Annotated in this window: 54 protein-coding genes (1 of these 54 cut by a window edge); 36 read left to right on the top strand and 18 right to left on the bottom strand. The window is 62.2% G+C overall.

Features of this window, described 5'->3' with window-relative positions; all coding sequences use genetic code 11:
- From L5014_RS30700 to L5014_RS30670, 7 genes are all read left to right on the top strand, one after another.
- Positions 1-128, top strand: the 3' portion of a protein-coding gene (locus tag L5014_RS30700; RefSeq protein WP_238467554.1) for an aldehyde dehydrogenase family protein. Its footprint begins 2272 nt before the window's first position; 128 of the gene's 2400 nt are visible here — the last part of the coding sequence; its start codon lies off the left edge, out of view; its stop codon occupies positions 126-128.
- 59 nt (positions 129-187) lie between these two features.
- Positions 188-676: an RbsD/FucU family protein gene (locus L5014_RS30695; RefSeq protein WP_238467553.1), complete on the top strand. Its 489-nt coding sequence runs from the start codon at positions 188-190 to the stop codon at positions 674-676.
- 20 nt (positions 677-696) lie between these two features.
- Positions 697-1656 (top strand): ribokinase, encoded by a 960-nt coding sequence (gene rbsK, locus L5014_RS30690; protein ID WP_238467552.1) that lies wholly within the window; start codon positions 697-699, stop codon positions 1654-1656.
- Between the two features lie 31 nt (positions 1657-1687).
- The gene (locus tag L5014_RS30685) at positions 1688-2734 is read left to right on the top strand and encodes an ABC transporter permease (RefSeq protein WP_238467551.1); all 1047 of its coding nucleotides are present in this window, start codon (positions 1688-1690) and stop codon (positions 2732-2734) included.
- 105 nt (positions 2735-2839) lie between these two features.
- The gene (locus L5014_RS30680) at positions 2840-3844 is read left to right on the top strand and encodes an autoinducer 2 ABC transporter substrate-binding protein (RefSeq protein ID WP_238467550.1); all 1005 of its coding nucleotides are present in this window, start codon (positions 2840-2842) and stop codon (positions 3842-3844) included.
- A gap of 103 nt (positions 3845-3947) precedes the next feature.
- Positions 3948-5468 carry a sugar ABC transporter ATP-binding protein gene (locus L5014_RS30675; RefSeq protein WP_420800168.1) on the top strand — a complete coding sequence of 507 codons (1521 nt, stop codon included), beginning with the start codon at positions 3948-3950 and terminating at the stop codon, positions 5466-5468.
- A 54-nt stretch (positions 5469-5522) separates the two neighbouring features.
- A complete protein-coding gene (locus L5014_RS30670) occupies positions 5523-6563 on the top strand; it encodes an ABC transporter permease (protein ID WP_238467548.1) in 1041 nt (346 codons plus the stop codon).
- A gap of 14 nt (positions 6564-6577) precedes the next feature.
- Here L5014_RS30670 and L5014_RS30665 read toward each other — a convergent pair whose 3' ends face one another.
- The 6 genes from L5014_RS30665 to glnH all read right to left on the bottom strand — a co-directional run bounded on the left by L5014_RS30665 (position 6578) and on the right by glnH (position 11663).
- Complete coding sequence (locus tag L5014_RS30665; protein WP_238467547.1) at positions 6578-7306, bottom strand: DeoR/GlpR family DNA-binding transcription regulator; 729 nt, start codon at positions 7304-7306, stop codon at positions 6578-6580.
- A 97-nt stretch (positions 7307-7403) separates the two neighbouring features.
- A complete protein-coding gene (locus L5014_RS30660) occupies positions 7404-8414 on the bottom strand; it encodes a MurR/RpiR family transcriptional regulator (protein ID WP_238467546.1) in 1011 nt (336 codons plus the stop codon).
- Positions 8338-9489, bottom strand: coding sequence for a C45 family autoproteolytic acyltransferase/hydrolase (locus L5014_RS30655; RefSeq protein ID WP_238467545.1), 1152 nt, complete (start codon positions 9487-9489; stop codon positions 8338-8340). Before L5014_RS30655 ends, L5014_RS30660 begins: the two co-directional genes overlap by 77 nt.
- Positions 9490-9499: 10 nt before the next feature.
- The gene (gene glnQ, locus L5014_RS30650) at positions 9500-10240 is read right to left on the bottom strand and encodes a glutamine ABC transporter ATP-binding protein GlnQ (RefSeq protein WP_238467544.1); all 741 of its coding nucleotides are present in this window, start codon (positions 10238-10240) and stop codon (positions 9500-9502) included.
- Positions 10237-10893: a glutamine ABC transporter permease GlnP gene (gene glnP, locus L5014_RS30645; RefSeq protein ID WP_238467543.1), complete on the bottom strand. Its 657-nt coding sequence runs from the start codon at positions 10891-10893 to the stop codon at positions 10237-10239. Before glnP ends, glnQ begins: the two co-directional genes overlap by 4 nt.
- 23 nt (positions 10894-10916) lie before the next feature.
- The gene (gene glnH, locus L5014_RS30640; RefSeq protein ID WP_238467542.1) at positions 10917-11663 is read right to left on the bottom strand and encodes a glutamine ABC transporter substrate-binding protein GlnH; all 747 of its coding nucleotides are present in this window, start codon (positions 11661-11663) and stop codon (positions 10917-10919) included.
- 261 nt (positions 11664-11924) lie between these two features.
- On the opposite strand from glnH, the gene L5014_RS30635 reads away from it, so the two are divergent.
- Positions 11925-12962 carry an acyltransferase family protein gene (locus L5014_RS30635; RefSeq protein WP_238467541.1) on the top strand — a complete coding sequence of 346 codons (1038 nt, stop codon included), beginning with the start codon at positions 11925-11927 and terminating at the stop codon, positions 12960-12962.
- A 59-nt stretch (positions 12963-13021) separates the two neighbouring features.
- Complete coding sequence (locus L5014_RS30630; RefSeq protein ID WP_238467540.1) at positions 13022-13678, top strand: glutathione S-transferase family protein; 657 nt, start codon at positions 13022-13024, stop codon at positions 13676-13678.
- Between the two features lie 64 nt (positions 13679-13742).
- On the opposite strand, the gene L5014_RS30625 is transcribed toward L5014_RS30630, so the two are convergent.
- Positions 13743-14579, bottom strand: a complete 837-nt coding sequence (locus L5014_RS30625; protein ID WP_238467539.1) for a FadR/GntR family transcriptional regulator — start codon at positions 14577-14579, stop codon at positions 13743-13745.
- Positions 14580-14783: 204 nt separating this feature from the next.
- Here L5014_RS30625 and L5014_RS30620 point away from each other — a divergent pair, with 204 nt between their 5' ends.
- From L5014_RS30620 to L5014_RS38875, 8 genes are all read left to right on the top strand, one after another.
- Positions 14784-16007 carry an ABC transporter substrate-binding protein gene (locus L5014_RS30620; RefSeq protein ID WP_238467538.1) on the top strand — a complete coding sequence of 408 codons (1224 nt, stop codon included), beginning with the start codon at positions 14784-14786 and terminating at the stop codon, positions 16005-16007.
- A gap of 118 nt (positions 16008-16125) precedes the next feature.
- Positions 16126-16986: a branched-chain amino acid ABC transporter permease gene (locus L5014_RS30615; RefSeq protein ID WP_238467537.1), complete on the top strand. Its 861-nt coding sequence runs from the start codon at positions 16126-16128 to the stop codon at positions 16984-16986.
- A complete protein-coding gene (locus L5014_RS30610; protein WP_420800167.1) occupies positions 16983-18053 on the top strand; it encodes a branched-chain amino acid ABC transporter permease in 1071 nt (356 codons plus the stop codon). Before L5014_RS30615 ends, L5014_RS30610 begins: the two co-directional genes overlap by 4 nt.
- Positions 18050-18817 (top strand): ABC transporter ATP-binding protein, encoded by a 768-nt coding sequence (locus L5014_RS30605; RefSeq protein ID WP_238467536.1) that lies wholly within the window; start codon positions 18050-18052, stop codon positions 18815-18817. Before L5014_RS30610 ends, L5014_RS30605 begins: the two co-directional genes overlap by 4 nt.
- Complete coding sequence (locus tag L5014_RS30600) at positions 18814-19515, top strand: ABC transporter ATP-binding protein (RefSeq protein ID WP_238467535.1); 702 nt, start codon at positions 18814-18816, stop codon at positions 19513-19515. The genes L5014_RS30605 and L5014_RS30600 overlap by 4 nt, the downstream gene beginning before the upstream one ends.
- A 93-nt stretch (positions 19516-19608) precedes the next feature.
- Entirely contained in the window at positions 19609-21114 is a 1506-nt protein-coding gene (locus tag L5014_RS30595) for a M81 family metallopeptidase (protein ID WP_238467534.1), read from the top strand.
- A gap of 631 nt (positions 21115-21745) precedes the next feature.
- The gene (locus tag L5014_RS30590; protein WP_238467533.1) at positions 21746-23224 is read left to right on the top strand and encodes a M81 family metallopeptidase; all 1479 of its coding nucleotides are present in this window, start codon (positions 21746-21748) and stop codon (positions 23222-23224) included.
- 247 nt (positions 23225-23471) lie between these two features.
- The gene (locus L5014_RS38875; RefSeq protein WP_338019357.1) at positions 23472-23873 is read left to right on the top strand and encodes a DUF3331 domain-containing protein; all 402 of its coding nucleotides are present in this window, start codon (positions 23472-23474) and stop codon (positions 23871-23873) included.
- Between the two features lie 23 nt (positions 23874-23896).
- Here L5014_RS38875 and L5014_RS30580 read toward each other — a convergent pair whose 3' ends face one another.
- From L5014_RS30580 to L5014_RS30565, 4 genes are all read right to left on the bottom strand, one after another.
- Positions 23897-24808, bottom strand: a complete 912-nt coding sequence (locus L5014_RS30580) for a bestrophin family protein (protein ID WP_238467532.1) — start codon at positions 24806-24808, stop codon at positions 23897-23899.
- A 27-nt stretch (positions 24809-24835) separates the two neighbouring features.
- Positions 24836-25843 carry a cytochrome d ubiquinol oxidase subunit II gene (gene cydB, locus L5014_RS30575; protein WP_238467531.1) on the bottom strand — a complete coding sequence of 336 codons (1008 nt, stop codon included), beginning with the start codon at positions 25841-25843 and terminating at the stop codon, positions 24836-24838.
- 4 nt (positions 25844-25847) lie between these two features.
- Entirely contained in the window at positions 25848-27236 is a 1389-nt protein-coding gene (locus tag L5014_RS30570; protein WP_238467530.1) for a cytochrome ubiquinol oxidase subunit I, read from the bottom strand.
- Between the two features lie 128 nt (positions 27237-27364).
- Positions 27365-29638 (bottom strand): FdhF/YdeP family oxidoreductase, encoded by a 2274-nt coding sequence (locus L5014_RS30565; protein WP_238467529.1) that lies wholly within the window; start codon positions 29636-29638, stop codon positions 27365-27367.
- Between the two features lie 386 nt (positions 29639-30024).
- Here L5014_RS30565 and L5014_RS30560 point away from each other — a divergent pair, with 386 nt between their 5' ends.
- Positions 30025-31449 carry an aminotransferase-like domain-containing protein gene (locus L5014_RS30560; protein ID WP_238467528.1) on the top strand — a complete coding sequence of 475 codons (1425 nt, stop codon included), beginning with the start codon at positions 30025-30027 and terminating at the stop codon, positions 31447-31449.
- 13 nt (positions 31450-31462) lie between these two features.
- Positions 31463-32992 carry an FAD-dependent oxidoreductase gene (locus L5014_RS30555; RefSeq protein ID WP_238467527.1) on the top strand — a complete coding sequence of 510 codons (1530 nt, stop codon included), beginning with the start codon at positions 31463-31465 and terminating at the stop codon, positions 32990-32992.
- Positions 32993-33056: 64 nt separating this feature from the next.
- On the opposite strand, the gene L5014_RS30550 is transcribed toward L5014_RS30555, so the two are convergent.
- On the bottom strand, positions 33057-33203 hold the full coding sequence (locus tag L5014_RS30550) for a hypothetical protein (protein WP_238467526.1): 147 nt from the start codon (positions 33201-33203) through the stop codon (positions 33057-33059).
- Positions 33190-34155 (bottom strand): LysR family transcriptional regulator, encoded by a 966-nt coding sequence (locus L5014_RS30545; protein WP_238467564.1) that lies wholly within the window; start codon positions 34153-34155, stop codon positions 33190-33192. Before L5014_RS30545 ends, L5014_RS30550 begins: the two co-directional genes overlap by 14 nt.
- 305 nt (positions 34156-34460) lie before the next feature.
- Between L5014_RS30545 and L5014_RS30540 the strand changes: the two genes are divergently transcribed.
- The 7 genes from L5014_RS30540 to L5014_RS30510 all read left to right on the top strand — a co-directional run bounded on the left by L5014_RS30540 (position 34461) and on the right by L5014_RS30510 (position 42280).
- Positions 34461-35606 (top strand): acyltransferase family protein, encoded by a 1146-nt coding sequence (locus L5014_RS30540; RefSeq protein WP_274389577.1) that lies wholly within the window; start codon positions 34461-34463, stop codon positions 35604-35606.
- Between the two features lie 157 nt (positions 35607-35763).
- The gene (locus tag L5014_RS30535; RefSeq protein ID WP_238467524.1) at positions 35764-36666 is read left to right on the top strand and encodes a LysR substrate-binding domain-containing protein; all 903 of its coding nucleotides are present in this window, start codon (positions 35764-35766) and stop codon (positions 36664-36666) included.
- Positions 36667-36834: 168 nt separating this feature from the next.
- Entirely contained in the window at positions 36835-38163 is a 1329-nt protein-coding gene (locus L5014_RS30530) for an MFS transporter (protein ID WP_238467523.1), read from the top strand.
- Positions 38164-38174: 11 nt separating this feature from the next.
- Positions 38175-39410, top strand: coding sequence for a metal-dependent hydrolase family protein (locus tag L5014_RS30525; protein WP_238467522.1), 1236 nt, complete (start codon positions 38175-38177; stop codon positions 39408-39410).
- A gap of 373 nt (positions 39411-39783) precedes the next feature.
- The gene (locus L5014_RS30520) at positions 39784-40086 is read left to right on the top strand and encodes a type II toxin-antitoxin system Phd/YefM family antitoxin (RefSeq protein ID WP_238467521.1); all 303 of its coding nucleotides are present in this window, start codon (positions 39784-39786) and stop codon (positions 40084-40086) included.
- Positions 40031-40339: a Txe/YoeB family addiction module toxin gene (locus tag L5014_RS30515; RefSeq protein WP_238467520.1), complete on the top strand. Its 309-nt coding sequence runs from the start codon at positions 40031-40033 to the stop codon at positions 40337-40339. Before L5014_RS30520 ends, L5014_RS30515 begins: the two co-directional genes overlap by 56 nt.
- Before the next feature lie 498 nt (positions 40340-40837).
- Positions 40838-42280 (top strand): sialidase family protein, encoded by a 1443-nt coding sequence (locus tag L5014_RS30510; protein ID WP_238467519.1) that lies wholly within the window; start codon positions 40838-40840, stop codon positions 42278-42280.
- 80 nt (positions 42281-42360) lie between these two features.
- Here the strand turns inward: L5014_RS30510 and L5014_RS30505 are convergent, their stop codons facing one another.
- Positions 42361-43035, bottom strand: a complete 675-nt coding sequence (locus L5014_RS30505) for an HAD family hydrolase (protein ID WP_238467563.1) — start codon at positions 43033-43035, stop codon at positions 42361-42363.
- 177 nt (positions 43036-43212) lie between these two features.
- Here L5014_RS30505 and L5014_RS30500 point away from each other — a divergent pair, with 177 nt between their 5' ends.
- A complete protein-coding gene (locus tag L5014_RS30500) occupies positions 43213-43428 on the top strand; it encodes a DUF3820 family protein (protein WP_238467562.1) in 216 nt (71 codons plus the stop codon).
- Between the two features lie 173 nt (positions 43429-43601).
- Positions 43602-43892 (top strand): hypothetical protein, encoded by a 291-nt coding sequence (locus L5014_RS30495; protein WP_238467518.1) that lies wholly within the window; start codon positions 43602-43604, stop codon positions 43890-43892.
- Between the two features lie 15 nt (positions 43893-43907).
- Here L5014_RS30495 and L5014_RS30490 read toward each other — a convergent pair whose 3' ends face one another.
- Complete coding sequence (locus L5014_RS30490; RefSeq protein WP_238467517.1) at positions 43908-44963, bottom strand: GSU2403 family nucleotidyltransferase fold protein; 1056 nt, start codon at positions 44961-44963, stop codon at positions 43908-43910.
- Positions 44964-45192: 229 nt separating this feature from the next.
- Here L5014_RS30490 and L5014_RS30485 point away from each other — a divergent pair, with 229 nt between their 5' ends.
- Positions 45193-46128, top strand: coding sequence for a LysR family transcriptional regulator (locus tag L5014_RS30485; RefSeq protein WP_238467561.1), 936 nt, complete (start codon positions 45193-45195; stop codon positions 46126-46128).
- 119 nt (positions 46129-46247) lie between these two features.
- On the opposite strand, the gene L5014_RS30480 is transcribed toward L5014_RS30485, so the two are convergent.
- Positions 46248-46763, bottom strand: coding sequence for a GNAT family N-acetyltransferase (locus tag L5014_RS30480; RefSeq protein ID WP_238467516.1), 516 nt, complete (start codon positions 46761-46763; stop codon positions 46248-46250).
- A gap of 36 nt (positions 46764-46799) precedes the next feature.
- Between L5014_RS30480 and L5014_RS30475 the strand changes: the two genes are divergently transcribed.
- The 3 genes from L5014_RS30475 (at position 46800) to L5014_RS30465 (ending at position 49917) form a co-directional block, all read left to right on the top strand.
- Positions 46800-47369 carry a helix-turn-helix domain-containing protein gene (locus tag L5014_RS30475; RefSeq protein WP_238467515.1) on the top strand — a complete coding sequence of 190 codons (570 nt, stop codon included), beginning with the start codon at positions 46800-46802 and terminating at the stop codon, positions 47367-47369.
- 187 nt (positions 47370-47556) lie between these two features.
- Positions 47557-48234 carry an alpha/beta hydrolase gene (locus tag L5014_RS30470; protein WP_238467514.1) on the top strand — a complete coding sequence of 226 codons (678 nt, stop codon included), beginning with the start codon at positions 47557-47559 and terminating at the stop codon, positions 48232-48234.
- 60 nt (positions 48235-48294) lie between these two features.
- Positions 48295-49917, top strand: coding sequence for an ATP-binding protein (locus L5014_RS30465; protein ID WP_238467513.1), 1623 nt, complete (start codon positions 48295-48297; stop codon positions 49915-49917).
- 91 nt (positions 49918-50008) lie between these two features.
- Here L5014_RS30465 and L5014_RS30460 read toward each other — a convergent pair whose 3' ends face one another.
- Entirely contained in the window at positions 50009-50320 is a 312-nt protein-coding gene (locus L5014_RS30460) for an ArsR/SmtB family transcription factor (protein ID WP_238467512.1), read from the bottom strand.
- Between the two features lie 65 nt (positions 50321-50385).
- Positions 50386-50892 carry an SRPBCC family protein gene (locus tag L5014_RS30455; RefSeq protein WP_238467560.1) on the bottom strand — a complete coding sequence of 169 codons (507 nt, stop codon included), beginning with the start codon at positions 50890-50892 and terminating at the stop codon, positions 50386-50388.
- A 774-nt stretch (positions 50893-51666) separates the two neighbouring features.
- On the opposite strand from L5014_RS30455, the gene L5014_RS30450 reads away from it, so the two are divergent.
- The 4 genes from L5014_RS30450 (at position 51667) to L5014_RS30435 (ending at position 57238) form a co-directional block, all read left to right on the top strand.
- On the top strand, positions 51667-53121 hold the full coding sequence (locus tag L5014_RS30450; protein ID WP_238467511.1) for a TolC family outer membrane protein: 1455 nt from the start codon (positions 51667-51669) through the stop codon (positions 53119-53121).
- On the top strand, positions 53121-54917 hold the full coding sequence (locus tag L5014_RS30445; RefSeq protein ID WP_238467510.1) for a type I secretion system permease/ATPase: 1797 nt from the start codon (positions 53121-53123) through the stop codon (positions 54915-54917). Before L5014_RS30450 ends, L5014_RS30445 begins: the two co-directional genes overlap by 1 nt.
- A gap of 23 nt (positions 54918-54940) precedes the next feature.
- On the top strand, positions 54941-56293 hold the full coding sequence (locus tag L5014_RS30440; RefSeq protein ID WP_238467509.1) for an HlyD family type I secretion periplasmic adaptor subunit: 1353 nt from the start codon (positions 54941-54943) through the stop codon (positions 56291-56293).
- 156 nt (positions 56294-56449) lie between these two features.
- Positions 56450-57238 (top strand): hypothetical protein, encoded by a 789-nt coding sequence (locus tag L5014_RS30435; protein WP_238467508.1) that lies wholly within the window; start codon positions 56450-56452, stop codon positions 57236-57238.
- The last annotated feature ends 207 nt before the right edge of the window (positions 57239-57445 follow it).

The following is a 57445-nucleotide window of genomic DNA, read 5'->3' as shown; positions in this document are numbered from 1 at the left end:
GCAACCTGAAGCGCACTTTCGTCGATCATGGCCGGCAGGTTGACTGGTTCGACCCAACGGGCGCAGGATTGCCGTTCCTGCGCCATGCCGTGCAGGTGAAGAACATCTGGATACCGTATGGAGACTGAGCGGCGATCGAGCGCACAGAAATAAAGGCGCCGCGCCGAGAGTCATAGAGGAGACAACCATGCTGAAGAATCTGGACCCGCTTCTGAACGCCGACGTCCTGCAGGCGTTGCGGGCAATGGGCCACGGCGACGAGCTTGTGGTCTGCGATGCGAATTTCCCCGCCGATTCCGTTGCTCGCGCAACGGTATTGGGCAAGCTCCTGCGCATGGACGGCGCCGACGCGCCGCGTGCGGTGCGCGCCATCCTGTCCGTGCTGCCGCTCGACACCTTCGTGGAGTCGCCCGCGATGCGCATGGAAGTGGTGGGCGAGCCGGGCACGATTCCGGCCGTGCAGCGCGAGGCGCAGGCCGAGGTCGATGCCGCCGAGGGGCGCGCGGTGCCGTTTGCGCCGATCGAGCGCCACGCCTTCTATGCACGCGCGCGCAAGGCGTATTGCGTGATCGCCACGGGCGAAGCGCGTGGCTATGGCTGCTTCGTGTTCACCAAGGGCGTGCTGCTCGCGCCGGACGCGCCGCGCGCGAGCGGGTCCGGGGAGTCGGGCCGATGAGCGGGCCAATGAGCGGGCCAATGAGCGGGCCAACGAGCGGACGCGTCGTCATCCTCGGCATCTACGTGACCGATCTCGCGTTTCGTGCGAGCCGCATGCCCGTGATCGGCGAGACCATCGCCGGCTCGGCGTTCGCGATGGGTCCGGGCGGCAAGGGCTCGAACCAGGCCGTGGCCGCCGCGCGCGCGGGCGCCGAGGTGGTGTTCTGTACGCGCGTGGGCAACGACGCCTTTGGCGAGATCGCGCGCGCGACATGGGCCGCCGAAGGCATCACGGCGCGTGCGCGTGCCATCGAGGGCGTGGCCACGGGCGCGGCGCACATCTTCGTGGACGACTCCACGGGGATGAACGCGATCATCGTGGCAGCGGGCGCGGCTGGCACGATGGAGCCTGGCGACGCCGATGCAATCGAAGCCGATATTGCGGGCTCCCAGGTATTCGTCACGCAACTCGAGCAGCCGCTCGCGGCGGCGCGGCGCGGGCTCGAAATCGCGCGCCGGCACGGCGTGAAAACGGTGTTCAACCCGGCGCCGGCGATGCCGCTGCCCGACGACATCTACGCGCTGTGCGATTACGTGACGCCCAACGAGACCGAAGCGGCCGCGCTCACCGGCATCGAAGTGCGCAACGCCGACGACGCGCGCCGCGCCGCCGACGTGCTGCTCGCCAAGGGTGCGGGCGCCGTCGTGGTGACGCTGGGCGAAGCGGGCGCGCTGCTGCATACGCGCGAGCGCTCCGTGCTGCTGCCCGCGTTCCAGTGCGGCCCGGTGGTGGAGACGGCCGGGGCCGGCGACGGCTTTACGGGCGGCTTCGCGGCGGCACTGGCGCGCGGCGACGACGCGGAGACAGCCACGCGCTTTGGCTGCGCGCTGGCGGGCATTTCGGTCACGCGCCCCGGCACCGCGCCATCCATGCCCACGCGGCAGGAAGTGGACGCAATGCTCGCTCATGCGGCGGCTGGGGCGGCAGCGGCCCACTGAAGCCGCAATTACATTGCACAGGATGATGTTCATGAAGGTATCCCGCTTTGCATCTCTGCGCGAAAACTGGTTTGGCGACCGGCAACTGAATTTCCTGCTCGTCGTGAACCTGCTGGTCGTGCTGGTGGCGATCTGGATTTCGCGCGGCCAGTTCGTCGGCATCGACAACCTGCAGTCGATGGGCTCGCAACTGCCCGAAGTCGCGCTGCTCGCGCTCGGCATCATGCTCTCGATGCTCTCGGGCAACGGTGGCATCGACCTTTCCGGCGTGGGGCTCGCGAATCTCTCCGGCATGATCGCGGCGATGGTGGTGCCGCGCTTCGTGAGCGGCGACGACTCGCCCGCGCTCTACACCGCGCTCTTTTGCGTGATCGTCGTGAGCATGGGGCTGATTGGCGGCCTGCTCAACGGCATCGTCATCGCGCGGCTCAATCTCACGCCTATTCTCTGCACGCTCGGCACGCAACTGCTTTTCACGGGCTTCGCGGTGGCGCTGAGCAATGGCGCCTCGGTGCATGTCGATTATGTCGAGCCGCTCGCCGACATCAGCAACGGCACGTTCTTCCAGGTGCCTGTTTCGTTTTGCCTGTTCGTGGCCGTGGTCGTGCTGCTTGGCTGGCTGCTCCGGCGCACGCCGTTCGGCCTGCGTCTTTACCTGATGGGTACGAACCAGCGCGCGGCGTTTTACGCAGGCATTCCGCGTGCGCGCATGCTGATCACCACCTATGCGATGTGCGGCGTGCTGGCATCGCTCGCGGGCCTCGTGAGCGTCTCGCATACGCTGAGCGCGAAATGGGATTATGGCAATTCGTATCTGCTGATCGCGATTCTCATCGCGGTGATGGGCGGCGTGAATCCGGCGGGCGGCTATGGCCGCATCATCTGCGTATTTTTTGCGGCCACGGTCCTGCAATTTCTTTCGAGCCTCTTCAATCTCATGGGCGTCTCGCAGTTTTTCGGCGACTGCGCATGGGGTTTCCTGCTGCTGCTCTCGCTCGCGTTCGCGGGCGGCGAGCGGGTGCGGGCGATTTTCGGGCTCGGCAATGCGCAGCCAGGCGGGAAGCGGCCGGCATCGTAGCGTGCTGCAATTCCAGGGCACACAGTACAGTTGGCGGACATCGAGCCTCGGGCGTCCGCCGCCGTCGATACAGGGGCAACGGCAAACAATAAAGGAGACATCGGCATGAACTTCAAGCGACTCAGCGTGGCACTCACGGCTTGTGCGTTGGCGGCGGGCGTAACGGCCGCGGCGTATGCGGCGGACAATCCGACCATCGTGACCGTGGTGAAGGTCACCGGCATTAGCTGGTTCAACCGCATGGACGAAGGCGTGAAGGCGTTCGGCAAGGACAACTCGAATCTCACCGTCTACCAGACGGGCCCGGGGCGCGCGGACGCGGCACAGCAACTGAAGATCATCGACGACCTGATCGCCAAGAAGGTGAGCGCGATCGCCGTCGTGCCTTATGACCCGCCCACGCTCGAACCGGCGCTCAGGAAGGCGATGGATCGTGGCATCAAGGTGGTCACGCACGAGGCCGACAACGAGAAGAACACGATGGTCGACGTCGAGGCCTTCGACAATTCCGCTTACGGCGCGGCGCTCAACGACCGGCTCGCGGCCTGCATGCACAACGAAGGCAAATGGGCGACGCTGGTGGGCTCGCTCGGCAGCCGCTCGCAGGTGCAATGGGCCAATGGCGGCATCGACAACGCCAAGAAGAAGTTTTCGAAGATGCAGCTTGTCGAGACGAATCTCGAAACTAATAACGACGGCGAGCATGCCTATGAAGTCGCCAAGGAAGTGCTGCGAAAGCACCCGGACCTCAAGGGCTTCCAGGGATCTTCCTCGCTCGACGTGATCGGCATTGGCCGCGCCGTCGAAGAAGCGGGCCTGCAAGGCAAGATCTGCGTGTACGGCACGGGCCTGCCGACCGAAGCCGGCAAGTACCTCGAAAGCGGTGCGATCAACGGCATCGCGTTCTGGGATCCGAAGCTCGCGGGCATTGCGATGAACAAGATCGCGAAGATGCTGATCGACGGCAAGACCGTGGAGAACGGCGCGAATCTCGGCTTGCCGGGCTACGAGAAGGTGACCGTGTCGAAGGGCCCGGGCAAGGGCATCATCGTGCGCGGCCAGGGCTGGGTGAGCGTCGACAAGTCGAACTACAAGCAATACAACTTCTGATCGCGCCCTGAGCGGAAGAAAGTGGCGCGCGCAACCATCTGTCTGGGGCGCGCGCCACGCGTACACGCAATGAACGTTGTGTCGGATCACGATGGATCGGGATATGGCTTCAGAACCGCTATTGCAGGTGCTCGGCGTGCACAAGCGCTTTACCGGCGTGCATGCGCTGCGCGGCGTCACGCTCATGTTCGAGCGCGGGCAGATCTATCATCTGCTGGGCGAAAACGGCTGCGGCAAGAGCACGCTCATCAAGATCATTTCGGGCGCGCAGCCGCCCGATGAAGGCGAACTCGTAATAGACGGCGCGCGTCACGCGCGGCTTTCGCCGCTCGAATCGCTCGCGGCCGGCATCGAGACCGTCTATCAGGATCTCTCGCTGCTGCCCAACATGAACGTGGCCGAGAACGTGGGCCTCACGGCTGAACTCGCGGAGCACGGCGGGCGCCTCGCGCGCACGTTCGACCGCCGCGAACTGGCGAGCACGGCCGCGCGTGCGCTCACGGCAGTCGGCCTGCCCGGCGACGCCGAGTTTCAGGCGACGCTCATCGAGCAATTGCCGCTCGCGACGCGCCAACTCGTGGCCATCGCGCGCGCGATTGCGAGCGAGGCGAAGTTCGTGATCATGGATGAGCCCACGACCTCGCTCACGCAAAAGGAAGTGACGAACCTGATCGCCGTGCTGGCACACTTGCGCGAGCGTGGCGTGACCGTGCTGTTCGTGAGCCACAAGCTCGACGAATGCTATGCGATCAGTGGCGAAGTGATCGTGCTGCGCGACGGCCAGAAAGTGACGCAAGGGCCGATCGCGAATTACACCAAGGCGCAGCTAAGCGCGCTGATGACAGGGCGCGAGTTGTCGACCGAGCGCTATCGCGCCGCCGCGCCCGCAGCCGAGGTGCTGCTCGAGGTGCGTGGGCTGGGCCGTGCGGGCGCGTTCAGCGACGTGTCGTTCACGCTGCATCGCGGCGAGATACTCGGCGTCACGGGGTTGCTCGACTCGGGGCGCAACGAACTGGCGCGCGCGCTGGCCGGTGTCGCGCCTGCGCAGACCGGCGCCATCACGCTCGAAGGCCGGCCAGTGAGGCTCGCGACGCCCGGCGACGCCAAGCGCGAGCGCATCGGCTACGTGCCGGAAGACCGCCTGAACGAAGGGCTATTTCTCGACAAGCCGATTCGCGACAACGTCATTACCGCGATGATCGCGAGCCTGCGCGACCGCTTCGGCCAGATCGACCGCACACGCGCCCGCGCGCTGGCCGAGGACACCGTGAAGGAATTGCAGATCGCCACGCCGAACGTGGAGAAGGCCGTGCAGTCGCTTTCGGGCGGCAACCAGCAGCGCGTGCTGATCGGCCGCTGGCTCGCCATCGATCCGCATGTGCTGATCCTGCATGGACCGACCGTGGGCGTGGACGTGGGCTCGAAGGACATCATCTATCGCATCATGCAGCGGCTTTCGGAGCGCGGCATCGGCATTCTGCTCGTGAGCGACGATCTGCCCGAATTGCTGCAGAACTGCGACCGCGTGCTGATGATGCGAAAAGGGCGCGTTGCCGAGGCGTATCGCGCCGATGGCCTCACCGAAGCCGAGCTTTATCGGGCGTTGCTTGCCGAGGCGGCGTGAGGCGGGGCTTAACGCAGTTTTCATAGAAACGGCGTCATTGCAGCAGGATCCAGCATGAGCATGAATCAGACCATGAGCACTTCCAATACCGTCGAAGCCGCGCGCCCTGCATTGCCGCTCAACTGGCGCGCGAAGCTCGCGCGCAACCCCGAGTGGTTCACGGCCACGCTGATCGTGATCACCTGTGCGGTCGTCGCGGCCATCAATCCGCGCTTTCTGCAGTGGGCCACGCTATTCGATCTGCTCCATTCGGCAACGACCACCTCGCTGTTCGCGCTCGGTACGCTCGTGGTGCTGGCTTCGGGCGGCATCGACGTGTCGTTCACGGCCATCGGCGCGCTCACGATGTATGCGATCACGAAGGCCGTATTCGCATGGTGGCCCGACGCGCCGTTCGCGCTGATCCTGCTCGCGGGCGCGGTGGGCGGCGTCGTGCTCGGCATGCTCAACGGCCTGTTCGTGCACCGGCTGCAAGCGCCTTCGCTGATCGTGACGATCGGCACGCAATACCTCTATCGCGGCGTGCTGCTGACTTTCATCGGCACGACGTTCTTCATGAACATCCCGCACAGCATGGATCATTTCGGCCGTATTCCGCTCATTGCGTACCGTACCGCCGACGGGCTGCACGCGGTGCTGCCGGCCTCCGCGCTCGCGCTCGTGGCGGGCGCCGTGCTCACCTGGTGGCTGCTCAACCGGACGATGATGGGGCGCGGCGTCTACGCCATGGGCGGCAGCACCGCGATTGCGGAGCGGCTCGGCTTCAACCTGTGGTCGATCCGTCTGTTCGTGTTCGGCTATACGGGTTTTCTGGCGGGGATCGCGGGCATCCTGCATGTCTCGAACAACCGCCTCGCCAATCCATTCGACCTCGTGGGCTCGGAACTCGATGTGATCGCGGCCGTCATTCTGGGCGGTGCGCGCATCACCGGCGGCAGCGGGACCGTGCTGGGGACGCTGCTTGGCGTCGCGCTCGTCACCCTCATCAACAACGTGCTGATTCTCGTGGGCGTGCCCAGCACCTGGCAGAAGGTGATCGTGGGCGCGTTCATTCTGGTGGCGGGCACGCTGTTCGCATTGCGCCGGCGCGGTTGATGCGCGGTTGATGTTCAGGCGCTGCGCGTGCGCGGCTGCTGACCCTTTTCGGTGATGATGGAATCGAAGTCTTCCATCTGCGCAAAGCGCCACGCCTTCACCACGCCGAATTTGCTTGCGTCCACAACCAGATGGCGCTCGACGGCGCTTGCCATGGCGGCCTGCTTGAGCGCCACTTCGTGAGCGTTCCAGCACGTCACGCCGCGCGCGGGATCGACACCGCCCGCCGAAATGAAGGCCTTGTTGATGCCCATGCGCCGCAAGGTCTCGAGGCTGTCCGCGCCGGAAAACGAATCCGACGACGGCACATACACGCCGCCCAGCAGAATCATGCGCACGTTGGGCATGCGCCGCAGAATCTCGGCAACGTTGAGTGAATAGCAAACGGCGGTGATCTGCAATTGCGCCGGAATGAGGCGCGCGAGTGCGGCTAGCGTCGTGCCGCAGTCGATGAAGATGGTGTCGTTTTCCGCCACGAGTTGGGCCGCGTGCGCCGAAGCCTGTGCCTTGGCCTGCGCGAAATGGTCTTTTTCCTGTTCGAGCGAGTAGCCGACCGCGTTGGGCACGTCGTCGGCGCTGACGATATAGCCGCCCAGATAGGTGAAGTGCGCGGGATTCGCGGCGATGTCGCGGCGCACGGTCATCTCGGAGACGCCGAGCAGCGTGGCCGCATCGCGCAGATGCATCACGTTGTGCTTGGCGAGTGCTTCGGCAAGCGTTCTCAGCCGGTCGGTCTTGGACATGGGGATCGATGCTGCACCGGATTTGAAGCGGTCCGGCGAGCGTTAGATTTATTTCGGACGGTTGATCGAATTATAACAAATCGATGCCGGCGTTTCATCAATCTGTTTCGATTCCCAGTGCCGTGATCAGTCGCTCGCGCCGCGCAAGCGCTTGCAAAGACTGCTTGCCCAGATGCGTCGCGACCAGATTGAGCAATCCCTCACAGAAGATCAGATACGCGCCCATGCTATTGCTGAAAAAGCTGCTCTCATGGGGAATCAGAAACGTATGGCGCGCGGGCGGCACGAGCGGGGAAGCCAGCGTATCGGTGATCGCAATCACGGTCATGCCGGCGTTGGCGGCAGCCACCGCGGCTTCGGCAACGCTGCGGGTGTAGGGCGCAACGCTCGTGACGACCACCACATCGCCGGGTTGCAATTGCGCGAGGCCTTCGGCCACGCCGAGCCCTTGCGCGTCGAGCAGGGCGACGTCCGCGCGTATCATGCCGAGGCCATAGCAAAGGAAGCTCGCCAGCGCGCTGAACTGGCGCAAGCCGTGCACGCGCACGCGCGGAGCGGCTGCCAGGAGCGCCGCGGCCTCGCGCAAGTCGGCGGGCGAGAGCCGCGCGAGAAAAGTGTCGACGTTGGCGATGGATTCGTGCGCGAGTTGTGCAACGACTTCGACCTCGGGCGACGTGTGGTTCGCCTCGGCCGATTGCGCGCGCGGCTCCTTTCCGGCTACGAGCCGCTCGGCCTGGTGCGTATAGAAATGCCGATGCCGCTCGGCAAGGCTGTCACGGAATACGCCCTGAAAATCGGCGAAACCGGTGTAGCCGAGCTTCGTGGTCAGGCGCGTGAGCGTCGATGCATTCACGCCCAGCGCCGTGGCCAGATCCGTGATGGTGCGCACGGCGACTTCCTCGGGCTGTTCGAGCAGTTTCGCCAGCACCGAATGCGCCTTGCCGCCGAGAGAAAGATTCGTCTCGCCGCGCCCGATGCTCACCATCAGTTCGCGCAGGCCGTCGACGCTGCGCGGCGCGGCGGCCATAGCTTCAGGCGCCTGTGCGTCGTCCTGGTTGCGCGGCGAGCGTGCGCTCGGGCGGCGCGTCTTGTGCTTGTCTGTGTCCATCGATCAATCGATACCGGGGCGGCGTTCCGGGTTGCTCGTAAATGTCCCATTTTATGTGAGACGTCTCGATCACGATATCAGCGGTTGCGAGCGTGTTTTCACCATCGGGGTCGCGCGGGTCGGTGCGATGGATCGGCAGCGCCGCTTCGCCCGTATCGTGGGTATCGTTCGTATCGTGGGTATCGTTCGTATCGTTTGTATCGGCCAGGATCGCAAGCGGATCGGGGGCCTTGCCCGCCTCGCGCGCCTCTTTGAGAAGCGCGTTGCCGCGCCGTTGCCGGTCGCGCGAGGAGTCCGTCACGACTTGCGGATCGTCGAGCATCGCCGGGTGGATCGCATGATTGGCATGCAGCGACGGCTGCGTGAGCGCCTGCACCGAGCAATGGCGTGCATTGAATTCCACGCTGAGCAGGTGCGGGCTCGCGCGATGACCGAGCGTGAGGTGAAACGCGCCGGCGCGCGGCGTATCGCGCAACGTCGCGATGGCGGTGTCGAGGTCCGGCGCGTCGAGCACCGCGCGGGTCAGCACCATGCGCGGCACGCCCGCATCGACATGGCGCGCTCGCAGATTGTTGACCGTGACGGCGAGGCCTGCATCCGTGACCGCAAATGTGTGTCCAGGCAGCGAGCCGGGATACACGAACGATGCAAAACCGGGGCTGCCTTCGATGCGGCATTCGGCGATCGCGCAATGCCCCGCAAAGCCGGGGTCGCCGTCTTCATTGTGGCCGATGCGCCGTTTTTCGCTGCCCGGCAGCAGCACGGTCGTGCAGCCGTCGTGCGTGCCCGCGCCTTGGGTGACCAGGTCGCCGCGGCAATTCCACAGCACCACCTGTTCGAAGGGCACGCCGAGGCCTTCGGCGAGTCCGAGCAGCTCTTGCCAGATGCGCGGAAAGCGCTGCCGGACGTGCCCGGCCATCGCCGCCGCCAACGGGCTGTCGCGCCATTTCATTACGCGGTGCCAGACGGGCGCATGGAGCAAATGGCGGTGCACGGCGTCGGACCCGAAGCGGCCCAGCGCCTGACCGGCTTCGAACGGCGTGCCGGAAATCTTGATGAATTCGAGTACGGGCATGGATTTCAACTCATTCGACATGCTGCAGAAAATCGCGTAGACGCTGATTCGGGGGCGTTTCAATCAGTGAGGTGGGCGCTCCGTCGACGGTGATATGGCCGTGCTCCATGAAAATCAGCCGCGTGCCCACCTTGCGTGCGAAGGCCATCTCGTGAGTCACCACGACCATCGTCATACCTTCTTCCGCGAGCGACTGCATCACGCGCAGGACCTCCTGGCGCAACTCGGGATCGAGCGCGGAGGTGGGCTCGTCGAACAGCATCAATTTGGGCTTCACGGCAAGTGCGCGCGCAATGGCGACGCGTTGCTGCTGGCCGCCGGAAAGCTCGCTCGGGTAATGGTCGGCGCGGGCCGCGAGACCGACTTTCGCGAGCAATTCGCGTGCGAGCGCCTGCGCGTCGCTCTTGTTCATGCCGCGTACCTGGCGCGGGCCGAATGCAACATTGTCGAGCGCGGTCAGTTGCGGGAACAGGTTGAATTGCTGAAACACCATACCCGCTTCCCTGCGGATTTCGCGGACGTGGCGCGCACCTCCAAGCACGCTGATGCCGTCCACGATCAGATCGCCGCCGTCGATCTGTTCGAGCGCATTGATACACCGCAGGAGCGTCGACTTGCCCGAACCCGAAGGCCCGATCAGGACCACGACTTCGCCCGCGTGGATGTTCAGGTCCACCTCGTCGAGCACGGTGGTCTGGCCGAAGCGCTTCGTGACGCGCTTGAACTGCACCATGGTTTTGCCGGCCTTCATAGTATCCGCATCCTCTTTTCCATCGTGCGCAAGCCGAAGGTCAGCGCGCCGATCATGCACAGATAGATGGCCGCCACGGCGGTCCAGATTTCGACCGCGCGGAAATTCGCGGCCATGATCTCCTGCCCCTGGCGCGTGAGTTCGCCTACGCCAATCACGATGAAGAGCGAGGTGTCCTTCAGGCTCACGATGAACTGGTTGCCAAGCGACGGTGTCATGCGCCGCACCGCCACGGGACCGACGACGAAGGCGAGCACGCGCCACATCGGCATGCCGAGCGCTTGCCCCGCTTCCTTGAGGCCACGCGGCACGGACAGAAACGAGCCGCGCACAATCTCGGCGATATAAGCGCCGGAGTTGATGATGATGGAAACGATTGCGGCAGTGAGTGCATCCACGCGCATATGCAAAATCAAGGGGAGTGCGAAGTAAATGAACATCACCTGCACGACGATTGGCGTGCCCCGCACGAATTCGACGTAAGCAAAGGCGATTTTCTGCGTGAACGCGCTGCCGTAAGCGCGCATCAGGCCGAACAGGAAGCCGACGAGCAAGCCGCCGGCGAGTCCCACAACGGCGATCAGCACCGTAAGCTGGGCTCCCTGCAGCAAGGCGGGGAGCGCGTCGGCGACGACCGAAAGATCGAACTGCATGGTGGCTCTCCGGGTTCAGGGGATCAAGACTTGCCCGGCTCGACGCCGAACCACTTCTTGTAGATCGCGGCATAGCGCCCATCAGCCTTGATCTTTGCAAGCGCGGCGTTCACCTTGGGCACGAGCGGGCTGCCTTTCGGGAACGCGATGCCATATTGCTGCGCCATCATCTGTGCGCCCACGGCCTTCACGCGGCCCTTGCCCGCGGTGTGAATGTAGTAGAGGACGTTGGGCGTATCGTGCATCGCCGCGTCGACGCGCCCGGTCTGCAATTCCAGGTAGGCGTTATCGATATTGGGGAACTGGCGCAAGTCGGTGCCCGTGAAATGGGCTTTCGCATAATCCGCCGCCGAGGTGCCCGTCTTGATGGCGAGCGATTTGCCTTTCAGGTCGTCCGCGTCCTTGATCGTGCTCGCGACCGGGACCATCAGCGTGAAGCCGCTGTCGTAGTAGCCATCGGAAAAGTCGATGACCTTCTTGCGTTCGTCCTTGATTGTGATGCCGGCCAGCGCAACGTCGACGTTATGGGTTTGCAGCGCCGGCAGGATGCCGCTGAAATCCATCGGCTGCAGCTTGTAGTCGATCTTCAGATCTTTGGCGATGGCCGCCCACAGGTCGATGTCGAAGCCGACGTATTTGTCGCCTTGCTTGAATTCGAACGGTACGAATGCCGTATCGCAGGCGACCAGCAAGGTCTCGGAGCGCGCCGCTTGACTGATGACGGAAGTGGCGACGAGTGCGGCCACGGCGAGCTTTGCTATGAGTTTCATGACGACCCCTTCGGTGGTGGATGGATGGGATAAGCAAGTGGATTTGCGTAGAGTATTCGCGCGCAAAATAATTTGCGCAATAGGGAAATACGAATTTTCGTCGTGAAACGGGTTTACCCGTGGAGGAGGGGAGCGGGCTATTCAGCGGGACGGATGGCCGATAGTTGCCGGCGAGGTTTTGTCTGCAAAGACGCGAATTCGGGCCTGAAGTGTTGGTGATATAGTCCGCGCTATCTCCGGAGACGTTTCAGTTATAAGCGCGTGCATAACAACAACTTCAACCTTCTGCGGCTGCTATTCGCGGCTGCCGTCATCTTTTCTCATTCGTTCGAGTTGCTCGGCTATCCTGATCCGCTGGAGCGTTTGTCGTCGACCATGTCCGCCGGGACCCTGGGTGTTTGCGGCTTCTTTATCCTCAGCGGCTATCTCACCGCGCAAAGCTGGTCACACGAGCCACGTCCGCTCGCGTTTCTGAAAAAGCGCGCGTTGCGCCTTTATCCGGCGTTTATTGTTGCGTCGGCGTTGTCGGTGCTCGTCGTCGGGCCGCTGGGTGCGAGCACGCAGCATTACTTCGGTGAATGGTCGCCGCACAAGTTCTTCGCCGATCTAATCGGATTGCGCCAGCCACGCACGCCCGCCGTGTTCCTCGGCTCACCGGTTGCGTCGGTCAACGGCTCGATGTGGACGATCACGTTCGAGCTGCGCTGTTATCTGATGATGACCGTGCTCGGCCTGTGCGGCTTCATGAAACGGAGCTGGGTGCTATTGGCGATCGCGCTTGTCGTCAATGCCGGTGCGATATACGGCGCGCCGCATTGGCGTGGCGAGGAGGGTTTGGCCTTCTTCGGCGTGTCCGGCTTCATGATCTGGTTCGCGTCGATGTACCTGGCAGGTGTATGTTTCTACCTGTTCCGTGGGCGTATTCCCTTGCGCGCGCCGTTCGCCGCCTGTGCGCTTATCGTGTTTGTCATCGCACTGTTCTCGACTCAGAGCGTGACGCGCGCAGCGGTGCCGACGATGGGCGCTTACCTCGTGTTCTATTTCGGGCAGTTGCAGTCGCCGTGGCTAGCGAAGCTGCGCATGCGCGTCGACCTTTCCTATGGCCTGTATTTATACGGCTGGCCCGTCATGCAATTGACCGCACACTGGCTGCCATCGATTACGCCGCTGGTGGCTTGCGTTTCTGTAACGGCAGTTTGCATTCCGCTTGCGTTTGCAAGTTGGCAATGCGTGGAGGCACCTGCTTTGCGCCTCAAGCGCGCGATGACGCCACGCAGCCGTCCTGTAGCCGTCTTGTAGCCGAGTGTTTGCGGTAGTCTGGCGGCTGTCACAACCCGCTCAATCCCGGAGACTCCACGATGTCGCTTGCGCTCTACGGTCATCCCTTTTCGTCCTATACGCAGAAGGTGCTCATTGCGTTGTATGAGAACGGCACGCCGTTCGAATTCCGCGGTCTCGGGCCGGATTCGCCGCACACGGCCGACTGGCTGCAACGCTGGCCATTGCGCAAATTTCCCGTGCTGGTGGACGGGGAGCGCACCGTGGCGGAGACGAGCATCATCATCGAATATCTGCAACTCGCGCATCCGGGGCCGGTGCGCCTGCTGCCCGCCGACGCGATGGCGGCGCTCGACGTGCGGTTCCTCGACCGCTTTTTCGACCTGCATGTGATGACGCCGGTGCAACGTGCCGTGGACGGCGCCTTGAGTGGCGACGCGGCTAGGCGAGCGGACGGTCTCGCGTTCGCGCAGCAAAAGCTCGAATGGGCTTACGCGTGGCTCGATACGCAGCTCGCGGGCAGGACCTGGGCGGCGGGTGAGGATTTCACGCTCGCGGACTGCGCGGCGGCGCCCTCATTGTTCTACGCCGACTGGACGTACCGCATTCCCGAGATGTTTGCGGTGCTGCGCGCCTATCGGGCGCGTCTGCTTGCGAGGCCGTCATTTGCGCGCGCGGTGGAGGAAGCGCGGGCCTACCGTCCGCTATTTCCATTGGGCGCGCCGGATCGGGATTGAAGCCCCGCTGCCCGCGCCAGCGCGCGGGGCATGGCGTGCTGCATCGGCCGTGGCAACGTGGCCGTTATTCCTCTTTCTCGATGGCCGCCGTAATCGCGCGTGGGCGCTTGCGAATTTCGGAGTCCAGGATCAGCCGGCCGCGCAGCTTGCCCTTCATGCGCTTAACGTACTTCGGCGCCTCGGTCATGTGCTCGACCATCAGCGCGCGCACGCGTTGGGCATCGCGCTCGCGCGCGGCCTGCAGGATCTCGCGGTGAATCTTCGAATTCGCGGCGCCAAAACGCCGGTGATCGGCGAGCGGCGTGTCGTTTCTGAACTCGATCAGTTGCCGGATCATCTCGTTGATCAACTCGCAGATGAAGCGCAGAAACGGATTTGGATTCGCCGCCGCGAGAATATCGTGAAAGGTCATGTCCTCCTGGCGCTGGCGCACGAGATGGCCGCGGTCGTCCGGGCCGGTTGCGCCGTCGCAGCATTCGATATTGGCTTCGAGCGCCGCGAAGTCGTCTTCGCTCAGATGCGGCACCGCGCCGGCTGCCAACTCGGGCTCCAGCAATTGACGCGCCGTATAGATGTCGTCGATCGACACGTCCTTGAAGAATAGATAGTTCTGCAGAAGTTGCAGCGTGCGGTCGAGCGGCACTTCCACCACCATGCCGCCACCGCTCGGCCCGGTCGAGACCTTGATGAGGCCCTGCACTTCGAGCGACTTGAGCGCCTCGCGAATGGTGCTCTTGCTCACCGAATAGAGCTGCTGCAACTCGGCTTCGCGCGGCAGGCGATCGCCGGGCCGGAGGTCCTTTTCGGTAATGAGGCGCTTGATTTCCTCGGCGACGAGGTCGCCCCGTTTCGGTTGTTTGATTGCTACGGCGGGCCCCGATCTGACGCGGTTCATGACCATCTTCGAGACTCCCAGTATGGAGGGATTGCGTAGTGGCGATAATTGACAGTCGAATTGATTATACCTAGCATCAGGTTCATTCTATTTATCATGATAAATAGAATGAACCGCTTGGCGGGCCGCTTCAAGGGTTAGTCCCAAGGCGCCGGCACGGTTTGGCAGTCGGTCGCGTCGCGTATGTGTTTCCTCACCAGGAGCCTCAACTTGAATCGCCGAGAACTGTTGAAACTGGCCGCGCTGTCGGCCATGCCGGGCGCGTTCGGCGTCCTTTCCTCCACGCGCGCGCTTGCGCAGGCCGGATCGTCAAACCCGTCGTCCATTCAGCTCGCGTGCCCGGTGCCCATGTCCGGCCCGTTCGCGGCCAACGGCAAATACGCCGATCTCGGTATGCAACTGGCGGTCAAGCAGTACGGCAAGGTGCTCGGCCTGCCGCTCGGCTACACCACGCTCGACACCGAGGGCAAGCCCGCCACGGCGGTGCGCCGCGTGCAGGAGATCGAGCAGCAAAAGGGCGTGCGCTACTTCGCGGGCGGCGTGCTCTCGTCCTCGGCGCTTGCCATGGGCAAGGAAGTCGACAAGAGCGGCGGCATCTTCATCACCACCGCCGGCGCCGACGAAATCACCGGCAAAGACTGTAACGCCAGCACGTTCCGCTGGTCGGTGCCCACTTTTGGCGCGATCGACCAGACCGTGCGCCCGCTTATTCAAATGCTGCCCAAGGCCAGGCGCTGGTACACCATCACGCCGCAATACGTGTTCGGCGACGGCCTGCTTTCGGCCGCGAAGGCCGTGTTCAAGGAGAAGGGTATCGAGCACGTGGGCAACAGTTACCACTCGCTCACCGAGAAGGAATTTAGCGGCTATCTGACCAACGCCGTGGCGGCCAAGCCGGACGTGCTGCTGCTCCTGAACTTCGGTTCGCAGTCGTCCGACACGCTGCGCCAGGCCGTGAGCTTCGGCATGAAGAACAATTGCACGATCCTCATGGCATGGGCCTCGGGACTCGAGCAATTCGAAGCGCTGGGCGCGGACCTGTGCGATGGCGTGTACTTCGGCGCGCAGTATTGGCACGCCATCGACACGCCGCTGAACCACGACCTCGTGCAGCGCACCCAGGCGGCCTTCAAGGCCAACCCGAATTACAGCCTTGCGGGCTCGTATATTTGCACGAAGATCCTGCTCGACGGCATGGTGAAGGCCGGTAACGCCGATCCGAAGAAGGTGATCGCGGTGCTCGAAGGCATGAAATATGCGGGCCTCACCGGCCCCGAGGAAATCCGCAAGGGCGACCATCAGGTGCTGAAGAACTATTACCTGCTCAAGGGCAAGCCCAAGTCAAAGATGAAGAACGCCGACGATTACGTGGACATCGTGAGCTCGGGCCAGTCCTTCCTGCCGCTCGACAAGACCGGGTGCAAGATAGCCTGATTTGCACCGGATTCGCACCTGATTCGCGGAATCGATCGGATTCCTTATATTCGTATGATTTAAGGCGCGCGGCATGCCTTGTCGCGCGCGTGGCCGTCACTCTCACGCTACGCACGCCATGAATGTCTATCTGCTACAGATCATCAATGGAATCGGCGTCGGAATGCTGTATTTCCTGTTGGCGGTCGGCCTTTCGATTGTCTTCGGCCTGTTGCGCTTCGTGAATTTCGCGCACGGCGCGTTCTATCTGCTTGGCGCGTACTTCTGCTATCAGACGTTGCAGTGGTCGGGCAGCTTCTGGCTCTCGCTCGTGGTCGTGCCTCTCGTGGTGGGCGCGCTCGCGTGGATCGTCGAGAAGCTCGTGCTGCGCCACATCTATGCACAGCAGCACGAGTTCCACATTCTCGCCACCGTCGGCCTCGCGCTCGTGATCCAGGAGTGCGCGATTATCGTGTGGGGGCCACTGGGCGATAACGTGGCCGTGCCCGATATGCTCAGCGGTGTGGTGATCTGGGGCAGCTTCGTTTATCCGAAGTACCGGCTCTTCGTGATCGGCTTTACCGCTGTGCTCGCCGTGCTGCTCTGGTGGGTGCTAGAAGGCACGCGGCTTGGCAGCGCGGTGCGGGCGGGCAGCGAGTCTTCCGAGATGGTGTCGCTGCTCGGCATCAACGTGACGCGCGTGTTCAGCCTCGTGTTCGCGCTCGGCGCGGCCACGGCGGCGCTCGCGGGCGTGCTGGCGGCGCCCATTCGCGGCGTCGATCCGTTCATGGGCCTCGAAGCGCTGAGCGTGGCTTTCGTGGTGGTGGTGGTGGGCGGCATGGGCAACTTTCTCGGCGCTCTCGTGGGCGGCCTGCTGGTGGGCATCGTGCAAAGCCTGATGAGCACGCTCTGGCCGCAAGGCGCGCAGTTGATGATCTATGTGGCCATGGCGGCCGTGTTGCTGCTGCGCCCGAACGGGCTGCTCGGGAGGGCCGCATGATCGAATCCACCAAACTCGCCGCGGCCACGCGCACACAGGACACGAGCGGACCGATGGGGACGTTGCAGCGTTATCGCTATGTGTTGCTTGCGGCCGTGGTGGTGTGCGCGCTGCCGCTCACGGTGCGCTCCGGTTCGCTGGCGACCGAAGTGCTGGTGTTCGCGCTCGCGGCGCTCGGCTGCAATCTGCTGCTCGGCTATACGGGGCTGCTCTCGTTCGGCCAGGGCATCTTCTTCGGGCTCGGCAGCTACGCCGCCGGCATCCTGCTCACGCACGGCGTGTTTTCGGTGTTCGCCGCGCTCGCGGTGGCGAGCGTGCTGGGTGCGCTCGCGGCGGCGCTGGTGGGCTGGTTCTCCATTCGTCAGCGCGGCACGTACTTCGTGATGCTCACGCTCGCGTTCGGCCAGTTCTTCTATTTCCTCGCATATTCGTTGCCCGACCTGACGGGCGGCGACAACGGGCTGCTCGACATCCCGCGCCCCGCGCTCTCGCTCGGCGCACATGCGCTCGTTTCGCTCGACACGCCGTGGCAATACTACGGCTTCGTGGCTGCGGTCTTCATCGTCGTGTTCGCGCTCATGGTGCGCGTTTCGAATTCGGTGTTTGGCCGCACGCTGCTCGCCATTCGCGACAATGAGGCGCGCGCGGGCGCCGCCGGCTATCACGTGAGCCGCTTCAAACTCATGGCGTTCGTGATCTCGGGTGCGGTCACTGGTCTGGCGGGCGCATTGCACGCGATGATGACGGGCATCGCGCCGCTTTCCAACATCGACTACCACACGAGCGAAATGATCCTGCTGATGACCGTGATTGGCGGCAGCGGCAATTTGTTTGCCTCGGTGATCGGGGCGGCATTCTACGTGCTGTTCGCCGACTGGCTCTCCACGTTGTGGCCGCGCTGGCTTTTGCTGCTCGGCCTCGTGCTGATCGCCGTGAGTCTGTTCATGCAGCGCGGGTTGTGGGGGCTGGGCGAGCGTATCGTGGCCGCGTTGCGGCGTTCGGATGAACACTCGCACGAGCACACTGAAAAGCACGCGGACAAAGCGAACAGCAAGGAGCCGCAATGAGCGAAGCGATTCTCAACGCAACGGGCATCGTCAAACGCTACGGCAAGTTCACGGCGCTTTCGGGCGTGGACCTGCGTATTGCGCCGCGCACGGTGCATTCGGTGATCGGCCCCAACGGTGCGGGCAAGACCACGCTTTTTCACGTGCTCACGGGCACGGTGCCGATCACGTCTGGCAGCATCGTGTTCGACGGTCACGACGTCACGCGCGAGCCCGATTACAAGCGTGTGCGGCGCGGCATTGCCCGCTCGTTCCAGGTGACGAGCCTGTTCCAGAACCTGAGCGTGCGCGAGAACTTGCGCGTGGCGGCGCAGGGCGTTCACTCGCGGCGCGCGCTCAATGCGTGGACGCCGCCGCACGGCGCGCTCGCGCACACGGAAACCGTGGAGCGCGTGCTGGAGCGCCTCGCATTGCAGCGTTTCGCCAGTACACCGGCCAGCGCGCTTTCGCACGGACAGCAGCGGCGTCTGGAGGTGGGCATGGCGCTGGCCGCGCAGCCGCGCGCGGTGTTTCTCGACGAACCCACATCGGGCATGGGCGTCGACGACCTCGACGACATGAAGGCGCTCATTCGCGGCCTGCGCGACGAATATACGGTTGTACTAATCGAACACAACATGGGCATCGTGATGGACATCTCCGACACTATCACGGTGATGCAGCAGGGCCGTGTGCTGGTGGAAGGCAAACCCGACGCAATCCGCGGCGACGAGCGCGTGCGCAGCGCATATCTCGGCAACATGATCACGGGAGGCCGCGCATGATGCTCGACGTGCGGGACGTTCACGCGTACTACGGCAAGAGCCATATCTTGCAGGGCGTATCGCTGCAGGTGAACGACGGCGAAACGGTCACGCTGCTGGGCCGCAACGGCGCGGGCAAATCCACCACGCTCAAGACGATTGCGGGCGTGGTTGCGCCGCGCGGCGGCACGGTCGCGTTCGCGGGCAAGCCCGTCGCCGGCCAGCCCTCGCATCGCATCGCGGCGGCGGGGCTGTGCTTCGTGCCCGAGCATCGCGGCATCTTCCGGCTTCTGAACGTGGAGGAGAACCTGCGTCTTGCCGCGCGCAAGGACTCGCCGTGGCAGCTCGCCGATATCTACCGCATCTTTCCGCGCTTGCAGGAGCGGCGCAAGAATGGCGGCGCGCAACTCTCGGGCGGCGAGCAGCAGATGCTCGCCATCGGGCGCGCGCTGATGAACCATCCGCGTCTGCTGATGCTGGACGAGCCGGTGGAAGGGCTTGCGCCCGTGATCGTCGAGGAGATTGTCGAGCAGCTCAAGCAGATCAAGGCGGCGGGCGTGGCGATCCTGCTCGTCGAACAGAATCTCGAAGTCTGCACACAACTCGCCGACCGGCATTACATCGTCGAGCAGGGCGTGATCGTCTACGAAGGCAGCAACGCGGCGTTCGCCGCCGACCACGCGGTCAAGGACCGCTACCTGGGCGTCGGCGTCGTTTGAGCGCCGTGCCTGGCCCACGTAAGGAACCTCATCGATGCAAGTTCAGGAATCGACTCGTGACGCCGCGACGGGCGCGGCCGCAGGGGACGCGGCATGAAAATCCTCATCGCCCGCATGAATCACGAGACCAACACGTTCTCGCCGGTCGCGACGCCGCTGGCCGCATTCGGCGGCAACGGCCCCGCATGGCGCGAGGACGCCTACCGCGAGAACAAGGGCATGCGCACGGCCATGTCGGCGTTCATCGACGCGGCCGAGCGTGAAGGCGCGCAGATCGTGACGCCGGTGTCGGCCTCGGCGAATCCGAGTGGACCGGTGGCCGCCGCCGCATACGATGCGATCTGCGCTGCGATCGTTGCGGCCGCACCCGGTTGCGACGCCGTGATGCTCGACCTGCACGGTGCGATGGTCGCCGAGCAGACGCCGGACGGCGAAGGCGATTTGCTCGAACGCGTGCGCGCCGCGCTTCCCCGTGCGCCGATTGCGGTTGCACTCGATCTGCATGGCAACGTCACGCAGAAGATGATCGACAACGCGGACGTGATCGTGAGCTTCAAGACTTATCCGCACGTGGATATGTACGAAACCGGCGAACACGCCGCGCGCCTTTTGCTTGCGCGTATCAAGGGGCAGGCGCATCCGGTGCTCGCGTGGCGGCAGCCGCCGCTGCTCACGTCCACGCTGCGCAGTTCGAGCGCCGATGGCGCGATGCGCCGCGCCATCGAGGCCGCGCGTGCCGCCGAAGCCGAGGGCATGCTGGCCGTTTCTGTGCTCGCGGGCTTCTCGCTCGCGGATATTCCCGCGCCGTGCATTAGCGTGGTGGTTGTGGGTGACGGTGATGCCACGGCGGCTGAAGCGGTCGCTGAACGTATCGCACGGCAGATCTGGGATGAACGCAGCGACTTCGTTTATCGCAGCCCGCCGCTTGCGGAATCGGTTGCGCATGCGGCGCAGCTCGCTCGGGAAGCGCAGGGCACGCACGGTACAGGCAAGCCAGTGCTTTTGCTCGATCACGGCGATAACTGTATGTCGGGCGGTACTTGCGACACGATGGATTTGCTTGAAGTGGCGCTTGCGCAGGGGCTCACGGGGATGGTGAGCGGTCCGCTGTGCGACCCTGAGGCCGTTGCCGCGTTGATCGAAGCGGGGGTGGGCGCGCGGGTGACGATTGGCATTGGGAATAAGCTCACGCGTGAAGGTGCTGCGGCGCGCGCGCCGTTTATGGCTACGGGTGTCGTGCGGGCTATCACCGATGGGGAATATGTGATTACCGGGCCGACTTATACCGGGCAGCGCGCTTATATGGGGCGTGCGGCGGTGCTTGATATTGGTGCGGCCACGCTGGTTGTTACCGAGCGTACGCATGAACCCTGGGATCTGGGTGTGTTTGAGAGCGTGGGGGTCGATCCGCGTCGTGCTCGCTTTTTGTTGCTTAAATCGCGCATGTATTGCAGGCCGGTGTTTGTGCCGATCGCGGCGGGGCTCGTTGAATGTGATAGCCGAGGTGTTACTGGGTCGGATTATGGGCTCTATCGGTATACGCGGCTCTTGCGGCCTGTTTTTCCGGTTGATGATGGTTTTATTTGGCGTGCTGGTTAAATGCGTGGTTTATTTGGGTTTTTCGCGTTTCCTTGTTTTCGTGTCGGTCTGCCTGGGTTGCCCCTGTGCGGGGCGGCACCTACTTTTCTTTGCAGCGGCAAAGAAAAGTAGGCAAAAGAAAGCCGCTCAAACCGCTAGTGTGACGCAGTGGACCACTTGCCTTTAATCGGAGCGGTTCCGGAGCGTCTGTCACCACGCGCCGCACAACGGAGTGACTAAGGACTCATCCCTCCGGCGGCGCTTCGCGCGCCGTGGGGCATAATCCCAAACCAGAGGAATGCATACGAATTGATGCAGCGCACGCGTATTCGAGTACCCAGGCAGCACGCCTGGTTTCCCATGCATACCCGACCGCTGCGCGCGTAGCGAGCAGCGGGATGAATGAGTCCTTTGTCACTAACGTTGAATGTGCGAGGTGACGGATGCCCCGGAACCGCTCCGATTAACGGCAAGAGGTGGACGGCGTCACACTGGCGGTTTGAGCCGCTTTCTTTTGCCTACTTTTCTTTGCGGCTGCAAAGAAAAGTAGGTGCCGCCCCGCACAGGGGCAACGCTAATAGACCGACACGAACACAAGGAAACGCGCAATCTCATAACCGACCCAAGACAGCCCAAAAAAGGAGAGACAACCATGCATTTACTCCTCGCGATGTTCAAACACGAAACCAACACATTTTCTCCAGTACCGACCCCATTCGAACGCTTCTTCCGCAAAGGGGGCGGCGCGGTAGCGGGCGATGCCGCGCTGGAGGCCTACCGCGGCACTGGCGGAGCATTAGGCGCATACATCGACGTCGCGGAACAGCTAAACGCCCAAATCACACTACCCGTAGCCGCCGACGCGTTCCCGAGCGGCCCGGTCGAAGACGACGCTTACCGCCGAATCACTGGCCTGATTCTCGACGCGGTAGCGCAAGGCGGTTACGACGGCATCCTGCTCGACCTGCACGGAGCGATGGTCACACAGTCGCTCGACGATGGCGAAGGTACGCTGCTCAAACGCCTGCGCGAGATCGATCCGCATACGCCGGTAGGCGTGACACTCGACATGCACGCGAATCTCTATGACGACATCGTTAAACACGCAACAGTCGTCACCGGCTATCACACCTACCCGCACGTCGACATGTACGAAGCAGGCGAGCGCGCTGCGCGCGTGATCGCCCGCACGATCGCGGGCGAGATTCGCCCGGTCATGGCGTGGGGCAACAAGCCGATGCTGCCGCATGTGATGCGTCAGGGCACCCACACGGAGCCGAACCAATCGCTGCAAGCAAACTGCATGCGATACGAGGAGCGCGAGGCGCTCGCGGCCTCGCTTTTCGTGGGCTTTCCCAATGCCGATATCGCAAACGCGGGTCTCAGCGTGGTGGTGTGCACCGACGGCAATGCCGCGAAGGCCGCCGGGATGCGCGATGCACTGCTCGATGACGCATGGCGCGCGCGCGAGCAGTTCCTTTATGCGAGCGAGCCGCTTGCGCAATCGGTGGCGCGCGCCAGGGCTTCGAGCGTCACCGGTCCGCTCGTGCTGCTCGATCATTGCGACAACACCGCCTCGGGCGGCACGATGGACACCACCGAGGTGCTCGCGGAGGTGTTGCGGCAAGACCTCGACAATGCCGTGTTTTTCGCCATTTGCGATCCGCAGGCGGTGCAGCGGGCCATTGCCACGGGTATCGGCAACGAGGTCACGCTGGAACTGGGCGGCAAGCTGCCCATGCCGGCGCTCTCCGAATCGAGCCGTCCGCTCGAAGTGTCGGCGCGCGTCAAGCTGATTTTCGACGGCATGTATCGCAATCGCGGCCCCATGTATCGCGGCGCGCTCAACAACAGCGGGCCGACCGTGGTGCTCGATACGGGCAAGGTCGAGATCGTGGTGGTTTCCGCGCACCAGGAGCCGTTCGATCTGAATTGCCTTTCTTCGGTGGGCATCGACCCGACTCAAAAGCGCTATATCGTGCTCAAGAGCCGCGTGCATTGGCGCGCCGGTTTCGGCGATCTCGCGCGCGAGGTGATCGAATGCGCGGGCGTTGGCGTGTGCACTTCCGATTATGGCAAGCTCGAATTCAAAAAGGTCCGCAGGCCGATTTATCCGCTCGACGCGCTCTGAGTGACGTGCCGTTGCCATCGCTGCCGTCATTGAGACGCCATTCTTTCCGATTCAAAGTATCGCATCGAAATTGAACACTTTCGAATTTGAGGTGCTAGCATGCAATAAACGGGGTTCGTTCTTCCGTGAGCCAGTCATCGTGTTTTTAAGCATTCTGTAAGGCATTCTGGAATACGAATCAAGGGTTAGCACGGCCGTGCGATTCCTTGAACGTGCGCATGCGAACGCAACCTTGGGGAGGCAGAAGATGCGAAAGCTCGGTGCCGTCGATGCATGGAAGCACACGCTCAGCCTGCTAAGCGGGGGCCCAGCCTCGCGCGGCAAGCACAACGACGATTCGTGCAGTCAATCGCGTCGTGCTCCGGCAAGCCCTGATCGGGCTGCCGGGCAAGCCATGCCAGCGCTGCGCGCGCATCTGGCGGTCGTGGAAACGTGGTCCGAGAATCTGGTTTCGGTGTCATGGAGCGATTCCACGAGCGGGCGATACTCGGAGCAGCCATGGCGGCTGTGCATCGCGAGAAAGGGCGGCATATGCGCGTTGACGGGCGCGAGCATCCGGCGCGGTGACCGTGTGTACAGGCCGCTCAGAAAGCTGATGTCGGCCAACGCGGGGTGGGTCGTGTTGGCATCGGCGTTAAAGCCCGTATAACTTCTATTTGAAATATCGCGCGCTCAAGTGAGTTGATATGCGCGCACCGGTTTGACCGGTTCGGGAAGCGGGCGCCCGCATAGTTCGAGCACGGTGCGCTCGATATTGCGCGTCATCGCGTCGAGCGCCAGCGCGTTCGGCGCGGTGCTGAACGGCTCGGCCACTTCGCTCGCGATGGCTTCGAGCGCGATCAGCGTATAGGAGATGAACACGCAGAGCAGGGGCGTGAAGAACTCCGTCGAATCGACCAGCCCGAACGGCAGCAATACGCAATAGGCGTAGACGGTCCGGTGCAATAGCACGTTGTAGGCAAACGGTATGGGCGTGGAAGCAATGCGCTCGCAGCCGCCTACTATCCTGCCCAGTTCGTTGACCTGCGCGTCGAACATCCAGAGCTTCGTATCGGACGTGTGGCTCCCGTTTGGCGGGCTGGCCAGTTCACGGCGAATCTCGTTGAGAATCGCAATGGGTTTGTAGGCCCGGTCGTGCAATCGTTCGGCCTGCTCGTTTCCGAGCAGGCGCACAAAATCCTGCGTGGGGTCGGTGCCGCGCAATTCATGCTTGAGCGCATACACGAACCCAATGAGTTGCTGGGCCATGCGCAAGGTATCGCGACGCTCCGGGATATAGCAAAGCGCTTGCGACGTGAGCGCTCGCGCGGCGTTCAGCAGGCTTCCCCACAAATGGCGCGCCTCGTTGAATCGCTCATAGCTGGCGTTGTTGCGAAACGCCAGAAAGATTGCGAGCGCCACGCCGAATAGCGTGAAGGGAGCGGTATTCAGCGGGATCTTCTCGCCGAATACGCGCCCGTGCGTAAATACGGCGAGACTGCTCACGACCGCCATGAATATCAGTTGCGGAATGATCGATTGCAGCACCGAACCATTCCATATGAACAGCAGCCGAAACCAGTTCTCCCTGGGCCTCACAATCATGATGTGCTCTTCTTGTGTAATGAATTTTTAGTGATAGCCCGGGTCTCCTTCGCGAACCTTGCCGCGGAATACGCGATATTGCATGGCGTTGTAGACGAGAATGACCGGCAGCACGATGGCCGTGCCCACGAGCGTGAAGAGCTGGCTCGAATGGCTCGACGAGGCTTCCCAGATCGTCAGCGACGGCGGAATGATGTACGGCCAGATGCTGATGACGAGCCCGGTGTAGCCGAGAAAGCAAATCGCCAGCGTGAGCAGGAAGGGCATGGCTTCGTGCTCGAGCCGCACCGAGCGGAAGATGCACGCGACGCACACCAGCACGAGAATGGGCACCGGCAGGAACCAGCCAAGATTGCCGCTCGCAAACCAGCGCTGCTCCACGGCCGGCAGGCCCAGCACCGTCCACAGGCTCACCACGCCAATGGCGCCCAGCAGCACGGCGGTGAGCGGCCGCATGAGTACGCGCATCTTGCGCTGCAATTCGCCGTCGGTCTTGAGAATGAGCCAGCCGCAGCCGAGCGCCGCGTAAGTAATCAGAACCCCAAATCCGCAAAACACGCTGAACGGCGAGAACCAGTCGAACGGGTCGCCCGCGAACTTGTCGTCGACGATCTTGATGCCTTGCAGCAGCGAGCCCAGCACGATGCCCTGGCACATGGCCGCGAGCGCCGAGCCGCCGATGAACGCGAGGTCCCAGGCGTGCTGCGTGCGCGTGGCCTTCGCGCGCAGTTCGAACGCAGCGCCACGGAAAATCAGACCCACCACCATGAGTATGAGCGGCATGTAGTTGGCCGGCAGCAGCGTCGAATAGACCACTGGAAATGCGCCATAAAGGCCGGCGCCGCCGAGCACGAGAAATGTCTCGTTGCCGTCCCAGACCGGCGCAACGGTATTGAGCATCACCTCGCGCTCGCCTTTGCCTTCGAAGAAAGGAAACAGCAAGCCAATGCCAAGATCGAAGCCGTCGAGCATCACATAGATGAAGACGCCGAGTCCGATAATGGCGGCCCAGATAACGGGAAGATCGATTTGCATGGCGTCACTCCTCAGACACGGCGTCGAGCGCACGGTTGTGCAACCCGGGATACTTCAGCGATTCACGGCTTTCGACGCCGTGCGCAGGGCCTTTTTTCATCAACTTCAACATGTAGTAGACGCCCGTGCCGAACACGAGGAAATACACGATCACGAGTATCAGCAACGAAACGCCGGCCTGCTGCGCGCCGATGGGCGATACCGAATCCACGGTGCGAACGATGCCGTACACGGTCCACGGTTGGCGGCCCACTTCGGTTGTGATCCAGCCGGCCAGCAGCGCCAGGATGCCGGACGGCCCCATGCAAAAGACGAACCATTGATACCAGCGCGTTTCATAGAGGCGCCCGCGCGGGCGCAGCCAGAGACCCAGCAGCGCGACCAGCAGCATCAGCATGCCGAGCCCGGCCATGAGGCGGAAAGTCCAGAACACGATGGGCGAATACGGGCGGTCTTGCGGCGGAAATTCCTTGAGACCGCGAATCTCGCCATTCCAGCTATGCGTGAGAATCAGGCTGCCCAGATGTGGAATCTTGATGGCGTAGCGCGTGACTTCCGCATTCATATCGGGCAGGCCAATGAGATTGAGCGACGTGCCGCCATGCTCGGTTTCCCACAGCCCTTCGATTGCCGCAATCTTGGCCGGCTGATATTCACGCGTATTCAGGCCGTGCGCATCGCCCACGAGAATCTGCACCGGAGCCAGCACCAGTAGCATCCAGAGCGCCATCGAAAAGCTGCGCTTGACCGGCACGTCGCGCCGTCCGTGCAGCAGGTGCCAGGCGCCGCATGCCGCCACGATGAACGCCGCGACGATAAACGCGGCTATTGTCATGTGCACGAGCCTGAACGGAAACGATGGGTTGAAGATCACCTTGAACCAGTCCACCGGCACGATGCGGCCGTTCTCGATGGCGTAGCCCTGGGGCGTCTGCATGAAACTGTTGGACGAAAGAATCCAGAAGGTGGAGATCAGCGTGCCGACGGCCACCATCAGCGTCGCGAAGAAGTGCGCCTTGGGGCTCACGCGATTCCAGCCGAACAGCATGACGCCGAGAAAGCCCGCTTCGAGAAAGAAGGCCGTCAAGACTTCATAGGTGAGCAACGGCCCCGTGATATTGCCGGCGATGGTCGAAAAGCCGCTCCAGTTCGTGCCGAACTCGTAGGCCATCACGACGCCCGAGACCACGCCCATGCCGAAGCCCACGGCGAAGATCTTGGACCAGAAGCGGTACATGTCCTTGTAGGCCACGTCGCCGGTCAGCAGCAGGCGCCATTCGAGCACGGCAAGAAAGCTCGCCATGCCGATGCTGATAGCGGGAAAGACGATATGAAACGAGACCGTGAACGCGAATTGCAGCCTGGCGAGATGAATTGCGTCGAAGATTTGCATGATGGGTCGGTGCTCCAGGTTGCATTAGCGTGCGGGAAACAATGTCCGGCCGGGAAAATCACGGTCCGGCCGGACGGACGCGAGTGCGCAGCGCTTTGGTGCGCTTCAGCGTGCCGCGCGGTGCAGGGTCAGGCGGCAGCGCGCACGACGCGTACCGGCACGGACTTGTACGACGGCGTGCCGCTTTCCTTGTCGATGTAATCGAGCGGCACGAGCACGTTCGCTTCCGGGTAGTACGCCGCCACCGAACCCTTCGCAATGCTGTAGACGATTGCCGTGAGGTTCGCGAGACGCAGCGTGCGGCCTGGGGTGAGCGTTTCGATGTCGACCTTGTCGCCTTGCTCGATGCCTTTTTCAGCCATGTCCTCTTCGTTCATGAAGAGCACGTCGCGTCGCCCGAAGACGCCGCGATAGCGGTCGTCCATCGCGTAGATCGTGGTGTTGTACTGGTCGTGACTGCGGATCGTGATGAGCCGCAGCACGTCTTGCGCGCCGAATACGTCGGCGTCTTCCTTCACGCCGCCATAGACCGAGAACATGGCCTTGCCCGAAGGCGTGTGCCACTGGCGCTCGGTGGGCGGAAGCGGCAGACGGAAACCGCCCGGCACGCGAATGCGCGCGTTGAAGTCTTCGAAGCCCGGCACGGTTCTTTCGATGAGGTCGCGGATTTTGTCGTAATCGGCGATCAATTCCATCCACGGCACCTTGCTTTCGGGGAGCGCCGCGCGCGCCATGCCGGCCACGATGGCGGGCTCGGAGCGCAGGTGCTCGGAGGCGGGCGTGAGCTTTCCGGCCGACGCGTGGACCATCGACATGGAGTCCTCCACCGTGATCGACTGTCTGCCGCTGGTTTGCATGTCGAGCTCCGTGCGGCCCAGGCACGGGAAAATATAGGTTTCCTTAGAGACTAGCAAGTGCGTGCGATTGAGCTTGGTGCCAATATGCACGCCAAGGTCGAGTCCGGCCATGGCGGGGAAGGACTGCCCGGAATCCGGCAGCGCGACCGCGAAGTTTCCCCCAAGGCAGATCAGCGCGCGGGCCTTGCCGTCGATCATCGCCTGCATGGCCTGAACCGCGTCGTGTCCGTGCCAGGACGGCGGCGTGAAACCGCACGCGTCTTCAATCAGCTTCAGGAATGCTTTCGAAGGCTTTTCAGTAATGCCCACCGTGCGGTTGCCCTGCACATTGGAGTGGCCGCGCAGCGGGCAAATACCGGCGCCAGGCTTGCCGAAGTTGCCGCGCATGAGCAGCAGGTCGGCAATCAGCCGCACGTTCGCCGTGCCTTTGTTGTGCTGGGTGACGCCCATGCCGTAGGTCACGATGGTCGCGTTCGACTTCGCATAGGCGATCGCAACGTGCTCGAGATCGGGCCGCGTGAGGCCGCTCGCTTTTTCGATGTCGTCCCATGAGGTGGCTTCGAGGTCCGCTGCGAATGCATCGAATCCCTGCGTATGCGTGGCAATGAAGGCCTTGTCGAGCACGTTGCCTTGCTCGGCTTCCATCGCGAGCAGCGCCTTCATGATGCCCTTGAGCGCGGCTGCGTCGCCGCCCGCGTCGACCTGGAAATACGTCGAGGCGATGCGCGTCGAGCTGAAGGTGGCCATCTCGAACATGCTCTGCGGGTCGGCGAAGCGTTCGAGCGCGCGCTCGCGCAGCGGGTTGAAGACGATGATGGGCACGCCGCGCCGCGAGGCCTCATGGAGCGTCCCCATCATGCGCGGATGGTTCGTGCCCGGGTTGTGGCCAATGGCGATGATGAGTTCGGTGGTGTCGAAGTCTTCGAGCGAGACCGTGCCCTTGCCGATGCCGATCGATTGCGGCAGCCCCACGCTAGTAGGCTCGTGGCACATATTCGAGCAATCGGGGAAATTGTTCGTGCCGTATTCGCGGGCGAACAATTGATACAGATACGCGGCTTCGTTCGACGCGCGCCCGGACGTGTAGAACTCGACCTCGTCCGGCGAAAGCGCGCGCAGAATCTCGCCGATGCGTGCAAACGCGTCTTCCCAGTCCACGGCGCGGAATGTGTCGGTCGCGCGGTCGTAGACGAGCGGGTGCGTGAGCCGGCCCATGTCTTCCAGTTCGAAATCGGTCTTCTGGAGCAGCGAGGTGACGGTATTGGCGGCGAAGAACTCGGGCGGCACGCGTTTGGTCGTGGCCTCCCAGGTCACGGCCTTGGCGCCGTTCTCGCAGAACTGGAAGGTCGAGCGGTGCTCCTTGTCGGGCCATGCGCAGCCGGGGCAATCGAACCCGTCGGGCTGGTTCGTGCGCAGCAAGACGATGGGCGCCTCGATGCTTTCCATTTGCTGCCGGATGGCTTGAGCGGTCGCCCGCAGCGCGCCCCAGCCGCCAGCTGGCCCATCGTAGGGGTGGATGCCCGGCACTTCGCGTTGCTTGGTCATAGGAAACTCCGTAGTGGTTCAAACGACGCCGCTAGAAGGGCGCCGCTCTGCCTGAAATGCTTTGGTATATCCGTGACGACAAAAAGGGACAATTGGACAGCTCAAATTCTATGAGCGGGGCTGGCCGATGGGAACAGTGGACCAACCGATACTAGATATCGGATTCGATGCGAAATTCGACTCCTCCGGTATTGCCTATCGAGCCTTCGAATTGCGTGGGCTGATTCTCATCGCGTTCGGTCAGTACAAGAATAGAAGTTATTGAGCCATTGCAAGACGCACAGAGTTGCCGGCTTTTTTAGAGTACAGTTCGGCGCGTAGCCGTACACTGGAACGACTGTGCTGTGTGCATCGAGAATCAAAAAATAGACCGGGGAGAGAAGGCGGTGAAACTCTACGAGAAGCTCGCGGACGACGTTGAAACGCTCATCCGCAAAGGCGTTTATCGTCCGGGCGACCGGGTTCCATCGGTTCGGCAGGCGAGTCAGCAGCATCGCATCAGTATCACCACCGTGATTCGCGCGTATTTGCTGCTCGAAAGCCGGGGCGTGCTGGAAAGCCGTCCGCAATCGGGTTACTTCGTGAGCTTGAGAATGGCGGGGGACAAGCAGCACGCGGACGAGTTGCGCCCGACGCGGCCCATTGCCGTATCGGCCACTGTCGACGTGAGCCGCCTCGTGCTTTCCACCTTGCGCTCGATTGGCGCCGACGATGCCGTTCCGCTCGGTTCGCCCTATCCCGATCCAACGCTCTTTCCGTTCGAAAAGCTCAACCGCTATGCGTCGGCGGTCGGGCGCAACAAGGCGCTCTGGGGTATCACCAATGCGTTGCCGCCGGGTTGCCCCGATCTCGTGCGCCAAATTGCGCGGCGCTACCTGGAAAACGGCATGGCCGTGGACCCGAACGAGATCATCGTAACGATGGGCGCCACGGAGGCGATTAACCTGTGCTTGCAAGCGGTCGCCAAACCGGGCGACGTGATCGCCGTGGAGTCGCCCACGTTCTACGCGATGCTGCACGCCATCGAGCGCTCGGGCATGAAGGTCATCGAGGTGGCGACACACCCCGAGTACGGCATTGAAATCGAGGCGCTTGCGAAGATCATCGAATCGCAACCCATTGCGGCCTGCATGGTGATGCCGAATTTCCAGAATCCATTGGGCTTTCAAATGCCCGACGAACGCAAGCGCGAACTCGTCGAGATGCTCGGCAACGCGCAGATTCCCGTTATCGAGAATGGCGTCTATAACGAACTGTATTTCGGCGATTCACATCCGTCGACCTTGAAATCATATGACCAGAAGGGCATCGTGCTGCACTGCGGTTCGTTTTCGAAAAGCCTCACTGCGGCATACCGCATCGGCTGGGCTTTACCGGGCCGCTATCGCGACCAGGTCGAGAAGCTCAAATTTCTGAATACGCTCACGACTTCCGTGATTCCTCAACTGGCCATTGCGGAGTTTCTCGAGCGCGATGGTTATGAGCATCACCTGCGGCGCGTGCGCAAGAACTATGCGCAGCAGGCGAATATGATGAAGGCGATGGTCACGCGTTTTTTTCCTGCGGGCACGCGCATGTCGAACCCGGCGGGAGGCTACGTGCTGTGGGTGGAGTTGCCGGCGAAGGTCGATTCGATGAAGCTGTACCAGATGGCGCTGGAGCGCGGCATCACAATTGGTCCCGGCTATATGTTTTCGATCTCCGACATTTACCGCAATTTCATCCGGCTCAATTACAGCAGCCCGTGGTCGAGCGAGATCGAGCAGGCCATTGTCACAGTGGGCAAACTGGCAGCGTCGTGCGCGCGCTGATAAGGAGGGTGCAATGTCGAAGGATTCAACTACTGCGTCCGAACGCGACTTCACCAAGGGTGTGCCGCTGGAGGATATCGCCGACGAAGGCATATTGACTGGGCAGGTGGGCGACGAGTCCGTGCTGCTCGTGCGCAAGGGCGAGGCATTGTTCGCTGTTGGCGCGACGTGCACGCACTACGGCGGGCCGCTGGCCGATGGCCTCGTGGTGGGCGAGACGATCCGCTGCCCGTGGCACCACGCAGCGTTTTGCCTGCGCACCGGGCAGGTGGAGCACGCCCCCGCGCTCGACGGCCTCAAATGCTGGCGCGTGGAGCAGTCGGGCGGGCGAGTCTTCGTGCGCGAAGCGCAGCTTGCGGCGCCATCGGCAAAGGCAGGCCACGCGAAGGCGAAGGCGCCTGAGTCTGTCGCGATCATTGGCGGCGGCGCGGCCGCCAATGCCGCCGCCATGACGTTGCGGCGCGAGGGCTACGAAGGCCCCATCACCCTATGGAGCGCCGACGCTTCGCCGCCCTACGACAGGCCAAATCTTTCGAAGGACTATCTCGCGGGAACGGCCGATCCCGCATGGCTGCCGCTACGCTCGCCAGAGTTCTACGCGGAGCAGCGTATCGATGTGCGCTGCGGCCAGCAGGTCGTGACGCTCGATCCGGCGAATCAGGAAATCACGCTTTCCGGTGGCACGCGTGAACATTACGGCGCCTTGCTCATGGCGACCGGTGCGAAGCCCATCCGGCTCGCGGTGCCCGGCGCGCAATTACCCCATGTGATGGTGCTGCGCTCGCTGGCCGATTGCGATGCGCTGATTGCGCGCCTCGCGACGGTGCAGCGTTGCGTCGTGGTGGGCGCGGGATTCATTGGACTCGAAGCCGCCGCCGCGTTGAGAACGCGCGGTGCGCAAGTGCACGTGGTCATGCGTGGCGCGCATCCGATGGAAAGAGTGCTGGGCCCGGCATTGGGCGACATGCTGAAGAAGCTGCACGAGTCGCACGGCGTGGTATTTCACGCGGGCGCCGACGTCAGCGAAATCACGGCGAATAGCGTGAAGCTCTCGAGCGGCGACGAATTGCCCGCCGAGCTCGTGGTGGCGGGTATCGGCGTCGATCCCGAAGTCGCGCTGGCCCAGCAGGCGGGTCTCGCAATCGATCGCGGCGTGGTGGTGGATGAATATCTTCAGACCAGCGCACCGCATGTCTACGCCGCGGGCGATATCGCGCGCTGGCCGGACGTGCACACGGGCACGCGCATCCGGGTCGAGCACTGGGTCGTGGCGGAGCGCCAGGGCGCGGTCGCGGCACGCAACATACTGGGCCAGCAACGGCGCTTCGACGCGGTGCCGTTTTTCTGGACGCAGCATTACGACATCGCCGTTAATTATGTCGGTCATGCAGAGGGCTGGGATCGCGTCGATATCGACGGCGATCCCGATGTGCATGCGTGTGCCGCCACATACTGGCGCGGCAATAAGCGGCTCGCGGTCGCGACGGTGGGCCGCGACCTGGAAAACCTTCGCGCAGAGGCGGCGTTCGAAGCGCAGACGTGATATCCGGAAGCCGCCTTTTTACTTTGCTTGAGTGAGGCGGCTTCCGTTGCAGTTGCGCAGCCGCTTATTTGTGCATCATCGCCGTGACGATAAGGTGAAATGGAAGCACCAGGAGAACGGTGGCGCCCACGCCAACGCACCAGAGAATAATCATCCATTTCAGGTTGTGCAGGAAACCGCGGCGCGGGTTGGTGCGTTCAGGTTTCATCATCTGCTCCTCGCCGGAAACGTCGTTGTGCTTGATGATCGGGTTCGAACACTTCGGACACGTAGTCCTTGAGTGTATCGACGATCTTGCGCACGCGCACCGGCACCGGGCGTTGCGGACGAATCAGCAGGTTCAGCGCAAGCGCAGGCACTTCGTAATGCGGCAGCAGTTGCACCAGCTTGCCGTGCTCGATGGCATCGCGTGCGGCCGGCGCTTCGAGCACGCCAATGCCCACTCCGGCCAGCACCATTTCATACATCGGCCGCCAATGGTTGGTCTTGATGGATGTCCGGATCGCGATGCTGTCGACGATGTCCGTGCCGTTGGTGCCGTTGGTACCGTTGGTCAACGGCAACTGCTCCGCATCGAAGGCGCCCTTGACGCGAATGAAGCTGTGCTTCGCGAGGTCAACGGGTTCGACGATAGCCGCATGCCGACCCAGATAATCGGGCGACGCCACGAGCAAGCGGCCGACCTGACCGAGCGGGTAGGCGATGAACGCGCCGTCGCCAGGCTGGCCGAGTCGAAATGAAATATCCACGCCCTCGGTCACGAGATCGGCCAGCCGGTCGTTCAGCACGAGTTCGATATCGAGCCGCGGCCATGTCTCCCGGATGCGCTTGAGGCCTTCGGGCAGGACGGTTTCGCCAAAGCAATGCGGCGCGGCAATCCGGATCGTGCCTTTGACGACCTGATCCTCGTTCGACACCTCCGCGACGGCCTGCTCGACGGCGCCGAGCACCGACTTGCTGCGCTCGTGGAAGATGATGCCCTCCGGCGTGCATTGGAATGCGCGCGCGTTGCGCAGCAGCAATTGGCAACCCAGATACTTCTCCAGCCGCTCGATGCGTTCGCTTACCGCCGGCTGACCAATGTCGAGGTCGCGCGCCGCCCCGGAAATACTGCCGCGCTCCACGACCCGCACGTAGATTCGCATGGCTTCCAGCAGATTCACGTTGCGCTCCCGGGCGTGGCGGGCGGTATCGGTGGAATGCGCAGCAGTGCGCGTGAGGGTGAGGTTCGTGGACATATCGGCCCTTCCATTCATCAAGCTCCAGATTCATGTCGTCGCGTGTATTGAGGCGACGAAGCGATGATGAAAGGGTAAGGGGACAAGCACAGTCGCGAAATGCACAAATCGGGGCGGGCCGGAAGAGTACAGTTCGGCCGCGCCACGCTCGAACGAGTCGATTTATTTATGTTTTTTTTAACGACCGGCGAAGGTAGGCTCCAGCCATTCACTACCAAAAGGGGCACATCATGTCCGGAGCGTCTGCGTCCCGCGCGCCGTCGGCCAAATCGCTGAAAATCGACGCGATCCGGTTCATGGCTGCACTCTGGGTCATGCTCTATCATTTCGGCCCGCCGCCGTTCAAGGCGTTCTTTCCAGCCTCGCTGGCGAGTGTTGGCGGCGCGCTATGGTCCGGCTCCGTGTTGTTGTTCGCGGGCCCGGCCGCGGTAATCGTTTTTTTTGTTATTTCCGGTTATTGCATTCACAACGCATATCACCGCGATGCCACGCTGCGGCCCATTAATTATTTCGCATCGCGTTATGTGCGCATCGGCTTGCCGCTCGCCGTGGTTGCGCTGCTCTGCCAGCCGCTCGGCAACGCAGCCAATCTGCTGGAATCGGTGCTCTGGTCCCTTTACTGCGAGTTGGTCTATTACACGATCTATCCGCTGCTGCGCAGCCGCTTTCGCTACGTGGGGGAAATGATCGTCGGCGTGGCGCTCGCCGCCGCCGTGATGGTCTGGTATCGGCACACGCATACGCAACTCGTGTGCGCGCATTGCGTCTACGAAAACTATGGCGTGGCCGGTACTGCGTTCCTGTATTTGCCGGGCTGGCTGCTCGGCTGTCTCGTGGCCGAGATGCATCGCACCGCCATCGACGGCCGATCGAGCTTTCGCGCATCGGCGCTCACGGCAGGCATCGCGCGTTGTCTTGCGGCGGTGTCGGGCTGGCTCGCGAACCATCTGGCCGCCGCGCGCATGGCTATCGTGGCGATGGGGTCGTTCACGTTCCTGCTCGCCTCTACCTCGCACATCAAGCCTGCTTTCCTGCCGTTCATCGGGCCGGATATCACGCTACCGGTGTTCCAGTTCATTGTGGCCGCCTGGATCGCGGCGGAAACGGCCACCCAGGGTCGCAGCGTGTTCTGGCGTTATGCCGGTGCGCTTGGCGCGTGGTCGTACAGCCTGTATCTGTGCCATAAACTTGCGCTGGCTATTCTTGGCCAGACTGGGTATCCGCAGGGACAGACGCTTGCCTGGCTCGTGACGATGACCGTTGCGGTAGCAACGAGCTATGCGTTCTATTGTGCGGTCGAGCGACCGTCGCATCGGCTCGCGCATCGCCTGCGCAAATTCACGGCGAAGGTGCCTACGCGGACGGCGGTTGACTGAGTGGTGTTTCAAACCATCGACAAACCATCGACACAACGCTATTGAGCAGCGTTTTCACGAGCACGGCCTGGCGGGTGGCGCCGGTTTTTCCAAAGATGCCGCGCAGGCCCGGCGACGATCTATCATGCGGGAATTGCAATCCATGCTTGCGCCCGCCATGCGTATCACACCTCTACCGCCGCTTCCGTGTCTGGTCGCCTTCGAAGCCGCCGTGCGGCATGCGAGCTTTACGCGGGCAGCCAGCGAACTGCACCTGACGCAAAGCGCGATCAGCCGCCAGATCCAGCAACTCGAGGAATTTCTCGGGCGCTCGCTATTCGTGCGCGAGCATCGCTCGGTGCGTCTCACGATCGCGGGCGAGCAGTACGCGGCGCAGGTTCAGCGGCTGCTCGCACAATGCGCCGAAGCCACGCTCGACGTCATGAAGCATTATGGCGATCTCGAACTGACGGTCGCATGCTCCTCGGGCGTCTCGGTCCTCTGGCTTACGCCACGGCTTCCCGCTTTTATCGCGGCCCATCCAAATATCAAGCTGCGCCTGATCGTGCGCGACGGTCTCGCTTCGATGTCGCCGGCGGAATTCGATGTGGGCGTCTATTACGTGCGTCAGCAAGCGCCCGCGTCTTATACCGCGCGCCGGCTCTTTCACGAAGAGGTTTTTCCCGTTTGCTCGCCCGCCTACCTGGCGGGCCGCACGCTCGCTGCGGGCGATCTCGCCAACGAGACGCTGCTGCTGCTCGAAGACGGGCAGCGCCAGTGGATGTCGTGGCCCGAATGGCTTGGCCTGAACGGCGTGGAGATGCCCAAGGCGCCGCGTAGCATCACGATCAACCACTACCCACAAATCGTGCAGATGGCGATACTCGGCCAGGGTATCGCGCTGGGGTGGCGCTATATGATCGATGCGTGCCTGAGCGATGGCCTGCTCGTGCGCATCACGCCGGCGGCGGCCAGCCACGGCGGCGGTTACTACGTGCTTTCGCCCAACGATCGCGCGGAGAACCAGGCGGCGCGTATTTTCACACGCTGGCTGTTCGAGCAGGCCCACGCGCCAGCTTAAAAAATCACCAGCTTAAAAAAGCACCAGTTTAAATCGACGTAAATGCGTCTCGCATGCGCCCAGCGCATGCAAGCATGCGAATCTTTCGTTTCAGAAATAAGCGGGATTGTCCTTAGCATGTCGATCATGCGGGCAAGCCCCGGCTTTGATCAGAAAAAGGAGGAGACGATGCAAGGAACGCTTTCACAGAGTGCGGTGCCCTCTGTCCAGGTGGCCGCGCGGCAGCGCCGCCGCGCCGTTATCGCAACCGTGCTGGGCAACGGCCTCGAATGGTTCGACTTTACCGTCTACAGCTTCTTCGCCGTCGTCATCGCGAAGCTGTTCTTTCCAACCGGCAATGAACTGAGCTCCGTGCTGCTCACCGTGGCGACCTTCGGTGTGGGCTTCGTCATGCGCCCCGTGGGCGGCATCGTGCTGGGCGTCTACGCCGACAAGGTCGGCCGCAAGGCAGCGCTCTCGCTCACCATTTTGCTGATGGCGCTCGGCACGGCACTCATCGGCCTCGCGCCCACTTACGACCAGGCGGGCATCGCAGCGCCGTTGCTGATCGTGATCGCGCGGCTGCTGCAAGGCTTTTCCGCAGGCGGCGAAATGGGCGGCGCCACGGCGTTTCTCACCGAGTACGCCCCGCCTGAAAAGCGCGCGTACTACTCGAGCTGGATTCAGTCGAGCATCGGTTTCGCCGTGTTGCTGGGCGCGGCCGTGGGCACCTTCGTCACGACGTCGCTCGACACCCAGGCACTGTATAGCTGGGGCTGGCGCGTGCCGTTCCTGCTCGGCATTCTGGTCGGGCCGGTGGGCTACTTCATCCGCAGCCAGATGGACGAAACGCCTGCGTTCAGCGCCATGGAAGAGCAGGGCAAGGAGCAGTCGCCGCTCAAGGAAGTGCTCGAACGCTTTCCGCGCGAGACGTTCGCGAGTTTTTCGATGGTCATTCTCTGGACCGTCTGCACTTACGTGCTGCTCTTCTACATGCCGACCTACTCGGTGCGCACGCTGCATCTGCCGCAATCGACGGGCTTCTTCGCCGGCATGGTGGGCGGCCTCATGATCATGTGCTGCTCGCCCGTGGTCGGCAAGCTCGCCGATCTCTGGGGCCGCCGCGTGTTTCTCAGCGGCGCCGCGCTGGCGATCCTGGTGCTCGCGTGGCCCATGTTCGCGTGGATCAACCGGGCGCCCGGGCTCACCTCGATGCTCGTGTTCCAGATCGTGTTCGGCGTGTTGATTGCCGCCTATACCGGGCCGATCCTGGCCGCCTTCGCTGAGCTCTTTCCCACCCGGGTGCTCTCGACGGGGCTTTCGGTTGCCTACAATTTCGCGGTCACGATCTTCGGCGGCTTCGCGCCGTTCCTGATCACGTGGCTGATTGCCCGCACGGGCAGCAACATGGCGCCCGCGCTATACGTGGTCGTCGCCGCGGCGATCAGCCTGGTCGGCACGTTCTTCGTCAAGGACGTACCGCACGGCACACGGCGTGCGGACGCGGCAATTCAATAAGGATGACGAATATGTCCATGACTATAATTCAGGGCGGCAACGTGCTCGACCTCGTGCAAGGCGTGCTGCTCGAACATCATCATGTGGTAATCGAAGGCGAGCGCATCGTCGAAGTCACCGACCGCCCGGTCGACTACCCCAATGCCCGGGTGATCGACGCGCGCGGCAAGACCGTGATGCCCGGTTTCATCGACTGTCACGTGCACGTGCTCGCCTCCAGTGCGAATCTGGGCGCCAACGCCGGACAGCCGAATATCCTCGCGGCCATTCGCGCGCTGCCGATCATGCAGGCCATGCTCTCGCGCGGCTTCACGAGCGTGCGCGACGCGGGCGGCGCCGACTGGGGGCTGATGCAGGCCGTGGAAACCGGACTCGTGCCGGGCCCGCGCATTTTCCCCTCCGGCAAGGCGCTTTCGCAAACCGGCGGCCACGGCGATTTTCGCCCGCGCGGCGATCTGCTCGAACCTTGCTCGTGCTGCTTCCGCACGGGCGCGATCGCACGCGTGGTGGACGGTGTAGACGCCGTGCGCCTTGCCGTGCGCGAAGAACTCCAGAAGGGCGCCACGCAGATCAAGATCATGGCCTCGGGCGGCGTGGCCTCGCCGGTCGATCCGATCTCCAATACGCAGTACTCGGAGGACGAGATCCGCGCGATCGTTGGCGAGGCCGAAGCGGCCAACACCTATGTGATGGCGCATGCCTATACCGCGCGCGCGATTGCACGTGCCGTGCGTTGTGGCGTGCGCACGATCGAGCACGGCAATCTCGTCGACGAAGCCGCCGCGAAGCTCATGCACGAGCATGGCGCCTTTGTTGTTCCCACGCTCGTCACCTATGACGCGCTTGCGCAACACGGCGCGCAGTTCGGGCTGCCGCCCGATTCCGTGGCGAAAGTCGCAAGCGTGCAGCGCGCGGGCCGCGAATCGCTGGAGATCTATGCGAAGGCGGGTGTGCCGATGGGCTTCGGCTCGGACCTGCTTGGCGAGATGCATGGCTTCCAGTGCGGCGAATTCCGTATTCGCGCCGAGGTGCTCGGCAACCTGGAGGCCCTGCGTTCAGCGACGAGCGTGGCCGCCGACATCGTCAACATGAAGGGCGAGCTGGGCGTGATCGCGGCGGGGGCTATCGCTGATATTCTCGTGCTCGATGGCGATCCGCTCGTGGATATGGGTGTGGTGGCCAACGATGGCGAGCGCGTGGAATATGTCCTGCAACGCGGCAAGGTGGTGAAGGGCGATTCGATCTAAGTAGGGCGGTGCGCGAAGAAGCGGCGAGGCAGATAGGCTCGCCGCTTTTTTATTGCGTACACAGTCCTCTGTCCCAACGAAAAAGGAGCAATGAGTCATGTCAGATCCCGTTGTTGGGGGCGCTTTTCGCGGCAGTTTGCGCTTTGAGCGCGTTTGACGGATTGTACAATATTAGGTACAATGATCTGCGCGGTGGATGCTTCTCACACTGTCCTGTGTTCCGCTGCTACGGGCCTCCGGCTATTCGACCGCTGACTACTGAATCTTGCTTGCTGACCGCTAAATCCTGACGTCCGTCTACCGACCGCTAAATTTTGTCTATTGATCGCTAACTTTTCTTGCCGGGATCGGACAGGATCCCTTGGAGCTCTTGATGAACATCCTGACTTTCAGTGAGGCGCGAGCCGGCTTGAAGCAGGCGATGGACGACGTGTGCCGTGATCACGAACCTGCTGTCATCACGAGGCAGCGTGGGGAACATGTCGTTCTGATCTCGCTGGACGACTTCAACAGCATGCAGGAAACGCTGCATTTGCTCGGTTCACCCGTGAACGCGAAGCGGCTTAGTGAATCCATCGCTGAATTCAACGCTGGCCAGACCTCCAGGCGAGGCTTGATAGATGAACCAGCAGAAAAAGAAGGCCAGAAACAAGGCGGAAGCCGTAAACGCGGTTGAAGTGGCATGGTCGAGCAATGCCTGGGACGATTACCTTCACTGGCAAGCGACAAACATGGCAATCGTTCGCGAGATCAACGGGCTTCTCGAAGAAATCTCACGAGATCCGTTTCGTGGTACCGGCAAGCCGGAACCGTTGAAGGGGAGTCTTACCGGGTTCTGGTCGCGACGCATCACGAAGGTCGATCGTCTCGTGTACATCGTTCAGGACGGCGTCACATACGTTATGCAGTGTCGCTACCATTATTCGTAACGATGCGATAGAAAAAGCACCTGGAAACGGTGCTTTTTCCATATCCGGGTGGGGATCCTGCATAACGAATACATGGAAATACAAAACAGGCACGGTGCGCGCGGGAGACTTGCAGATCTGTTACAAAAAATTTCATGCCGACGCCATTCGTATGACCTAGATTCAAATGCACTCCCTGCCGACCCATGGCACCGGAGTTCGGCGTTTTCAAATGTTCGGCGTTTTCAGATTGCAGTGACCAGGCAGCCATCAGGAAAGCGACTTATGACTGGTGTTGCAGATTCGTGACCGCCGCGCTGGCGTTACCAGCGCTGACGGTCCGTAGCAGTTGAAGCGGTAGCGAGTGTGGCGAGCGAGAAAAGGCATGAACAAGGCGCGCCGACGATACCATCGTTGATACCCCGGTCAGGAGGCGCCATGCCACGCCTGATGCTTTGTTGCTCCCACGAAAATTACCGTTGACGCTGTTGCGGGCCGCATAGTGACAAGGAGTCCTTCATGCGACGCAACAAGTCTTGTGCAGCTCTACTCGGAGTGTCAGTGGCGGTAACGCTCGCGGCAAGTACACCGGCCTCGGCTGCGCCCACAGTGGTCTCGGGTCCAAGCCCCTTTGCGGGTTGCACTATTGGCGGATCGTCCAGCAGTGTTGTCTTTGTGAATGCCGAGGTCGAGCCGTGGCTGGCCGTGAACCCAAAAAATACTTCAAACCTGATCGGTGCCTGGCAGCAGGATCGCTGGTCCAATGGCGGCGCTCACGGCCTCGTTGCCGGTTTCTCCTTCGATGGCGGCCATACCTGGGGGCAAACGGCCCTGCCTTTTAGCGCGTGCGCGAACGGACTCGGATACGAGCGCGCCTCGGACCCGTGGGTGTCCATCGGTCCCGACGGTACGGCCTATGCCGTCTCCATCTCGTTCAACCAGTCCAATAACAACAATGCGGTGGCCGCAGCGGTGTCCAGCGATGGTGGTCAGACCTGGGGCAACCTGAGCGTGATTGTCGCCAACAACGAGCCCACATTGCAGTTCTTCAACGACAAGGAATCGGTGACGGCGAATCCGGTCAAGGCAGGCGTTGCGTATGCGGTATGGGACCGGCTCGAATTGCCGAACGGCAATCCGTACGCGAATCTGCATACGGCCGCTTACCGGGGGCCGACGTTGTTCTCGAAGACCGTGGATGGGGGCAAGACCTGGAGCTCTCCTGCGGAAATCGTGAAGGTTCCCGCGCGGCAACAGACGATTGGCAACCAGATCGTGGTCAATCAGCAGGATGGAACGCTCTACAACTTCTTCAACTTGATCACGCCACCATTCAATAAAGGGGCTGGCAGGGTGGCGTTCATCAAGTCCACCGACGATGGCGTTACGTGGACAACACCGCAGGTGATCGCGACTCTGCAAACGGTCTCGGTCTTCGATCCCAATACCGGCACGCCAGTCCGTACCGGCGACATCATTCCTGAACCGGCGATTGATCCGGCAACGGGGCAACTCTATGTCGCCTGGCAGGATTCGCGCTTCAATGGCGGGCAATTCGACGAGATTGCGCTGTCGACGTCCGCCGACGGCGGCAAGACATGGAGCGCACCCATCCGCGTGAATACGTCCTCGGGACGGCCGGCGTTCAACCCCTCTGTCCGGGTCAACTCGGCGGGCACGGTGGCCGTCACTTACTACGATTTCCGTACCCTCAAGTCCACGGACACGACATTGCCGACCGACTACTGGCGAACCACGTCACCCCGAGGGGGCCAGAATTTCGGTAATGAGCTGCATATTGCGGGGTCGTTCGATATGAAAACCGCGCCTTATGCCGAGGGGTATTTCATCGGGGACTATCAGGGGTTGGGCGCGACCGATACGGAGTTTGTCCCGTTCTTCGTGCAAACGACAGGCAATGCAACCAATCCGACCGATGTTTTTGTTGCACCGGCGCCGTAAATAACGCGGCCAGCCGATCGATTGACGGACGCTTCCTGGCCGGCAAGCAAGCGCTTGCCGGCTGACACCGGCTGGCACTTTTACGCGGGAAGCGCCTCTATGCCGAACCACCCGGAAACGTGCCCGGTCGCCAGATCGAGGCTCTCGAGTATCGTCAAGCTGACGCCGATGACCTCGACTGACGGCTGCTTCAGATCAGGCACCGTCACGACCCGCATCCCCGCTCGATGCGCGGCGAGCACACCGTTCTCGCTATCCTCGAACGCCAGGCAATCGCCCGGCGATTTCCCCAGACGGGACGCCGCCAGCTCGTACACGGCCGGATCCGGCTTGCCGCGGGCGACTTCATCGCCTCCTGCAATCGCGCCAAAAAAATCGAGCACGCCAACCCGTGCAAGCCGGGATCGAATCTCTTGTCCGCTCGATGACGAGGCCACGGCGCATGGAATGCCCGCATGGGTCAACGCGCTCAGCAGGCGATGGACTCCCAGCTTCAGTGGAAACACGGGTGGCGTCGTCGGCGAGTGCAACTGCTGCCGAACTTGTGTAAGCGCTTCCTGAAAAACCGGTTCTGCTCCGAACATCCTGGCCAGCATCGCGTGGCACTCGGGCAGCGACCTGCCGATGATCTCGGCATAGTCGACAGGGCGGATATGAACCCCGAGTTCGTGTCCGACGGTTATCCACGTGTTCATGATCGTTCGCTCTGAATCGATCAATAACCCGTCCATGTCGAAAATTGCGGCAGAGAACATATGCAAGAAACTTGAGTGCTTGAAGGTGCATGCCACTATAACCGCGTGGCGGAACGCCATGTGGTTGATTCCGACGAAAATCTGGCAAGGTCCGTCAGTTCATCATCGATGATTTGGGGCGCGACGGGCTATGAGACACCGGGCGCGCGGGAGCGCAAAGCCGTGCACAATACCCTCATGCACGCCCCCGACCTTGAACGCCTTGTCACCCTCGCCATGCCCTTCGGGAAATACAAGGGCCGGCTCATCGCCGACCTGCCCGGGCATTACCTTAACTGGTTCGCCCGCGAAGGGTTCCCGCCGGGAGAGATCGGCCGGCTGCTCGCGTTGATGCACGAGTTGGACCATAACGGCCTGAAGGGATTGCTCGAGCCGCTGCGCAAACGCGGGTAGGGTGCAACGTCGGGTATCAGCTTCTAACAGCCATCTGTTAGTTCGCGCCTGGCTTGTTTTTATCGCCGGACACGAAAGGTTTCCTGTCTGTGTCATCGGAAAGAACCATTTCATGTGCTACTGTGCTTGCTCAGAGCCAGAAGGACGTTTCAGCCGATCACCAAAGGACGCTCATGGAATTCAGCAATGGCACTGTACTTGAAGCTCTCCGACTTGCTTTGCATCGACAAATACCGTGGCACAAGCGACCTGCAATTTTCACGTCGCTTCGCTCGCAAGGTCTGATCCAGACCGTTGACCAGAAACCTCCCCCCAGTACGAAGTTTCTCCCGACACTCCAGATTGCTATCCTGACCGATAAAGGACAGAAGGAAATCCAGCGCATCGAGGCGTCGAAGCATGTTTCTGGATGGCTGGACGATGACTACTTCGCAACGTTCCTTGCAGAAGTTGCATTTTCCTGACCACGCATCGTTGCCTCACCTTGCCCCCCCAATTCCCGCCTCAAACTCCTCCAGTGCCCCCTCATGCGCGCCTAGCAAACGCCGCACTTCAGGCAGCGCACGGCGCACAATCGCACGAGCCGAAGCGGGCAGTTCCTCACAAGCATCCTCGATATCACCGCTGCGGTGGTCTCCGAGCATGGCGAGTATCACGCATGCCTGGTGCACATCCTTCTGCGACTTGATGAGCATGTTGGTGCGCAAGCGCGACACCAGCAGCTTGTGAATCGCAAAGCGCGCCGGGTCCGGCACGCGCACGGGAACTGCGCCGTGCCGCGAAATGAGCGTGCCCATCTGCGACTTGCCGAGCAGGAAGGCAAGATAGGGCAGACCAGTTGCATGCGCACCCAATTCGGGCACCGCGACGGTCGGGAACGAATCGTCTTCCGAAGGCACGAGCAGGTCGACATGAAAGCGCGTCGCGCCGGCTTGCTTGAACGATGTCGATGGCGCTCCGCGTGTCATCGACGGCACTTCCACGAACGCGATGCCGGTCTCTTTCAGGATCGCGAGCAAGCCGCCCGTGGGCACGTGCTGGAGCGCCAGTTGCCGCGCGCGGGCAATATCGACGTCTTCCGTCTCGTAGGCGACCGACTTGATACCGAGGCTGTTGAGCAGCACCGCATAGGCATGAGAGCCGATCAGCGCGGCGCCGGCCTGGAAGAGGCCGTGGTTGTACAGCACGCCCATCGTGGCGTAGGTCTTGTTATCGGCGATCTGAAAACCCAGTTTCGCGAGTTCGCGGATGCGGTTCACGAGGTCCTTGCCTTGCACGATGCGCTCGCGCATCGCCTCCACGCGCGCTTCCACTTCCGGGTCGCCCTGCGGGCCGCCGAGGCTTTCCTCCTGCTTCTTGCCCTCCGGGTTCATGAACTGGCGGGCGTAATAGACGAGGCCCGCGCGCTTGTGCTCGAGGATCGTCCCCGGCGCGCCGACAAGCACCGCGTCCTGCGCGGCGGCGGCTTGTTCGACGTTCGCAAGCTGGGCGCAAAATGCCTGGTCGTGACGTTGATAAAGCGGTGAGCCGAGCATCTCTGGAGCCGTTTTCAGTAATTTTTCATATTTTACTGAAAAATGATCGACGATGGAAATTTCAGTAATTTTTCGATAATTACTGAAAACCGCCGACATCAAATCCCGGTATCAGCCGCGCCGCCAATTGCACCCGCGTTCGCCGGGTAAAATGCGCAACGACGGCGCCCGGCCAATCTCCGGGCCAACGAATACGGTGGGACTCGGGTGGAGGCGCGGCAAGGTGGTAATCGATTATTTTTTGGCGATTCGGGCATTTCTTCAGGCTGCGGAGCTGGGCAGCTTCAGCAAGGCGGCCGAGCGCATCGAGGTCAAGACGTCCACGGTCTCGCGCTATATCTCCGAACTCGAAGCCGACCTTGGGATCTCGCTGTTCAATCGTTCGACGCGCGGCCTCACGCTCACCGAGGGCGGACGCGTTTTTCGCGAGCGCGCCTTGCGGGTGATGCAAAGCCTCGACGAGGCGCGCGAGGCCGCCTCGTCGCTCAATAGCGCTCCGCAGGGCGTGCTGCGCGTGACCATGCCGACTTCGTTCGGGCGCAGGCATGTGATCCGCCATCTGCCCGAGTTCATGGCGCGTTATCCGAAGATCAGCGTCGATGCGGTCCTGACCGACGAAATCGTGAACATCATCGACGCCGGCATCGACGTGGCCGTGCGCATCGGCGTGCTTCCCGATTCGCAACTGATGGCGAGGCAGCTTGCCACGCACCGGCGCATCGTTTGCGCGAGCCCCGAGTATCTTTCGCGGCGGGGCCATCCTGCCACGCCCGCGGAACTCGCGTCGCACGAGGCCATCCGTTTTCCGCTGACCGCCGAGGACAAGTGGGTCATCGTGAGCCCGTCGGGCCGCAGCAGTTCGGGCGAGGTTACGGTGAAGCTCGGCGGGCGTCTGCGTGTCGACGACACCGAGGCCGTGCTCTCGCTCGCGCTGGCGGGCATGGGCGTCGCGCTGCTGCCCGAATGGGCCGCGGGCGGGGCGCTGCGCGAAGGCAAGCTGGTGCGCTTGCTGCCCGGCTGGGAGGCGCGCACTTCCACCGCGACGCCGGGCGTGTGGGGGGTTTATCCGCCGAGGAAAACCGTCTCGTCGAAGGTGCGCGCGTTTCTCGACTTCTTCGCGGGGCTCTATGCGCGCGAAGGTTACTGGCAGGAACCGTCGGCATAGGGGCTGCGTTCCCCAATCAACGAATTCCATTCCAGGGGCTGGCCGCCAGAAGTGTGAGAAACCTGAATGTGAGCCTCGTGCAGGGCGCGCGTCAGCTTGCCTTCATCACACCGTATGCATCAAGCCTCAGGCGTCTCCCGCGCATCGAGCCTCAACTGCATGAAGGCAAGGTCGAGCCACGCGCCGAACTTCATGCCCACTTCCTTCATGTGCCCCACGTGCTCGAATCCGAGCTTTTCGTGCAATCCGATGGAGCCGGCGTTATTCGCCTCGATGCCCGCGACCATCACGTGCTTGCCGATCTCGCGCGCGCGGCCGATCAGGATCTGCATGAGGGCCAGCCCCAGGCCTCGCCCGCGCTGGTCGTTGCGCACGTAGACCGAATGCTCGACCGTATGCCGGTAGCCGTCGAAGGCGCGCCAGTCGCCGAATGACGCATAGCCGAGCACGCTCTGGTGAGCGTCGACGGCGACCAGCACGGGGTAGCCCAGCTTTTGCCGGTCGGCGAGCCAGGCTCTGCGGTTGGCCGCATCGACTGTCTGGTCGTTCCATATCGCGGTCGTGTGCAACACAGCGTCGTTATAGATTGCCGTGATACCGTCGATGTCCTCTGGACCCGCATCGCGGATTTCCATGGCTGCCCCTTCACTAAATCCACTATAATGGAACAAGTGTACACGATATTAGACAGCATAGATCAACGCATCGGCGCGCGTATTCGAGGCGAACGCGAGGGACGCGGCTGGTCGCTCACCGACCTCGCCGCCAGGTCCGGCGTGTCGCGGGCCATGATCCACAAGATCGAGCGCGGGGAGAGCAGCCCCACGGCGTCGCTGCTCGCGAAGCTGGCGGGGGCGTTCGGCATGAGCATGTCGGCGTTGCTGGCGCTCGCCGAACTCGAAGAGGGGCGTCTGTTGCGTGCGGCGGACCAGCCGCTGTGGGTGGATCCGCAAAGCGGGTATGTGCGGCGCCACGTTTCGCCCAAGTCGGCTGCGCCGCTGAACCTCGTGGAAATCGATCTGCCGCCGGCGGCAGAAATCCCGATGCCGGCATCGGCCTACTTGCAGGCCCGGCAACTGATCTGGGTGCTGGCCGGAGACCTCGTGTTTATCGAAGGCGGCGAGCGCCACGAACTGGGCGCGGGCGATTGTCTCGAACTGGGACCGCCGAGCGACTGCGTCTTCAAGAACGAAAGCGCCCACGTTTGCCGGTATGCGGTGATCGTGTTTCAGAAGGGCTGATCTCGCGAACCCATGCGGCGGAGTGGGCGAGAGGCATGAAACCTCTGCGCCATTCAAGAAAGACCGGACGCACGGCGCAGGATTACGCTGTCAGCAGTCTTTCCTTTCGCCTCGCGTTGTGATATATGATATATCACAATAGCCGTGACGATATCGGCTTCGATTCGTGTCCATCTCCAGGTCCGTCATGTTCGATCCATCGCTGTTCGGTCGCCTGTCCTTCACACACGCCGAGCCGACCCAAGGCCGCTTGCCCCCGGGCCGCCATTCCCTGGGCCTCGCCGACGAACGCGACGCCGTGTTGTTCGTGCCGTCGGGCCTCGACGACGCGGCGCCCGTTCCGCTTTTCGTGATGTTTCATGGCGCCGGGGGCTTTCCGGAGAAGGTGCTGCCGTTCATCGAAGAGCACGCGCAGCAGAACAGATTCCTGGTGCTGGCGCCGCATTCGACCTATCCAACGTGGGACATCGTGATCGGCGGCAACGGCCCCGATCTGGAGCGGCTGCATCAGGCGCTTACCGCCGTCACGTCGCGCTACCGGATCGATCCCGCGCGTCTCGCGTTCGCGGGGTTTTCGGATGGCGCGAGCTATGCGCTCTCGATCGGCGTGACGAACGGCGATATCGCGAGCCACGTGATCGCGTTTTCCGGCGGCTTCATGTCGGTCTTCACGCAGGAGGGCACGCCGAAGGTGTTCATCGCGCACGGTCTCGCCGACGAGCAGTTGCCGATCGAGACGAGCGGCCGCGCCAATGCCGGGAGACTGCGCTCCGCCGGATACGATGTTCAGTACATCGAATTCAACGGCCTGCATGTGATCCATCCGCCCATCGTCAGCATGGCAATCGAATTCTTCCTGAAGTGACGCGAGTGACGCGCAAGAGTGCTGCCGCAATGGCGGCGGCAACGAACGGGGGTCTTGCCCATGGATTTTGAAATACCCGCATCACTGATTCATCCTCTGCTCGGGATGATCGAAACCGAATCGCCCCTTGCCACGCGGCTCAAGGAGCACGGCGTGTGCCACGGCAACATGATCGTATCGAGCAAGCTGTTCGACGCGCGATCGCTCAATACGCTCTACGCGCTGAGCAAGACGCAGAACGAACGCATGCTGATGTTTCAGATGCTGGCGCTCGACAATGTCTACAACGCCCCGCAGGCGCGCGTCATTCCGGCATTGGACCAACTGGTGCCGGGGCTGGTCGCGTACCTGTCGCGCGAGCCGATTGACGGCTGGCTCTATCAGCGCAACAAGGATGGCACGTTGCTGCCGTGGCTCGTGCACCGGATTCGCCATGTCGAGCCGGAGCAGGGCATGCCGTACATCGTGGTCGACATGCTGGCCAATACGATGCAGTCGGCCAATTCGGAACTGACCGACTATCACAAGCGCCGCTCCGGCATGACGACATCGCTCGTGATCAACCGCCACGATATCGTCAACCGCACGATTCCCGAACTGCTGGCCGAGTTCGGCTTCTACAAGGAGTGCGCGGAGTTCAAGCGCGAATACGAGCATCATGCACAGCGCTTCCTGAAGTTTCAGCGCCGTTTTGGCGCGCAGTTCGTAGTGACGAAGGCGGCGTTCACGATGGGCGAGAAGGACGCGGTGGAGCTCACGCGCATCATCGACGGAATCAGCGCGAAGTGCGTGAACGACGAGGAACGTCTCGAACGCCGCTTCGAAATGATTTGTGATCCTGAATTCTGGCGATCGGCCGGCGTCGAGTCGGGCTTCGAGAAAATTCCGCTGCACGGCTATGTGCACCTGTTCCATCTGGAGTGGCACCGCAATATTTGGGTGCATGTGCAGAACATGGAGGAATATCGATACCAGCCCGAGTTGCGCAACAAGCTGGTCTTGCCGGCGCCTCATCACGATCTCATCGACATTCTCACTTCGAACATGAACGTGTTCGTGCAGGACGTCGTGCCGGGCAAGTCGGGCGGCACGACGATTCTTTGCCAGGGCGCGCCTGGCCTCGGCAAGACACTGACCGCCGAGATCTACGCGGAAGTAGTGGGCAAGCCGCTCTACCGCGTGCATTCGGGGCAGCTAGGCACGACGGCGTCCTCGGTGGGCGCAGCGCTTTCGAGCATCCTGCGGCGCGCGATGCGCTGGGATGCGGTGCTGCTGCTCGACGAAGCCGATGTCTATATTCGCCGCCGCGACAACGATCTCGAACACAATGCGATCGTCGCGGAGTTTCTGCGCACGCTCGAGTATTTCACCGGGCTGCTGTTCATGACGACCAATCGCATCGACGACGTCGACGATGCGATTCTCTCGCGCTGCATCGCGACGATCCACTACGAAACGCCGCCGAAAGCCGATGCGCTCCGCCTCTGGAAAGTGCTTTCGGAGCAGTTTGGCGCGGCGCTTGGCGACGAGTTGATCGAGACGCTCACGCACGCGTATCCGAAGGCGAGCGGGCGCGATATCAAGGAATTGCTGAAGCTCGTCACGCGCTATTGCAAGGCGAAGCAGATTCCTGTTTCGGAGGACTCGTTCAGGTTGTGCGCGAGTTTTCGCGGGCACGCCTGAGGTGTTCGAGCGGGCATGAGCGAGTTTGAGTCGCCTGCCTGAAAGGCGCTGAGTGGCGGACTCTGGCAGGCTCAAGCGGACTCAAGCGGACTCAGGCCTCGTCGCGACCCTCGCTCTCCACGAGGGCCGTCAGCCGCACGAGTGCTTGATCCCATCGCGCGGAGATCTGGCCGAGATAGCGTTGCGCCTCCTCCAGCCGCCGCGGGTCGAGCCGCCACAGGCTCTCGCGGCCGCTGCGTTCGCTGCGCACGAGGCCGGCGTCCGAGAGCGCATGCAGATGTTTCGTCACGGCCTGGCGTGTCATGTCCGCGCCCTCGGTGAGCCGCACAATCGAAAGCGGACCCGATTCGCATAGTCTGGCGACGATCCGCAGACGCGCAGGGTCTCCGAGTGCGGCGAACACGGGTGCTGCACTGAGGAGCTTGTTGGGCGTGTTGGGCTTTTTTGCAGTGCTTGCTGAGGACTGCATCACGATGCGAATTGATCGAGGTATTGCTCGATGAGCCTGGATTGATGCGTCCAGCCACCGTCATTGTTCGTGAATGCCTGGGCTCGGCGCTCGAGCGGGATCGAATGGAAGCCGGATTCCGTGATCGTCAGCAGTGTGCCCTCGTCCGCATCCTGCAGCCGGAATTCAACCAGCGTCATCGGCTCACGCGAGTAGTCTGCATTGCGGTCGACCGCGTTTGGATGCCAGCGAAACGAAAAGAGACTCATGGGCTCGATCCGCTCGATATGAAAATCGAATGGAAAGCCAACATAGGGCTGCTGCAGTTTCGCCACCTCGGGGTCGACCTGCGTCGGGGCGATGCATCCGGTGATGCGGGCTCCCGCCGCAAATTTGCCGTCGAATGCGACACCGAACCAAATGCCGAACTGCTTTGCCTCGCTGATCGCGCGCCATACGCGTTCGCGCGGCGCACGCAGGACGATGCGTTTCTCGATACGGTCGAGATCGGAATTGTCGGGGTTCATAGTGCAACCTCGAGGTTGCGTAAAGACTGGCACTGGGCTTTCGCAATTGCAACCTTGGGGTTGCGTGATTTGGGGGGAACTGCCGCCGGCCGGCGTCACGGACAGCCTCTCGCTGCGGGGAGGTGTACGCTAAAGCGTGGCCGGGCTGCAGGCGCGGCATATACGAGAGGCATGTCTGGGTTGGTTGGTTAAACGAGGGGTATTGAGCGCATTTGGTTGATCGGATGCAGGCGGCTATGTCACCTGCATCGTTTCTTGCCAATGAGTAGGTGTCCTCATATGTGCCACGCATATGTGCGGCAAAAAGTATCTACGGGACGCTCGTTTCCCCTTGCTTGCGTTTCCCCCTCACATCCCGCTTCAATCCTCGTTTCTTCGCCTTCCGCACGCTCCGCTCGTCTCACTCTCCGAATAACGGCCTGAGTCGATCCCTTGACGAGCGGCAAATCATCCCACGATGCACGGTTTTATTGCCAATTTAAGGTATTTGTAAGCTTTAAGGTCGGATACCCTTGCTTACGAATTGAGGGCGGTTGGTGCAGCGGCGCGCGTAGTGCCGCACGGCCGCCTTGTTGCATTGGTCCGAGCGGTCGCGATGCACACCGAGCTTGGTCAGGCACTCGATCTTGCCGAACAGCTCACCAGTTTGATTCGTCAAGTTCAGTCACGGCACGGAGCAAAGCCACTGCTGCAGACTGGCCCCCCGATTCCGGCCCCAACGACATGCGCCATTGATCGAGCGCTGCCGCACCGGATGCGCGAATAAAGGAAACGATGAGCAACTGCAGCAGGCACCGCCAAAAAACATGGGGCATATCACGAGAACGCAATCGCAAGGCGGAGCGTAATTGGCACGCTGTGTGTAATGCGGTGAAGGCAATCACATGCTTTCTCGTGATTGCGCCGGTGACGACCGCCAACGCGTCCAGTCTGGGGAGTCTCGCAAGCGAGGCGCTCGCGGCGGATGCAGCATTCAGGAGTGCAGAGGCTGCCTGGCGTGCGGGCATCGAAAAAGCGCCCCAAGGACGGGCGGGACTGCTGCCGCAAGTTGGCATCCAGCAGGTCATCTATCGCAATGGCGTGCGGATTCCAGGGCAGACCATACCCGGCTATTCGACCAACGGCTTCACCCTGACGCTGAATCAACCGCTCTTCAATTGGGCCGCGTGGGAAAGCTGGCAGCAGGGCCAGCTCCTTGCGATGGATGCCGATCTTGCGCTGGCGCAAGCGAAGCAGGACTTGCTCCTCCGTGTTGCCCACGCCTATCTGACCGCATTAAATGCGCAGGACGATCTTGCGCTCGCCCTCGGCCACCGTAAGGCCGTCGCGGAACAACTGGCGCTCGCGGAGCGCCGCTTCGCACTGGGAGATGCGACCATCGTTGATACGAATGAGGCGCTGGCCGGCTTCGATGCCGCACGGGCCGACGAAGTCGCCGCACAAACGCAGCTCGATACAAGCTACGCGGCGCTCCAGAAGATTGTCGGCCATCCCGTCGACAGGGTAGACGGATGGCGCGACGATGCACGTTGGCCGCCCGTGGAGCCAGCTACGCTGGAACAGTGGATGGACACGGCGGCCACCGCGGATTACGGGGTGCGTCGGAAAATGATCGCGATCCAGCTTGCCAGCCGCGAGCGGAGCAAGGCACGCGCTGGCGACTACCCCACCGTCGGCCTGGTCGGCAATGTCAGCAACGGCAATGCGGCGTTTATCAACGGTCAGACGAACTTCTATACGGGAGCGAGCCGGGGCAGCTCCGGCTACGTCGGCATCCAGATATCGTTGCCACTGACCGACGGCCTGATGACCCGTAGCAAGGTTCGTGAAGCGCTTGCGCTGGAAGATAAGGCTCGCGAAGATCTGGACGATGCCCAGCGCAGCGCCCGGCTCACAGCCCACGACGCCTATCTGGGCGTCACGCGAGGGCTGGCGCAGACCGATGCACTTGCGAGCGCGGTGCGGTCCGCCACTGTCGCGTTGCGCTCGAATCAGACCGGCTACCGGGTCGGTGTTCGAGTGAACGCCGATGTGCTCGACGCAGGGGACAAGCTCTACCGGGCACAGCGGAACCTGGCGCGCGCCCGCGCGGAAACGCTCGCGCAGGCGCTGAAGCTGAAAGCGAGTACCGCCGATCTGGGCGAGGCCGACCTTGCTGCCCTCGACACGATACTGGTTGAGAATATTCCCGCGCGTACACCGACCTCCGGCGCATCGGAGATGCACTAATGTATCAACTCATCAGACGCCATCTGCTGATCGCGGCCGCGTTCGGTATCGCATCAAATTTGCTTCTGTTGACGCCGACCATCTACCTGCTCCAGGTCTACGACCGCGTGCTGCCGAGCCAGAGCATTCAAACGCTGCTGATGCTGATGGCCTTCATGGCGATCGCACTCGGGATGAACCTGGGCGTCGATATCGCCCGCAGCCGGATCTTGTCGGACTTGGGCGTGCAGATTGGCAATCGGGTCGAGCGACTCGCGTTGCAGGCGCAAATTTCTGCTCACGCCCATCGGCTGCCGTCACGAGCGATCGCGAGTCAGGGCGATATCAATACGTTGCGGGCGTTTCTCGCGGGGTCCGGCGTGATCGCATTTTTCGACGCCCCGTGGTTGGTCGTCTACGTGGTCGTCATCGGCCTCTTTCACTGGTCCCTGGCGCTGATTGCGGTGATCAGTGCGCTGCTGTTGATTGGCGTCGCCCTGGTCAACGACCGGCTCACGCGCAAGGGCATCGAGTCTTACCTCGCGCGGCAGCGGGAGGGGGATTCGTTCTACCAGCACCTGATCCGCAATGCCGAAGTCATGACCGTGCTGGGCATGGTGGATAGCCTGGTGGGTGCATGGGATGCGCGCAAGCGCGACTACATCGCCGCGCAGCGCGACGTGTCGGACCGCAGCGCGTTCTATCGCGACGTGACCAAGGGGCTGCGGCAGGCGATTCAGGTGATCATGATGGCCGCCGGTGCGTGGCTCGTGATATCGGGCCATGCGACGCCAGGCGTGATGCTCGCTACGACCATCCTGCTCGGCAAGGCGCTGGCGCCGATTGAACAGTTGATCGGCAACTGGAAGCAAGCAGGAGAACTGCGCGAGGCCTGGCCTCGTTTGAACGCATTGCTCACGGCTCAGATCGAGGCTGAAACAATCGCGCTGCCGCCGCCGACCGGCGAAATCCGTGTCGAGCAAATCTCGTTCAGCGTGCCGTCGCGAACGCCGGGGCTGGGACGACTGCTGCTGCGCGGCATCAATTTCACGCTGGCCGCGGGCCAGACGTTGGTGATCACGGGGCACAGCGCATCCGGAAAATCGACGTTGCTGCGGGTCATCGCCGGGCTCTGGCGTCCCCAGGCGGGCGCGGTGCGGCTGGATGGCGCTGACGTGGCGCAGTGGCCCAGATCTTCTTTGGGCCGGTATCTCGGGTACGTTCCGCAGGACGTCGAGCTGTTCGCGGGCACCGTCGCGGAAAACATCGCACGGACTGCGAAGCCGCTCCCACTCGACTCGGCCGCGATCGTGCGGGCGGCACAGCGAGCAGAGGTCCACGAGATGATCTTGAATCTCCCCGAGGGTTACGAGACGCTGATCGGGGACGCCGGTGAGCTGTTGTCCGGCGGCCAGCGCCAGCGCATCGCCCTCGCGCGCGCCTTGTACGGGGAGCCTGCTGTGCTGCTGCTGGACGAACCCAACGCGAGTCTGGACATGCTGGGCGAAGCGGCGCTAGATCGCGTGCTGCGCCAACTGAAAGCCGATGGCGTGACCATCATCGCGGTCACCCACCGGCCGTCGCTGCTTGCGGTGGCTGACCAGATATTGCGGCTGCGCGCTGGTCAAATGGAACAGCTTGAAACGCCGCACGGACCAGGGCAGGCCGACAGCGGTTCACGCGCAGGGGCCAGCCGGACCGACGACGCCAGCGGCATGCCTCCCGGTATCGAGCTCGCTGCGCTGCAGGCGAGCCGGTCCTCACTGCAGGCGGCCCAGGTGCCGACGCTCGAACCGGCGATGGAGCACATCCGATGAGAACGTTCATTTGGTTGCATCGCGTGGGCGAAACCGTGAAACGGTGGTGGCCTGATTCCGTGGCATCCGCCGACAGCATGCTGCCGCTGCCGCGCAGGTTGATCGGTGCCAGTGTTGCAGGTGTCGCCGTGGGCCTCGGTTTGATGTGTGGGTGGGCCGCTCTCGCGCCGCTCTCCGGTGCCGTCGTCGCGGAAGGCTCGGTGCGCACCGAAGGCGAGCGCAAAACGGTGCAGCATCTGGAAGGCGGAATCGTGAAGCAAATCCTGGTCCGGGACGGTGACCGCGTGAAGGCCGGCCAGGTGCTGGTTGTGCTCGACAACGTGGGCCCGGCGGCCGAACTGTCGGCGTTGCAGGCGCAATCCGATGCGGAACAGGCGAAGATCGCGCGACTCTCGGCCGAGCGCGAGATGAAGGAAACGCTGGCGTTTCCGGCTGCGCTCGAAAATCAGCGCGACGATCCGCGTGTCGCCGAATTGTTGGCACGCGAATCCTCGCTGTTCGTCGCACGCCGGCGCGCGTTCGTCGACCAGAGCACGATGCTGCGCACCGAACTGGCGCAGACTCGCCAGGAAATCGCCATCAGTTCGCAACTGATCCAGACGATGAACCGCAGTTACGACATGGCACGCCAGCAGCGGCGGACCAACGAAGCCTTGCAGCAGGAGGGTTTCGTCGCTGAAACGAAGGTGCTCGATTTGCAGCGGACCGAGGCCGACGCACTCTCGCGGGTCCAGTCCGGCACCGCCGATCTGAGCCGCGCCAAACAGCGGCAGACCGATCTCGAACTTCGCATCGCCGGGTTGCGTCACGACTATGTGAAAGCGGCCGACGATGAACTGAAGGATGCCACTACGCGCGCAATCCAGATCGGCGAGCGGCTTCGTCCGGCCCGGGATCAGTCGGCCCGGACCCGCGTGAGCGCGCCGGTGGCGGGCGTGATCGTCGGACTGAAGGTGCACACGATTGGCGCGGTGGTGGCACCTCGCGAGCCGATCGTTGACGTCGTCCCCGTAAATGCGCCGCTAATCGTGGAAGCGAACATCAGGCCGGACGATGTGCGCGAGATTGCGCTGGGGAGCCACGCCGACGTTCGCTTGACGGCCTACAACTCGCGCACTACGCCGATGCTTGACGGTAAGGTCACTTACATTTCGGCAGACGCGCTGACCGACAGCGATAAGCGGACTCGATTCTACGTGGTGCGGGTCGAGGTTCCGGCGCAAGCACTGGATAAGGCCAACCGCCTTGCCAAGGAGCCAGTCGCACTCGGGCCCGGGCTGCGCACCGAGGTGTATATCCGCACACATGCGCGCTCGGCCTTCGATTACCTGCTCGAACCGGTCAAGGACGGGATTCGTAAATCGATGCGGGATTAGCTTGGCGAAGTTATGCGGGAAGCTGGACTAGCTAATTGCCGGGTGGCGGCCGACATTTAAGCCGTTCAGAAAGATCTATTTTTAATGAGTTCGGAGTGTGTCCGATTAACTCCGTAACCTGGTTGTTAAACGCTGCTTTTGAGAGGAGCAAGACTGATGAAAGTCGTGACAGCAGCCGCAGTGGCGACCGCCACCGTGGCAAGCAACATAAGTTATGCGCAGCCGACGCCGGTGTCCGATATGCCGACCACGTTGCCGGGAAACCTGCGTTATGCGCAACCGGAGGATGCGCCGCAAATGGCTCGCACATTGACGAGCCATCTGAATTCCGCACAACAAGCGGATTTGCCGACAAACCAGTCCGCTTCCCCGCAAGGTGGAGAAGGGGTGACGCAGATGATATCCAAGCCGAAAACTTCCGTCGAATTTGCTCAGAACCTCAAGGTCATTTTTGACGACGATCTCCTGTTGCAAGATGCGTTCTATACCGAGGCCTATCTGAAAGATATTTTTAATCTAGAAGAAATTAGCATATTCGATGACGCTAACGGAGCGGATCGTCAAATTTCGATTATGGCGAACGTGCCAGGATCGGTGATTCCGCGAATAAAGTTGTCCGAATCTTTTGGTGGATCAACTTCCGGCGCCCGATTTGGAGGCGGAAAAACAACACATCAATCTGGCTCAGTCACAGCAGTCCTTAATTTTGGGGTTTATGAAGGTGGCCCTGACTTTGATAGAACCGAGCGGATATTCGCGAAGAAATTTGTTCGCGTGCCACCGCAGCCATCTCCCCATGGCGGTCCGGGTGAAGCTACCGCTCCCCACGGAAACGAAACGTGGAAGTTCGAACAGGTAGACGGTCAAATCGAGAAGAAACTTACGGTTGGATTCAATTCGGCCGGCGAGCTTTCTCGTGTTCTTGTCGAATTAAAGAAAAATTAAAAACGAGGGAAACTAAAGATGGCTGTGGCTCTCAATGCAAAAGCACTTAAAAAGTTAGCTGACGGTTTTGGTCTGAATTCCGAGAAACTCGTGAGTGCCGAATTCGAGCCCATTTTCGGCTAGGTTCCCAGTCGGAACATCTCGAATGTCTCGGGGTCCTGCCTTTCTGTGATGAATTTTGCGAAGAAATGGGTTCCGGTGCTATTC

The sequence above is a fragment of the Paraburkholderia tagetis genome (genome assembly GCF_022213065.1).
GTDB classification, from domain to species: domain Bacteria; phylum Pseudomonadota; class Gammaproteobacteria; order Burkholderiales; family Burkholderiaceae; genus Paraburkholderia; species Paraburkholderia tagetis.
Note: the sequence above shows the minus strand (reverse complement) of the source record. Positions and strands in the feature narration are given on the sequence as shown.

Coding starts and splice junctions, on each gene's coding strand:
- L5014_RS30510 (WP_238467519.1), top strand. CDS start 40,838: ATGCGACGCAACAAGTCTTGTGCAGCTCTACTCGGAGTGTCAGTGGCG.
- L5014_RS30455 (WP_238467560.1), bottom strand. CDS start 50,892: ATGAACCCCGACAATTCCGATCTCGACCGTATCGAGAAACGCATCGTC.
- L5014_RS30445 (WP_238467510.1), top strand. CDS start 53,121: ATGTATCAACTCATCAGACGCCATCTGCTGATCGCGGCCGCGTTCGGT.
- L5014_RS30580 (WP_238467532.1), bottom strand. CDS start 24,808: ATGATTGTGAGGCCCAGGGAGAACTGGTTTCGGCTGCTGTTCATATGG.
- L5014_RS30435 (WP_238467508.1), top strand. CDS start 56,450: ATGAAAGTCGTGACAGCAGCCGCAGTGGCGACCGCCACCGTGGCAAGC.
- L5014_RS30465 (WP_238467513.1), top strand. CDS start 48,295: ATGGATTTTGAAATACCCGCATCACTGATTCATCCTCTGCTCGGGATG.
- L5014_RS30535 (WP_238467524.1), top strand. CDS start 35,764: ATGCGTATCACACCTCTACCGCCGCTTCCGTGTCTGGTCGCCTTCGAA.
- L5014_RS30610 (WP_420800167.1), top strand. CDS start 16,983: ATGATCGAATCCACCAAACTCGCCGCGGCCACGCGCACACAGGACACG.
- L5014_RS30600 (WP_238467535.1), top strand. CDS start 18,814: ATGATGCTCGACGTGCGGGACGTTCACGCGTACTACGGCAAGAGCCAT.
- L5014_RS30530 (WP_238467523.1), top strand. CDS start 36,835: ATGCAAGGAACGCTTTCACAGAGTGCGGTGCCCTCTGTCCAGGTGGCC.
- L5014_RS30540 (WP_274389577.1), top strand. CDS start 34,461: ATGTCCGGAGCGTCTGCGTCCCGCGCGCCGTCGGCCAAATCGCTGAAA.
- L5014_RS30565 (WP_238467529.1), bottom strand. CDS start 29,638: ATGACCAAGCAACGCGAAGTGCCGGGCATCCACCCCTACGATGGGCCA.
- glnH (WP_238467542.1), bottom strand. CDS start 11,663: ATGAAACTCATAGCAAAGCTCGCCGTGGCCGCACTCGTCGCCACTTCC.
- L5014_RS30685 (WP_238467551.1), top strand. CDS start 1,688: ATGAAGGTATCCCGCTTTGCATCTCTGCGCGAAAACTGGTTTGGCGAC.
- L5014_RS30660 (WP_238467546.1), bottom strand. CDS start 8,414: ATGGACACAGACAAGCACAAGACGCGCCGCCCGAGCGCACGCTCGCCG.
- L5014_RS30505 (WP_238467563.1), bottom strand. CDS start 43,035: ATGTTCTCTGCCGCAATTTTCGACATGGACGGGTTATTGATCGATTCA.
- L5014_RS30515 (WP_238467520.1), top strand. CDS start 40,031: ATGAACCAGCAGAAAAAGAAGGCCAGAAACAAGGCGGAAGCCGTAAAC.
- glnP (WP_238467543.1), bottom strand. CDS start 10,893: ATGCAGTTCGATCTTTCGGTCGTCGCCGACGCGCTCCCCGCCTTGCTG.
- L5014_RS30625 (WP_238467539.1), bottom strand. CDS start 14,579: ATGGTCATGAACCGCGTCAGATCGGGGCCCGCCGTAGCAATCAAACAA.
- L5014_RS30550 (WP_238467526.1), bottom strand. CDS start 33,203: ATGATGAAACCTGAACGCACCAACCCGCGCCGCGGTTTCCTGCACAAC.
- L5014_RS30630 (WP_238467540.1), top strand. CDS start 13,022: ATGTCGCTTGCGCTCTACGGTCATCCCTTTTCGTCCTATACGCAGAAG.
- rbsK (WP_238467552.1), top strand. CDS start 697: ATGAGCGGGCCAACGAGCGGACGCGTCGTCATCCTCGGCATCTACGTG.
- L5014_RS30555 (WP_238467527.1), top strand. CDS start 31,463: ATGTCGAAGGATTCAACTACTGCGTCCGAACGCGACTTCACCAAGGGT.
- L5014_RS30695 (WP_238467553.1), top strand. CDS start 188: ATGCTGAAGAATCTGGACCCGCTTCTGAACGCCGACGTCCTGCAGGCG.
- L5014_RS30520 (WP_238467521.1), top strand. CDS start 39,784: ATGAACATCCTGACTTTCAGTGAGGCGCGAGCCGGCTTGAAGCAGGCG.
- L5014_RS30680 (WP_238467550.1), top strand. CDS start 2,840: ATGAACTTCAAGCGACTCAGCGTGGCACTCACGGCTTGTGCGTTGGCG.
- L5014_RS30665 (WP_238467547.1), bottom strand. CDS start 7,306: ATGTCCAAGACCGACCGGCTGAGAACGCTTGCCGAAGCACTCGCCAAG.
- L5014_RS30450 (WP_238467511.1), top strand. CDS start 51,667: ATGAGCAACTGCAGCAGGCACCGCCAAAAAACATGGGGCATATCACGA.
- L5014_RS30655 (WP_238467545.1), bottom strand. CDS start 9,489: ATGCCCGTACTCGAATTCATCAAGATTTCCGGCACGCCGTTCGAAGCC.
- L5014_RS30670 (WP_238467548.1), top strand. CDS start 5,523: ATGAGCATGAATCAGACCATGAGCACTTCCAATACCGTCGAAGCCGCG.
- L5014_RS30490 (WP_238467517.1), bottom strand. CDS start 44,963: ATGCTCGGCTCACCGCTTTATCAACGTCACGACCAGGCATTTTGCGCC.
- cydB (WP_238467531.1), bottom strand. CDS start 25,843: ATGCAAATCGATCTTCCCGTTATCTGGGCCGCCATTATCGGACTCGGC.
- L5014_RS30590 (WP_238467533.1), top strand. CDS start 21,746: ATGCATTTACTCCTCGCGATGTTCAAACACGAAACCAACACATTTTCT.
- L5014_RS30570 (WP_238467530.1), bottom strand. CDS start 27,236: ATGCAAATCTTCGACGCAATTCATCTCGCCAGGCTGCAATTCGCGTTC.
- L5014_RS30470 (WP_238467514.1), top strand. CDS start 47,557: ATGTTCGATCCATCGCTGTTCGGTCGCCTGTCCTTCACACACGCCGAG.
- L5014_RS30605 (WP_238467536.1), top strand. CDS start 18,050: ATGAGCGAAGCGATTCTCAACGCAACGGGCATCGTCAAACGCTACGGC.
- L5014_RS30595 (WP_238467534.1), top strand. CDS start 19,609: ATGAAAATCCTCATCGCCCGCATGAATCACGAGACCAACACGTTCTCG.
- L5014_RS30525 (WP_238467522.1), top strand. CDS start 38,175: ATGTCCATGACTATAATTCAGGGCGGCAACGTGCTCGACCTCGTGCAA.
- L5014_RS30500 (WP_238467562.1), top strand. CDS start 43,213: ATGCACGCCCCCGACCTTGAACGCCTTGTCACCCTCGCCATGCCCTTC.
- L5014_RS30480 (WP_238467516.1), bottom strand. CDS start 46,763: ATGGAAATCCGCGATGCGGGTCCAGAGGACATCGACGGTATCACGGCA.
- L5014_RS30615 (WP_238467537.1), top strand. CDS start 16,126: ATGAATGTCTATCTGCTACAGATCATCAATGGAATCGGCGTCGGAATG.
- L5014_RS38875 (WP_338019357.1), top strand. CDS start 23,472: ATGCGAAAGCTCGGTGCCGTCGATGCATGGAAGCACACGCTCAGCCTG.
- L5014_RS30675 (WP_420800168.1), top strand. CDS start 3,948: ATGGCTTCAGAACCGCTATTGCAGGTGCTCGGCGTGCACAAGCGCTTT.
- L5014_RS30495 (WP_238467518.1), top strand. CDS start 43,602: ATGGAATTCAGCAATGGCACTGTACTTGAAGCTCTCCGACTTGCTTTG.
- glnQ (WP_238467544.1), bottom strand. CDS start 10,240: ATGAAGGCCGGCAAAACCATGGTGCAGTTCAAGCGCGTCACGAAGCGC.